This is a genomic window from Nocardia sp. NBC_00511 (assembly GCF_045161165.1).
Classification (GTDB): Bacteria; Actinomycetota; Actinomycetes; order Mycobacteriales; family Mycobacteriaceae; genus Nocardia.
In genome coordinates this window covers 3,043,983-3,101,653 of record NZ_CP107849.1, presented here as the reverse complement: position 1 = coordinate 3,101,653, position 57,671 = coordinate 3,043,983, and the positions used below count along the sequence as shown (strand labels likewise).

Below are 57,671 nucleotides of genomic sequence, written 5' to 3'. Positions count from 1 at the left end.
GTGTGCGACGCCACCGCTCTCGAAGCCGCGAAAGGCCCGGCGGCCCTGTCGGATCCACTCCAGGATGTGCTGGCCGAACGCCATCCGCTCCGCGAAATGCCGCTGTTCGCGTCCTGAGCGCCGGGTAACCGGCAGGTCGCGGGGCGGGTAACACCGGGTTTACGTGGCTGGGCAAGGATGGGGGTGAAAGGAGAGCGACACATGCCACCTCACCTCATCGACGGGGAACCGCACGATCACAGCCACGACCGGCCCAAGCGGGAACGCACGCCGGGGGAGCCGCTGCGGATCGGCATCGGCGGACCGGTCGGTTCCGGCAAGACCGCGCTCACCGCGGCCCTGTGCCGGCAGCTGCGCGACGAACTCTCACTCGCGGTGCTGACCAACGACATCTACACCACCGAGGACGCCGACTTCCTGCGCCGGCACGCCGTGCTGGCGGACGAACGCATCACCGCGGTGCAGACCGGCGGCTGCCCGCACACCGCCATTCGCGACGACATCACCGCGAACCTGGACGCCATCGACGATCTCATCGAGGCCAACCCGCCCCTGGACCTGATCCTGGTCGAATCCGGCGGCGACAACCTCACCGCCACCTTCTCCTCCGGCCTCATCGACGCGCAGATCTTCGTGGTCGACGTGGCGGGCGGCGACAAGGTGCCGCGCAAGGGCGGCCCGGGCGTCACCTGGTCGGACCTGCTGGTCATCAACAAGACCGACCTCGCACCCATGGTGGGCGCGGATCTGTCGGTGATGGACCGGGATTCGAGCAAGGTGCGCGAGGGACGGCCGTTCGTCTTCACCTCGCTGACCGAGGATCCGGCCGCCACGCCGGTACTGGCCTGGGTGCGCGAACAGCTGGCGCACGCCGCCGAACACGATGCGGCAGCGGGCGTTGCGCACACGCACTGACCTGTCCGGGGCGCACGGTGCGCACTGAACTGCGAATCACCGCGACCGCCGGGCGCCTGCCGCAGATCCACGCGGTGGGCGGCCTGGCGGCGCGGCGCACCAGCTCCGCCGACGCGATCGACACCGTGCACCTGATCGGCACGGCGGCAACACCTCTGGGCGGCGACACCCTGGAGATCACGATCAGCGTCGGTGCGGGCGCGTGCCTGCGGGTGCGGTCGGTGGCGGCCACCATCGCGCTGCCCGGCCGTGAGACCCGGAAATCGTTCGCGCACTGGCGCTTCGAGGTCGCCGCTGGAGGTGAACTGGACTTCGATCCGGAACCGACCGTGGTCGCCGGGGGAGCCGAACACGACACGCTCACCACCGTTTCGCTGGAACCCGGTGCGCGCCTGCGGATTCGGGAGCGCGTACAGATCGGCCGCATCGGCGAGGACCACGGCTGGTGGAGCGGCGAGTTGACCGCCGACGTGGGGGATACCCCGCTGCTGCGGCATCGCCTCGAACTCGGTGCGGACGCGGTCACCGATGATCGCCTCTCGGGTCCGCGCGCTCTGGAATCGGTGCTCACCTACCCCGACGAGCGAAAGGCCGAATCCACCGGCATGGATTCGGCCCGCTTGCCGCTCGCCTCCGGCGGCACCCTCTACACCCGTACCGGCACTCTGCTCATGGCCTGAGTGCCGGGTCGGGTCACCGCCCGGTCAGCACTCGGTGATGTTCACCGCGAGCCCGCCGCGCGCGGTCTCCTTGTATTTGACGCTCATGTCCGCGCCGGTTTCCTTCATGGTCTTGATGACCTTGTCCAGCGACACCTTGTGGCTGCCGTCGCCGCGCATGGCCAGCTTGGCGGCCGTGATGGCCTTGACCGCGGCCATGCCGTTGCGTTCGATGCACGGGATCTGCACCAGCCCGCCGACGGGATCGCAGGTGAGCCCGAGGTTGTGTTCCATGCCGATCTCGGCGGCGTTCTCCACCTGTTCCGGGGTCCCGCCGATGACCTCGGCGAACGCGCCCGCCGCCATCGAGCAGGCCGAACCGACCTCACCCTGACAGCCGACCTCCGCGCCGGAGATCGAGGCGTTCTCCTTGAACAGCATGCCGATCGCGCCCGCGGTGAGCAGGAAGCGGATCACGCCCTCGTCGTCCGCGCCGGGCACGAAGTGCACGTAGTGGCTCAGCACCGCGGGCAGCACTCCGGCCGCGCCGTTGGTCGGTGCGGTGACCACGCGCCCGCCCGCCGCGTTCTCTTCGTTGACCGCCATCGCGTAGAGGGTGGTCCACTCGGTGCGGTGCATCATCGGATCGCCCTCGGCGCGCAGTTGGCGTGCGGAGCCCGCGGCGCGGCGGCGCACCTGTAGCCCGCCGGGCAGGATGCCCTCCTGGGCGAGTCCGCGAGTGATGCAGGCCCGCATGACATCCCAGATCTCGAGCAGTCCGGCGCGGATCTCTTCCTCGGTGCGCCAGGCCTTTTCGTTCTCCATCATCAGCGAGGAGATCGACAGCCCGGTCTCGCGGGCGAAGGCGAGCAGTTCCGCGCCGGTGTGGAACGGGTACGCGAGGATGGTGTTGTCGAGCTTGTCCGGATCGGCGCAGATGGCGTCGTTGTCGACCACGAACCCGCCACCCACCGAGTAGTAGGTCTTCTCCAGCAGCAGCGTGCCCTCATGGTCGAAAGCCAAGAGCGTCATGCCGTTCGCGTGGTACGGCAGCGTCTTGCCCATGTGCATGATCAGCTGGCTGGGTTCGTCGAACGCGATCTCGTGGATGTCGCCGATCTCGGTGCCGAGCAGCCGCAGCCGTCCGGTTTCCCGGATGCGAGCCACCTCGACGTCGGCGATATCGGGGTTGATGGTCTGCGGCGAATGCCCTTCCAGTCCGAGCAGCACCGCCTTGGGGGTGGCGTGGCCGCGGCCGGTGGCGCCGAGGGAGCCGAAGAGTTCGGCGCGCACCGAGCCGGTCTGGGCCAGCAGGCCGTCTTCTTTCAAGCGCCCCACGAAGATTCGTGCCGCACGCATCGGGCCCACCGTGTGGGAGGAGGACGGGCCGATACCGATGGAGAAGAAGTCGAAGACGGAGATGGCCATGATGGGACCTTCTGGGCTGGAGGTGGATTGGGGTCAGGCGGGCTGGAGCGTGCGGCCCGGCTGTTCGGTATCGGTGGTGTCCGAACCGGTTTCGGCGTCGAGGTCGGCGAGCGGCTGCACCGGCTGGTCGAGCACCGGATCGGGTCCGGGCAGTCCGGCATTGTGGGCGGCGACGCCGGAGCGGACGGCCCAGAAGTAGAAGCCGATCGCCGAGACCGCCACGATGGCGATGTCGATGCCGCCGGGAATCACGTTGTGGCCACCGAATTCGCTGGAGCCCAGCGCGGACAGGACCGACATCCACAGCAGGAAGGTGATCATCCACCAGGCCGGGGCGAGCTGCCGCAGCAGGTTCTGCTCACCCTTGCGCCACAGCACCAGCACCGCGATCGGCACCGAGACCAGGGTCAGCAGGGCGACCTTGCCGGTGTCGGGCCACTTGGACCAGTACAGTGCGCAGGCGGCGAAGGCGAAGGTGATGGGGCACAGGATCTTCGCGGCGGGCAGCCGGAACGGCCGCGGCAGTTCGGGTTTGGTGATCCGGAAGACGCCGACCGCGATGGGGCCGATCAGGTAGGACACCACCATGGCCGCCGACACCACGCTGGCGAGGGCTTCCCAGCTGTGGCCGACAGTGACCAGCAGCAGCACGGAGAACGCCAGGTTCAGCCACATGGCCGGACGAGCGGTGCCGTACTTCGGGTGGGTCTCGCGCAGCTTCTTGGGGAAGAAGCCGGTGGCGGCGAGGTTCTGCGCCATGAACGACGCGGAGGCGACGTTGCCGATATTCGCGCCGAGCGGCGAGATGAACGCGCCGAACTGCAGCATCACCACGACCCAGAACAGCATGAGCATCTTGGCGAGGTCGGCGAACGGCGAGGTCATGTCGACGCCGTGCCAACCGGCCTCGGCGAGCTTCTCGGCGGGCACCGAGCCCAGGAACGCGGTCTGCAATGCCAGGTAGAGCACCAGTCCGATGGACAGCGCGCCGACCAGGGCGATCGGGATGGCCCGGCCCGGATTCTTCGCCGCGCCACCGAGATTCACGACGGCCTGAAAACCGTTGAAGGCGAACACGACACCGCAGGTGGTGACGGCGGTGAGCACCGCGGACCAGCCGTAGGGCGCGAAGCCGCCGTGTTGGGTGAAGTTGGAGGTGTGGAAGCCCGACGCGACCAGCGCGATGACCGCGAGCACGGGGATCGCGAACTTCACCAGTGTCAGCAGGTTGTTGGCTTTGGCGAGCATGCCGATCGACCAGTAGCAGGCCAGCCAGAGCGCGAAGGTCAGCAACAGTGCCATCGCCATACCGGTGGTCGAGAGGGAGTCGCCGGACATCAGTCCGCGCGCCCAGTCGAAGTTCCAGGAGGCCATGTACTGGGTGCCCGCGATGGATTCGATGGGAATCAGTGCCGCGATGGCGATCCAGACCGCCCAGCCGGTGATGAAGCCGAGTACGGGGCCGTGGGAGATGGAGCCGAATCTCGCCATGGAGCCGGGGAGCGGATAGGCCGCTCCGACTTCGGCATACGACATGGCGATCATGCCTATGAATACGGCGCCGATCACCCAGGCGACCAGTGCGGCGGGTCCGGCGACCTGGGCTGCTCGCCCGGCTCCGAACAGCCACCCCGATCCGAAGATCGAGCCGATGCCAATCATGATCAGGGCAAAGAGGCTGAGCCCCTTTTTGTTCGCCGCAGTTACGTCCATGCAACTGACGATAATTTACCAAGTCTTGACCTTGAACGGACAAATGTCCTCATTCATACACGACTGTCGCACTTGGTAGTTCACATCACAGCTGCACGGTGGGAACCGAACCTCACCGCCGGTTCCCACCGTGGTCGAGCAGTGTCGAGTGGCGAAACTATCAGTCGCCGACGACGCGGGGCGGAGCGTTGAAGCTGTTGATCGCGCCGACCACCGCACCCGCCGCGGCGCCTGCCGCCGCCGCCGGAACCGCGATGACTCCGGCGCCGAATGCCGCGCCCAGCGCCGGACCGGCAACCAGGCCGACCGGAACGAATCCGGCGCCGACCACCAGGCCCAGCACGCCGCCGACGGCGGCGGAGGTGAGCTCGATGGGCATCGCCGCGGCGGCGCCCGCCACCGCGCCCATGGCCGCGGTGCCGACGGTCTGTCCGGCGATCCGGTCGGAGCGGCTGCGCTCCATGCCGATCGAGTCCAGGAACGTGGCGAGGTTCGCCTCGGTCTGCGCGGACTGGTCGTTGATCTGGATCGCCTGTTCCTTGTCGATCCAGTCGGGTGCGGGCACCTGCACATCGCCGAACCGGAACATGCCGGCGGGCGGGGCGATCGGCGGAACCGCGGGCACCGGGACGGGCGCGTGCAGCCCGCCGACGGGTGCCAGATAGCTCTTGTCCGGGGCCTGACGCGACCACTGGAGCGAGCTCTTGGTGTCGCCCGGAATGTGCAGCCCCTCATAGGGCGACACGTTGGGCGAGTCGGCGGCCGGCCACTGCGCCCGGGGGGCGTCGTCGTGCTGGGTGACCGAATTGGCCTCCACCGGTGTGGCATTCGCGTTACCGGACCCGACGATCGCCAGGACTAGTGGTACCGCTCCTGCCGCCACCACATTGCCTACCTTGGTGCGGTGGGGGTTGAGGGCGCGGTGCTTACCTGCGGCCATGCAAGACCTTTCTGTTCAATGACAGAGCATCAGCGGAACATGGACCACCGCAATTCGAACCCGCCGGTCGCCTGGATTGGTGGCGAATCGGACGTCCCGAAAACCGTTATGGTTGCGGATGATTAGCCAACTGGCGGGTAATGAACGGGTGATCTTGTGCCGGAATGCAATCGAGGCCGGAATCCCTGATGAAGGGATTCCGGCCTCGATTCATGAAGCGGTACTGAGGAATTGCTACCCGGCGACAGCCGCGCTGTCGGCCGGGGCCGCGGTATCGGCCGGTGCGCCCGGCGTGGCCGGAGCCATGTAGCCCTGCACCGCGCCGACGACCGCGCCGATGCCCGCGCCCACCGTCGCGGCCGGAACCCCGATGATGCTCGCGGCCGCGGTGGCCCCGATGGCCGGTCCGAAGACCCAGCCCGCCGGAGCGAACGGCGTACCCGCCATCGCGCCCGCGAAGCCGCCCAGTGCCATCCCGGCCACCTCGAGCGGAGCCGCGACGCCGACGCCGACGGCCGCACCCACGGCCGCGGTGCCCACGGTCTGCGCGGCCATCCGGTCCGAACGGCTCGGCTCGAAGCCGGCCGAGTCGTAGGTGCGGGCCAGTTCGGCTTCCGCGCCCGCGGACAGAGCGTTGACCGTGGCGGCCTGCTCCGGCGTCAGGAACGACGGAATGTCGATCTGGGTGTCGCCGAAGCGCAGCTTGCCCTCGGGTGCGGCGATGGGCGCAACCTCGGGAGCCGACAGCGGGTTGGGCTGGTGCAGCTTCTGCGCGTCGACCGCGGCCAGCGGCGCGTTCGGGATGTCCCGCACGCCGGTGACGGAGTTGCGGCCGACCCGGATCACGGGCGCGGGCACCGAATCCGGCGTCAGCGCACCGGCATCCGGTGCGATCTCGGCCTCGGTGGCGCTGAGGTAGGTGTGCACCGGGTTGTTCATGCCCTGCGGCATCGGCACCGAGAGCTTGCCGAAGGGGGTGTCGACGGAGACGCCCGGCGCCGCGTCGGTGCCGGGCTGGTCGCCCGCGGTGGCGGGCTGGTTGTCGACCACGGCGGGCTGGTCGTCCGCGGTGGCGGGATCCGCCGCGGCGGACCCGGCCGTCACGATCGCGGCGACCAGCGGCAGTGCTCCGGCTACTGCCAGGGAGCCGAGGCGCCGCCGCCGTGTGACCGCGGTCGACTCGGAAATCGAATCGACCGGTTGGCGTTTGCCCATGAATGACCTTTCTCGCGAATATTCAACGGACGTCGAACATTCGGATCCGGTCGGTGTGCCGGATTGGTCGGGGCTGCAGCCCGGTCAGGCCCCTGTCGGGACCTCGTGGTCTGGAACCGCTCAGCCCGCGCGCTGACCGGTGGAACCGCCTGGTTCGGCATTCGCCACGGATTTGCCATTGCCCGAAGAGGATTCGGTGCCGATCTGCTTGGCGAGCTGGCGCGCCTCGTCCGGATTGTCGAGCGCCTCGAGCGCGAGTCGCGCGAACACCCACTGTTCGGTGGCCGCCATCTGGCCGCGGTGGCGGCCCAGGAACGAGATCATCCATTCCAGCACCGTGACGAATCGGCTGCGGAAGCCGACCAGGTACCACAGGTGCAGGCCCAGCCAGGCCAGCCAGGCGAAGAACCCGCTGAACTCCAGCTTGCCGACCTGGCAGACCGCGTTGAACCGCGACACCGTGGCCATCGAGCCCTTGTCGAAGTACTTGAACGGCTGCCGCTGATCGGGCGTCTGCTTGTGTGCCACTTCAGCTTTGATGGCCTTGGCGGCGTAGGTGCCGCCCTGGATCGCGCCCTGTGCCTGTCCGGGCACGCCCGGCACCGACATCAGGTCGCCGATCACGAAGATGTTCGGGTAGCCCTTGATGGTGAGGTCGGGTTCGACGATGACGCGCCCGGCCCGGTCCACCTCGGTGCCCTTGGACTTCTCGGCGAGGATCTTGCCCAGCCCGCTGGCCTGCACACCGGCCGACCAGACCTTGCAGGCGGATTCGATGCGGCGCTCGGTGCCGTCGGGGTCCTTCACGGTGACGCCGCGCGCGTCCACATTGGTGACGATGGCGTTGAGCTGGATCTCCACGCCCATCTTCTCGAGCCGCTGCTGCGCCTTCTTGCCGAGCTTGGGTCCCATCGGCGCGAGCACCGCGCCCGCGCCCTCGATGAGGATGACCCGGGCGTCGCGGGTGTCGATATTGCGGAAGGTGCCGTCGAGGGTGCGGTCGGCGAGTTCGGCGATCTGCCCGGCCAATTCGACGCCGGTGGGTCCCGCGCCGACCACGCAGAAGGTCATGAACCGGTCGCGGGTCTCCTGATCGGAGGCCAGCTCGGCCTCTTCGAAGGAGCCCAGGATGCGGGCGCGCAGTTCGAGGGCGTCGTCGATGGTCTTCATGCCGGGCGCGTAGGTGGCGAAGTGGTCGTTGCCGAAGTAGGACTGCTGTGCGCCCGCGGCCACGATGAGGCTGTCGAACGGGGTGACGTAGTCCTGGTTGAGCAGTCGTGAGGTGACGGTGCCGCCCTCGACGTCGATATCGTCGACGTCGCCCATGATGACCCGCACGTTCTGCTGTTTGCGCAGCACGATGCGGGTGGCGGGGGCGATCTCGCCGACGGACAGGATGCCGGTGGCCACCTGGTACAGCAGCGGCTGGAACAGGTGGGTGGAGGTCTTGGAGATGAGGGTGATGTCGACGTCGGCCCTGCGCAGGTGCTTGCAGGCGAACAGTCCACCGAAACCGGAACCGATCACCACCACCCGATGGCGCTGTGCGACGGAATTCTCGGCGTTCATCTTGGTCCTGCTCCTCGCCAGACGGTGAAACTACGACAACTCACGCATCACGGTAGTACGGCGTGAGGTGCGACGACCAATCCGGGACGGACTGAATCCGACCTTTCGGGCAACCACCTTGAAAATACAAGACGGTCGGTCGGTTGGGGAGCATTGACCCGGCCGCGCCCCGGCCGGGTCGGTGTGACCTGCTCGGAAACCGGGTCAGCGGCCCTGGAACAGCAGCTGCGCCACGTGCGTGGTGGTCTCCGCGCCGTCGGTGTAGCCGCCCTGGCTGCCCTGATCGGTCATGATCGCGAGGGTGTATCGCTCACCGGGACCGGCGAAGCCGACCGAGTTGACCACCCAGCCGCCCTGCTCGTCCGACCAGCCGTTCTTCAGGCCGGGGGTCATGGCCGCGCCCGCGCCCCACATGCCCCAGTGCTGGTTGGTGTCGACGTGGCGCATGCGATCGAGCAGGTAGGCGCGGTCGTCCGGATGCATGCGGGTGAGCACGTTGTCCATCAGCCGGTCCAGGTCGGCCGGGCTGCACTGCTGAAAACCCCAGTCCGGGAACAGCTTGACCTGTTCGAGGGAGGTGGTCGGCGGCAGCGGGACCAGTCCGGTCATGCCGTTGGCGCGGAAGGCGTTGTTGAACGACATCCGGTCCAGGCCCGCGAACTTGTTCCAGAGGAAGTCGGCGGCTTCGTCGTTGGAGGTAGCCAGCATGGACTCCATCAGCGCGCGATCGTCCGGACCGAGCTGGATGGCGCCGACGCGGGCGCGGTTCAGCAGATCCTCCGCGATCGCCAGTTTGATGGTGGAGGCGGTCCAGAAGTTGGTGTCCGCATTGGCATTTCGATAGGTGCCGCCGCTGACCCGGTCGCGCATCACATAACCGGTGAGTCCGGGGCGAGTGGCGAGGTAGGCGTCGACCGCGGCGATGCGGCTGCTCATATCGGCGTCGAAGCCGGAGATCGGGCCCTGGGTGTGCACCGGGACCGCTCCGGCGAAGGGGGCGAAGGCGGGCGCGGCCGGAATGACGACAGCGGCAGCGAGAACACAGGCGGAGGTGGCCACGCGCCGGGCCATGGGGGAACGCACGAGGCATCACAATAGACACCCGTATGCCCGGTATGCACGTCTTGAGGTCAGCGGCGTCGTGTGTTATCGAATCGACACTGTCGCAGCGAATTTCGCGGACTCAGTGGAATGCGGCCCGGAGCTCTTCGATACTGCGGCCGTTGAGTCGATAGCAGTGTTCGAAAGCTTCGGCGTGGCGATCGCGTGGCCAGGACTTCAACACCACCGTGCGGCCGTAATGACGCGAGTTCACCAACTCCCAGTGCTCTCCCACCCGGCGTACCGTGAACCCGGTTCTGGGCATCAGGGGAATCACCGATGCAGACATCGACGCGAACCAGCCTTTCCTAACCAATGGAAACCTCCCCGAAACGCACTGTCGCATACCACAGTCGAAATTCGGAGTGACGCGCCCTAGCAAACGGACGGCGTGTGGCACGTGTCACCCGGCGAGCCGGACAGCGCGGTGTTTGCATGTCGTTCGCCGACTGTATAGACACAGCTGGTGCACATTCACCGGGCCGAACGCGCGGACACGCTCGCCGACGCGCTGGCCGAGCTGCTCGCCGAACCGCTCGGTGATCCGTTCACGCCGGAGGTGGTCGCGGTCCCGGCCAAGGGCATCGAACGCTGGCTGAATCAGCGGCTGGCCACGGTGCTCGGCGGCGGTGCGGCGGGCGACGGCATTTCGGCCAATATCGATTTCGCGGATCCGGCGGCACTGGTGGCCGCGGTGCTGGCGGAGGCGACCGGGGTGGATCCGGAGCAGGATCCGTGGTCGCCGGAGCATCTGGTGTGGACGCTGCTGCCGGTGCTGGACGAGGTGCTGGGTGAACCGTGGAGCGCGGTGCTGGCGCGGCATCTGGGTGATGGTGATCCGGGCGGGCATCGGGTGGGGCGGCGCTACGCGACCGCGGCGCGCATCGCCGGATTGTTCGATGGCTATGGGACACAACGCCCCGCGCTGATTACGGACTGGGCGGCCGGTCGAGACACCGACGGTGCGGGCTCGCCGCTGCCGGACGATCTGCTGTGGCAGCCGATGCTGTGGCGGCGGCTGCGATCGGCGGTCGGCGTACCGAGCCCCGCCGAGCGCTTGGAAGCAGCGTGCGCGCGCCTGCGGGCCGAACCCTCGGCTGTGGCGCTGCCGGAACGCATTTCGCTGTTCGGCGTGACCCGACTGACCACCGCCCAACTCGATGTCCTGGCGGCGCTGTCGATCGGGCGGCAGGTGCACCTGTGGCTGGTGCACTCCTCCCCGGCGCTGTGGACCAAACTGGCCGATGCCGAGATCACACCGAATTCCGGTGTGCGCGTGCGGCATCCACTGCTGGCGGCACTGGGCCGGGACGTGCGCGAACTGCAGCAGCGGCTCTCGGGTTACGACCACATCGACACCTATCACCCGGGCCCGGTGGCGCCCGCGGCGGCCGGGCGCACACTGCTGTCGGAGTTGCAGGCCGCGATCCGTCAGGACCGCTGGTCGCTGATGCCCGAACCCACGCTCGCCGACGGCACGGTCGCGGTGCACTCGTGTCACGGTCCCGCGCGACAGGTGGAGGTGCTGCGCGACGCCCTGCTGGGCCTGTTCGTCGCCGACCCGACCCTGGAGCCGCGCGACGTCATCGTCATGTGCCCCGACGTCGAAAGCTATGCGCCACTGGTGCGTGCGGCGTTCGGGCAGTGGTCGCTCGACGGTGCCGAACCGGGGCATCCCGCGCACGGGTTGCGGGTGCGGCTGGCGGATCGCGCACAGCGCGCCATCAATCCTCTGCTCGATGTGATCGCGACGCTGCTGCGGCTGGCCGACGGCCGGGTCACCGTCACCGAGGCGCTGGATCTGTGTGCGGCAGAACCGGTTCGGCTGCACTGCGGATTCGACGACGACGATATCGAGCGGCTGCGCGACTGGGCCGCCGAGACCGGCGCGCGCTGGGGGATCGGGCAGCGGCAGCGGCAGGCGTTCGGACTCGGTGATTTCGCGCAGAACACGCTCAACGCGGCCGTCGACCGGATCCTGCTCGGGGTGGCCGCCGGTGAATCCAGCGAGGACTGGCTGGATCTGGTGCTGCCGCTGGATGACGTGGACAGCAACGACATCGACTTGGCGGGGCGCTTCGCGGAATTCGTCGACCGGCTGGCGGTCTGCCTGCGCGATCTGCGCGGCTCCACCCTGGAGGAACCGGCCGGATCCGCGCGTCCGGCCGCCGAGTGGGCGACCGTGCTCGGCCGTGCCCTCGACCTGCTGACCGAGGTGCCGCGCACTCAGGGCTGGATGGGGGTGCAGGCGCGGCGCGAGCTGGCGGCCGCGCTGCTGCCCGCCGACCGGATTCCCCTGCGGCTCAGCGATATCGAAGCCCTGCTGGCGGCACGGCTGGCCGGCAAGGCGTCGCGCGCCAACTTCCGCACCGGTGAGCTGACCGTGTGCACCATGGTGCCGATGCGCTCGGTGCCGCACCGGGTGGTGGTGCTGCTGGGGCTCGACGACGAGGTGTTCCCGCGCGCGGGCGGTGTGAACGGCGACGATGTGCTGGCGCGGCAGCGCTGCCCCGGCGACCGCGATCCGCGCAGTGAGGACCGGCAGCTGCTGCTGGACGCCATCATGGCGGCCGGGGAGCGACTGGTCTTGCTGCACACCGGATCCGACCCGGTCTCCGGCGCGCACCGCCCGCCCGCGATTCCGCTGGCCGAACTGCTGGACACGGTGCGCGCGCACGTCGGCACCGCCGCCATGGCGCAGGTGGTGACCCGGCATCCGTTGCAGCCCTTCGATCGTCGCAACTTCCGGCCCGAGAACCCGTTCAGCTTCGACACTGTCGCGCTGGCGGGCGCGCAGGCCGCCGCGAGTCCACCGGTGTCGCGCCCGGCGTTCCTGCGGGCCACGCTGCCGGGGAGCGAGCGCGGTGATGTGGAGCTGGCGGATCTGGTGGCCTTCGCCGAGCATCCGGTGCGGGCGTTCCTGTGGCAGCGCCTCGGTATTCGGGTGCCGGAGCAGGAGGAGGAGATCGCCGACCGGCTCCCCATCGAACTCGATGGGCTGTCCAAATGGAATATGGGCGAGCGCATGCTGTCCGCGCGGCTGACCGGGGTGGATCCGAACGTGCTGCGCGCGGCCGAATGGCGGCGCGGCAGTCTGCCCCCGTTCGCCATGGGCGCGGCGGTGCTCGACGAGGTGGAGGGCACCGTCGACCAGCTGTTCCGAGTCGCGCGGCCCCTGCACGAGATCCCTTCGCGCACCATCGATATCGCCGTCGACCTGGGTGACGGCTGCCGCCTCACCGGCACGGTGCCCGACGTCCATGACGACGCGGTACTGCGCACCACCTATTCGCGCCTGGCCCCGAAACATCGGGTGGCGGCCTGGATTCGACTGCTGGCGCTGGCTGCCTCGGCCGACCATCAGGGCTGGCGCGCCATCACCATCGGCCGCGGCAAACATCACCGTCCCGCCTGGCAGTCCACCCTCACCGCACCCACCGCCCCGCTGGCCCGCAGCCTGCTGCGCGACCTCGCCGCCCTGCGCGTCGAAGGCCTCGCCGAGCCGCTGCCCATCGCCCCCGCCGCCTCGTCCGTGTACGCGGAACGCCGTCTGGCGGGCGCGAATCCGGAGGACGCCCTGCTGTCCGCCGAGCAGGAATTCGACGGCGGCAAGGACGGCCCCGGTCGCTACGGCGAACACACCGACCGCTACCTGCGCTACGTCCTGGGCCCCACACCCCGCTTCCACCAGCTCACCGAAACCGCCGCCCCCGGCATCGAATCCGAACCCACCCGTTTCGGTGAACTGGCGCGCCGCCTCTGGAATCCCTTGCTCACCAACGAGAATCAGGGCCAACCGTGACCGCCCCGAGGAGCCGCCCCCTGCCCGCCACCCCGTCCGGGAGCCCGACATGACCGACGACCTGTTCTCCGTCACGGACCCGGCCCTCGCCCCCGCACCGGCCCCGGCGCGCTCACATCCCCGCTCCGCAGCACCTTCCACCGACCCCGCTGCGCAGGCGGGGGCTCCTGTGGAGGGTGAGCTGTTCGCCGTCGCCGAGGACGGGAGTCTTCCGATGCCGACCGGTGCCGCCGCCACGGCGCGACGGAAAGCTGTTGCTGCGACGCAGGATCGGCCCGAGCAGGCTGCCGCGTCGGATCTTTTCGGCCAGGCGGTGACCGGTACGGGGAGCGGGCCGGCGACGGACGCCACGCGGGAGCCCGCGCCGCGTCCGATCACCGCGGCGGAGTCCGAGCCGCTGTTCGGTATCGAGGCTGTCGCCGATCAGCCGGACGTCTCGGCGATATCCGCTGCGGGCGAACCGGTTTCGGAGCATCGGTTCGATTTGACGGGCCCGCTGCCCACGGGCACCACGGTACTCGAGGCGAGCGCGGGGACCGGCAAGACGTACGCCATCGTCGGTTTGGCGGTCCGGTTCGTGGCCGAGTTGGGCGTGGATGTCTCGGAGTTGCTGCTGGTGACGTTCAGTCGGGCGGCGACTCAGGAGTTGCGCGAACGGACCCGCGACCGGTTCGTGGGAGTGGCCGCGGCGCTGCGGGATCCGGAGCGGGCCCTCGCCACCGGAGACGAGCTGGTGCGGCATCTGGCGCAGGGGGTGCCGGGTGAGGTGGCGTTGCGGCGGGAGCGACTGCTGGCGGCGCTGTCGGATTTCGATGCCGGGACCATCGCCACCACCCACAGTTTCTGTCAGCGCATGCTCGACGAGCTGGGCCTGGCGGGGGAGCAGGACCCCGGGGTGCGCCTGGTGGAGAGCATCGAGGACGTGGTGTCCACGGTGGCCGACGACCTGTACCTGAGCCGGTACGCGCGCGGCGGTGCGCCGTTCCCGCCTGCCGAGGCGCAGCGGCTGGCGTCCGCCGCGGTCGGCGACTCGGCGGCGCTGCTCGCCCCCGAAGCTGAATCCGATGACGATCCGGCGGGTGAACGCGTCGCGTTCGCGGCGGCCGCCCGCGCGGAAACCGCGCGCCGCAAACGGCTTTCGGGCCTGCGTGACTTCGACGACCTCCTGGTGCTGCTGCACGACGTGCTCGCCGATCCCGAGCACGGCCCGCGTGCGTGCGACCGCATCCGCCAGCGCTACCGGGTCGCGCTGGTCGATGAATTCCAGGACACCGACCCGCTGCAATGGGACATCCTGCGCCGCGCCTTCCACGGCCACACCACCCTGGTGCTGGTCGGCGACCCCAAGCAGGCGATCTACGCGTTTCGCGGCGCTGAGGTGCTCAGCTACCTGGACGCGGTCGCGCACGCCGACAGCCGCCGGGAATTGACCACCAACCGGCGCAGCGATCAAGGCCTGCTGTCGGCCCTGGAGCACCTGCACGGCGGTGCGGCCTTGGGGCACAAGGAGATCACCGTGCACCGGGTGGCGGCGACGCGTCCGTTCAGTCGCCTGTCCGGTCCGGCCGAACGCGTGATTCCGTTGCGGCTGCGGTGTTTACCGCGTGCCGGTGCCGGACCGCTCAACCGGTCGGGGTTCCCGACCGTAGGCCGTCAGCGCGAGCGGATCGCCGTGGACGTGGCAGCCGATATCGTCGGATTGCTCGAATCCGGTGTGCTCATCGACGCGGGCACCGCGAACGAAAGGGTCTTGGGCCCCGGCGATATCGCGGTGCTGACCCGCAACCGCAATCAGCTCGACCTGGTCCGCAAGGAGCTGGAGTCCGCCGGAGTGGCCTCGGTGCTGGCGGGCGGTGCGAGCGTGTTCGGCACCCCGGCCGCCACCGAATGGTTGTGGGTGCTGCACGCCCTCGAACAGCCGCACCGCGCCGACCGGGTGCGCCTGGCCGCCGGTACCGCACTGCTGGGATACAGCGCGACCGACATCGACGCCGGGGGAGCCGACCAGGTCGGTCGCCTAAGCGCCGAATTACGTGAATCGGCCCGGCTTTTCGCCCGTGCGGGTTTCGCGGCCGTCTCCGAACGTCTCGCCGCCCACACCCGCCTCGCCCCGCGCCTGCTCGCCCTCGAGGGCGGCGAACGCCAGCTCACCGACCTGCGCCAGATCGCCCAGCTGCTCGACGATGCCGCCCTGCGTGAGGGATTGGGCTTGTCCGCGCTCACCCGATGGCTCGCCGACCGGGTCCGTGACCCCGCGTCGGGCAGTGTCGCCGACCGCAGCCGCCGCCTCGACCGCGATGCCGCCGCCGTGCAGATCGCCACCGTGCACGCCAGCAAGGGCCTCGAATTCCCGGTCGTCTACCTGCCTTTCGCCTGGGATGCCGCCAAACTGCGCAACCCACCGACCCAGCTGTTCCACGACGAGCAGGGCCGCCGCGTCCTCGATGTCGGCGGTCCCGATGCCCCCGGTTATGGCGGTCGCCGACTGCGCGCCGAAACCGAGGAGCAGGCCGAGGAATTGCGCCTGCTGTATGTCGCACTCACTCGCGCGGGCGCGCAGGTGGTGGCGTGGTGGGCTCCGGCCTTCGACACACAGACGGCGCCCCTGCACCGCATGCTGCTGGGTCGCGAACCGGGCAGTCCCGCCGTGGCCGACAAGGTGGCCGTGCCCGCGGATTCGGTGGTGCTCAAACGAATTCAGGAGTGGGCGTCGACCGCGGACCCGGGCGTCATCGCCGTCGAACCGGTGCACCGCTTCACGCCCGCCCGCCTCTCGCGCGACCTCGCCGCCACCGACTCCGGGCCCCTCGCGGCCGCCCATTTCGACCGCACCCTGGATCAGGCGTGGCGGCGCACCTCGTATTCGGCGCTGACCGCCGGTGCACACGAGGCGTCCCACGCCGCCGAACCGCCCGACGGCAGCACGGTCGCCGACGAACCGGCCACCCCGACCGTCCTCGCCGACGATCACGAGCTGGGCTCGGGGGCCCTTGTCTCCCTGATGAATTCGCTGCCCTACGGTGCCGAGTTCGGCACCCTCGTGCACGAGGTCCTCGAATACGTCGACACCGATGCCGCCGATCTGGCCGCCGAGATCCGCACCCGCTGCGATCACGCGGTCACCGAGCAGATGTTCGACGCCGATCCCGAGGTGCTCTCGGCGGCACTGCTGGCCGTCATGCACACCCCGATCGGATTTGGCACGCTGGCAAGTGTTTCCGCGCGCGACCGGCTCAGCGAACTCGACTTCGAACTGCCGCTGTCGGGCGGCGACACCCCCACCGGAGTCCGCGTCACCGTGCCGCGCATCGCGGAATTGCTGCGCCGCCACCTACCCGCCGACGATGTGTTCGCCCCGTACGCCGATCAGCTGGCCACCCTCGACGACAGTCCGCTGCGCGGGTTCCTCACCGGCAGCATCGACGCCGTATTGCGGGTCACCGGACCGCGTTTCGTGGTCGTCGACTACAAGACCAACCGTCTGGGCACCGGCGATCTCACCGTCGCGCACTACACCCACGACCGGATGGCCGCGGAGATGATGCGCTCGCACTATCCGCTGCAAGCCATCCTGTATTCGGTTGCCCTGCACCGCTATCTGCGCTGGCGGCTGCCCGGCTACGATCCGGCCACACACCTGGGTGGCATCCGCTACCTGTTCGTGCGCGGCATGGTCGGGCCCGAAACACCGAACGGCTGCGGTGTTTTCGACTGGGAGCCGCCCGCCGACCTGATCATCGAACTGTCCCTGCTGCTCGCGGGTGACGACACCGGCCTGCCGAACGAAAGGCTCGCGCCATGACCGGCCCCGCCCCCTCGATCCAGCTGGCGCAGCGGGGGACAGGCCTGTTGCAGGTGTTCAACGCGGCCGGTGTGCTGAACGCCGCGGATGTCCATGTGGCGCTGCGGCTGTGCCGTCTCGGCGGCGAGCGGTCCGACTCCGTGCTGTTCGCGACCGCGCTGGCGGTGCGCGCGGTGCGCTCGGGTTCGGTGTGCCTCGAGGTGCGTCGCATGCACGAGATCGGCGTCGACGCCGAGGGCACCGAGGAATCCGCCATCGATCCGGCAACCCTGCCCTGGCCCGAGGTGGAGTCGGTGATCTCCGCGCTGCGCGTCAGCCCCCTGGTGATGGGAAGCCCGGCCGGACCGCTGCGCCCCCTGCGCCTGATCGACCCGCCCGGCGCGTCCAGCGGACCGCTGCTCTATCTCGACCGGTACTACCGGCAGGAGGAGACGATCCGCCGCGTTCTCACCGAGCGCGCCGAAACCCACCCGATGGTGGACGCGAAACTGGTTCGCCGCGAACTGGATCGGCTCTTCCCCGAGCAGGGCGGCCCCGGCGAACCACCCGACCGTCAGCGCCTGGCCGCCGGTCTGGCCGCCACCCAGTGGACCACCGTCGTCGCGGGCGGCCCCGGCACCGGTAAAACCCACACCATCGCCCGCATCCTGGCGCTGTTGGTGGCACATCAGCAGGCCATGCCCGGCGCACCCGCCCTCCGCATCGCCCTGGCCGCCCCCACCGGCAAAGCGGCTGCGCGCCTTCAAGAGTCGGTGCGCGAGCAAGCCGGAGACATCGGCCTCCCCGAACTCACCGCCGCCACCCTGCACCGCCTACTGGGCTGGCAGCGCGGCGGCGCGGGCCGCTTCCGCCACAACGAATTCAACCGCCTGCCCTACGACGTGATCGTGGTAGACGAAACCTCCATGGTCTCCCTGACCATGATGAGCCGCCTGCTCCCCGCCGTCCGCCCCGACGCCCGCCTGGTCCTCGTCGGCGACCCCGACCAGCTCGCCTCGGTAGACGCGGGCGCCGTCCTCGCCGACCTCGTCGCCGGACCTGTTCCCGGCCAACCGAACCCGGCCCTCGACGACATCCTCGGCGCCGACCTGCGCGCCACCGCCTCCCACCCCGACGCCCTCTCCGCCCGCGAACGCGACCGCCTCCGCGGCGGCATAGTCCGCCTGACCCGAGGCCGCCGCTTCGGCGGCCGCATCGCCGAACTGGCGGTAGCCATCCGAGCAGGCGACTCCGACACCGCCCTCGCCCTCCTCGCCGACGGCGGCGACGAACTGTCCCTCCACGACCCCGAAGACATCACCGCAGTCCGCACCGACGTCCTGCGCGCCGCCCGAGAAGCCACCGAAGCCGCCCTCACCGGCGACGCCTCCGCCGCCCTCACCGCCCTCGAATCCCACCGCCTGCTCTGCGCCCACCGCCAGGGCCCCTACGGCGTGGAACGCTGGGACCGCTTGGCAGGCAGCTGGGTAGTCGGCGCAGGGATCACCACCGATCCCGGTGCCGGCCACTGGTACCCGGGCCAACCCCTCCTGGTAACAGCCAACGACCACGAGGCCCGCGTCTACAACGGCGACACCGGCGTAATAATCCGCCTCCCCGACGGAACTCTCCGCGCCGCCCTCCAACGAGGCACCGAACCCTACCTGGTGCACCCCACCCAATTCCCCGGCGTAACAACCGTTTACGCCATGACCATCCACCGCAGCCAGGGCAGCCAATACGACACCGTCTCAGTAGTCCTCCCCGGCCCCGAATCCACCTTGCTCACAAGGGAACTCCTCTACACAGCCATAACCCGAGCCCGCCACCACGTCCGAGTCCTCGGCACCGAAGACTCCATCCGCGCCGCCATCGCCCGCCGAGTCCTCCGCGCCAGCGGCCTCCGCAACCGGGAGTAGGACACGAACATCCGTGTCCGGAGATGCGAGCTGATCACGGCTTCGGCGTCCAACCGTGGCGCTCGCGCCTTCAGTCGCGCCAAGGGCGGCCCGACCGAGCGGTGAACGCGCGATAATTGTTTCAGCCCTTGGCTTTTCGCCGTGCCGATACTGATCGGCGGGCCTCCGTCAATCGCCGATGCACGACTTCGGGATCCTCGTTGTCGTCGATCTCGTCGCTGCTTGCGGCCAACGCCTCGTACTGGGCCTGCTTGCGGGCCTGCTGATAGGCCAGCACATCACGCAGCCGCAGCCGCAGCCGAGAACTGATTCGTTCTGCGGGCAGGTCACCATTCTCGATCAGTTCGACCATCGTCGGGCGCGAGACGTCCAGCAAATCGGCGGCCTGCTGGGTGGTGAGACTCATGCTGTGCGGAGTGACGGTAACCGCCTTTCCTGACTGTAGTGAAAAGCCGTCTGGCCGAGAAGGGTTCGGCCGGGGGCTCGACGGTTCGGCTATTGGCCTGCTAGCCGAATGAAGCTGTTCCACTGTTCAACGGTGAAGAACAGCTCCGGCCCGCCGGGGTTCTTGGAGTCGCGCACACCAACCGCGTTGGCGGCGTGGAAGACTTCGACACATTGATTGCCTTGGTTGGACCGGCTCGACGTGTACCACTTGCCCATGACCGGCTGCTTCACAGCGCGTACTCCTTCGCATCTCGAAACACGAGGACTCGAAAGCACCTGTGCGTCACCGTTACAGAGCGGAGGGTCTGGATCACGCGTCTGAGAGCTAGCGCTCCCAGACGCGGCTCTCGACGAACGTCGCCCACGTGGTAGCCGGGAAAGTGAGGACTGGGCCGCGACCGCGGTCCTTCGTGTCCCGGACCGACGTCGACTCATCCGCGTGGAAGATCTCCACACACTGCTTGCCGCCTTCAGACCGGCTCGACTTGTACCACTCGCCCGCGATCGGCTGCTTCACGCCGCGTACTCCTTCGCAACTCGAGACAGGAGGTCTCTTGAGCTCTCTTCCGTCAACGCTACAGCTCGGAGGTTATCGATCGCCCGGTGGTATTCGTCGACCTCCTCCTCATGCTCATGGAACGTACTACCCAGTGCGCCTTCGGCAAATACCACTGACGGCAGCGAGGTGCCGTGCGCGCTGTCGGGGAACCGCAGCAGCGAGAATCCCTGCATGGTCAGGCCTCGGTGGGCGCCGGCTCGGAAAGGCACGATCCTGACTCCGATCTGGTCGCGCTCACCGATCTCAGCCAGCGCCCGGAGCTGTTCTGCCATGACGGACCCACCGCCAGGTTGGTGTAGCAGAACAGCCTCGGAGACAAAGGCTTCGAGCTGAAATCCGCGATCGTCGAGCCGAGATCGGCGTTGCTGCGTCAATGCCAGGCGACGTTCCATATCTACCGCCGAGAGGTCCGGTTCGTTGATCAAGATGATCGCGCGCCGGTAGGCGGGCGTCTGCAAGAGGCCTGGGATCATTGTCGGCTGATACGTGATCAGCGACTCCGCCACCGATTCCAGGCGGAGAAACTTGGGGAAGTTGGGTGCGATCTGGTCGACGTAGGACTTCCAGAATCCCTTCGAAGCTCCTTGCAGGCGTTCAACTTTCGCCTGCTCTTTGACCTCCTCCCAGAGGCTGAGCGCCTCCTCCCGCTTCTCGTTGTCGGTCCCGTAGAAGTCGAGGAGGCTTCTGAGCTGCATTGTGCTGATCTTCGTGCCCAAGCCGTCCTCGAGACGCTGGATGGTCATTCGGGACGTCTCAACTTCCAGTCCGGCAGCTAGGAGTGTTTTGCCTGACCGGTCGCGCAGTTCGCGCATGAAGTTTCCGAACGCTCTGCGAGAAACCGTCGATCCGGACATTTCTGAGCCTCGCTATCCGCAGCTTTCAGTGATGTTCAGGTTCGAACTGTGCGTGCACATTTCGTGCGCGCAGAGAGTGTGCACGCACAAAATGTGCACCCATAATATTCTGTCTGCATCACGCTGTGAGCGGTTCAAAATGGGGTGAGTAGGTGTCTACTTGATTCATAGCTCCGGCGGCGACAACGAAGAAAGTTGCCCGCCTGGGGGATTCGTCCGAAATGCACCGGGAGTCGCAATGCCTTGGGATGCTTGGGTTTTGACATTTCTGATCTTGATATCTGTCGTGATCGTCGTCGGCGCGCTGATCGAGGACATCAGGGGAGCCGGGAACTACGATCGTGAGCTGCGCGCCAGGGGCGACGAGGTGCGTCGGGCCTCGATCCGCATTCGTGGATGCGAGCCGCCCGAACATCGGGACGACGCTGTTCGCCACGGTCGGCATCGGCGGCGATCATGACCTACGAGCCCAGCGTGGTGTCGCACGAGCGCGGCACTCGCCATCAGGCGATGCAGTATCCCGGCACCGTCGAGAACATGTTGACCACGCACACCGTCTGTACGCCCCGCACGTGTGGCCGATTGGCGCTATTGCTCGAGATCTGCCTCGAGAACCAGATGCTGGGAAACCCGGGATGGGACTTCCCCATGGCACGCGTGGCCGCCGTGCGCCTGGTGGTTTAGTCATGCCGGGCGCCGTGGATCAGTGCGCGAAGGTGACCGGGCCGTTAGGCTGGCAGGCATGCACGCGCTCGGAATCGATATCGGCGGCACGGGCATCAAGGCGGCTCCTGTCGACCTGGCTGCCGGGACACTCCTGGCGGAACGCAAAAGGATCGATACTCCACACCCGGCGGTGCCGGACGCCGTGGCAGACGTCATCCACCAGTTGACCACCGCATTCGACTGGTCAGGCCCGATCGGAATCACCTTCCCCGGTGTGGTCGCGGGCGGCGAGACCCGCACGGCGGCGAACCTCGATTCCTCCTGGATCGGCACGAACGCGCGAGCCCTGCTCGGCAAGGCGGCTGGCGGTCCGGTCGAGATACTCAACGACGCCGACGCGGCCGGAATCGCCGAGATGGCCTTCGGTGCCGGGAAGGGCGTCACCGGGACCGTGTTGATGCTGACCTTCGGCACCGGTATCGGCAGCGCCCTGTTCACCGACGGGAAACTGGTGTCGAACACCGAGTTCGGCCACATCCAGATACACGGCGACGACGCCGAGAAGCGCGTCTCCGACCAGGCCCGCGAACTGCACGACCTGAGCTGGGGCAAGTGGGCAGGCCGAGTCCAGAACTACCTGGAGTACATGGAAGCCCTCCTGTCCCCGGACCTGATCATTATCGGCGGTGGTGTCAGCAAGAAAGCCGACAAGTTCCTCCCACTGCTCGAAGGCATCCGAGCCGAGATCGTCCCGGCCGCCCTGCGCAACGACGCCGGTATCGTCGGTGCCGCCATGGCTACAACGCCCGCATACGCTGCCAAATAGAATCCGGCCCAATTCCGCACTACTGCAGCGAAATTGGCCGACCAGACCCGCCCGGCCATCGAAGTGCGGGACTACCTCCGCAGTCCGAAACTCAGCCGCGTATTCGTCAGGACCCGACTACTCCATCCATCGGCAGGGCGAACCGATCGACTACAGCCGTAGTATTGCTCCTGGCTACTACGGCGTGGCCGAACAGCGAACGGCGGAGGCGAACCATGACCGACGAGGAGATCGTCGTCGCGTTTGCCCTGGCCAGACTGGATAACGCGAACAACGAACTCGACCTGGAAGACGTTGCCGCCCTGGTGGTGCGCCGCCTGACCCCCGATCAGATGCTCGACCTCGCCACCCGCAACCTCGCCACCCGAAATGAGCTGCGGGGAGCATTGTTCGAGTCCGCGGTCGAGCACGTCCTAAGGATCGTCCTGACGGCCCGAGGGCCTGTCGACTGACGAATCGACGCATCTCCGCCCGCTCCGCAGCAGGAGCGTTGGACTCAGTCGTCGATGGTTGCGATGAGACGTCGCAGGGCAGCGTGGCCAGGGGGACCCCACGTGGGTTTGCCGCCTGGTCGACCATGCACGCCGGCATCTCCGATCAGGATTCCGGCCAGGGCGCGCAGCACGGCGTATCCGCGGGTGCGATGGAAAGTATCAGCGCTACAGGACGGCCGATAGTTGTCGATGAAGCGACCGAAATGACCGTCGGGGAGCAGAATCCATCCGGCGGCAAGGTCGCAGGCCGGATCGCCAGCGCACAGATCACCGAAATCGATTACGCCGCAGATCGTCCCTTGCGCGGTGAGGACGTTCGCAGGATGCAGGTCGGCGTGTAGCCAGAGCGGAGGTCCATCCCACGTCGGTGCACGCAGGGCTCGTTCCCAGACCGCGCGTACCGCAACGGGATCGGGGATCAATCCGAACTCTGTTGCCTGAGTCAGCAGCCGGGCGAACCCGCTCGAATAGTCCGCCAGCGGCCCACCTCGGTCGCGGCCCCGAGGAGCGTGTTCGGAGGCGGGGCGATGGAGATCGGTCAGAAACGTGGCCAGGGTGACTGCGGCTTCGGTCGCGTCGGTGACGGGAGCCTGGTCCGCAGGTGTGCCCGGCACCCAGGTGGTGACGATCCAGGGATGTGGAAACCGTTGTGAGGGTTCGCCGAAGCGCTGTGGCACCGGAACCGGCAGCGGAAGCGTCGCAGCCAGGGTCGGTACCCAGGTGTACTCCTTGCGAATCAATTCGTCTGCGGAATCTGTGGCCCACGGCAATCGGACCGCGAGATTCTCACCTAGGCGCCACAGTTGGTTGTCCCACCCCAGCGCACCGAGCCGCACCGGCTGATCGGCCAGATCCGGGTGTTGGTCACGCAGTAGATCTTGCACCAGCCCCGCAGTGACCTCGATCTTGTTGTGGCCCATGCTGATCAACAGTAGGCCGAACGGGCCGTCACACTCGCGCTTCGTCGCGGAAGTGCCCAATCGTGGTGCCTGACGAAGCCCACGGTGCTTTGGCTTCGACGAGTTCGGCCGACTCGGACGGTTATTCCTACCGATCGATAAACGGCATGAGCGGCTATTGCGATCGGACCCGTCGATGCGGCTCGTTGATACCGATGCGCGACCACATACTGCTCGCATGACGGACTTCGTTATCCGAGCGGCAGGTCCCGGAGATCTGTTGGCAGTCTTGGCGATCCACGGCCAGTTGGGTGCCAATGACAGTGCCGATCCGGCACCTTCCGATCGGCAGCAACAAACCTGGAACCGCGTGATGCGCTCCGACGATCTGACGGTTTACCTGGCCGAACTCGGCGGCGAGCCGGTCGGTACAGCGGCTCAGATGCTGATGCCTCACGTGACCTATCAGTGCGCACCGACCGCGTTCATCGAAGCTGTTGTGGTGGCGGCTGAACATCGGCGCAAAGGAATCGCCCGCGCGATGATGCAACGGCTTCTCGATGATGCGAGGGCTGCCGGGTGCAACAAGATTCAACTCCTCTCCCACAAACGTCACATCGTGGATGGCGCGCATCGGCTGTACTCGTCAATGGGGTTCGAGCCTGAGGCTGAAGGGTTCCGTAGGTATCTCCAGCAGGTGCCTCCGGCCGTTCAGGCGGCCCGCGCCAAATCACGTCAGGAAGCTGCGGACTGAGGCGTCACCGGAGGGCGGCTCACGTTTCGTGCGTGCCACACCCCTGTTCGGCCTGTTCCTCGACATCCTGCCGCGTGCCTTGTCCGCTTGGGAACGACGTACCGAAAAGTCTTGTGAACGAGCCTGATTCAGCCCCGCTCATGCCACCCGCCGGGCCGAACCAGTGGCAGAAATATGCTGTCGACGACATCCTCGATATCCGCGTCGGCCATCGACTGCATCGTCATGAAGATGTGGTGACGCAGGAGGTCGACGGGCAGCGCGCGCAGCCGCGGGGTGAGCCTGGCCGGGTCGATCTCGCCGCGTTCGGCTGCTGCCGCCAGGATTTCGTCGATCACGGTGGGCGGGTGCCCGCTCAATGAGATCTCGCGCAGGTCGGCGAGGGTTGCGCCGGTCTCCTGGTAGTAGCCGCCCAGTTGCACGCCCATGACGGTCGCGAGATCGAGGCGAGAGTTGTTGAGTTCGCGCAGCAGGGCGATGAGGTCACCACGCAGGGTTCCGGTGTCCGGGGTCGTGACCGGTCGCATCTGGCTCGCGTGCGCGATGGTGGCGTGCAGCATTTCGTGTCGGCCCGCCCAGCGTCGGGCCAGGACCGGGCGGCTGGTCCCGGCGCGACCGGCGACGGCTTCGAGGGTGAACCCGGCGTAGCCGTGCTCGCGCAGCACGGCCCAGGCGGCGTCGAGCAGCGCTTCCTCCAGGGCCGCGCCGCGGCGGCGTTGGACCGGTTGAACGTCATTAGGATGCACTTGTGCATCTTATCAGGCCACAGTACTCTCGATTTCATAAGATGCAGATCTGCATCTAAATAGTGATCGTGGAGGAAGTCATGGACGCACGCAACACGATTCAGACCGAAGTCCTCGTCATCGGCGCCGGCCCGGTGGGTCTCACCCTCGCCTGCGATCTCGCCCGCCGCGGCGTCGCCTGCCATGTCATCGAACGCGCGGACGCACCCAGCCGCGCCTCCAAAGCCAAAGGCATCCAGTCGCGTTCGCTCGAGGTGCTCGACGATCTAGGTGCGGTGGGCTACATCGTGCGACAGGGCATCGTGGAGCTGCCGGTGTGCTTCCATGATCCGTCCGGCGCCACGGTCGATCGCCCGCCGACCACCGTCCCGGCCGCGCCCTACTTCCACACGCCCTACCCCAACATGCTCTGGATCGGACAATTCGATGTCGAGCACGCCCTGCGCGAACGGCTGTACCAGCTGGGCGGCGCGATCGAATATGGCGCGGAAGCGATTGCCCTGAAGCAGGATTCGGACCACGTCGCGGTGACCGTGCGAACCGCGGTGGGGGAGTGCACCGTCGAGGCGCGCTATGCCGTGGGCACGGACGGCGGCAAGAGCACCGTCCGCCACCTCATCGATCTCCCGATGAACGGCGAGACTCGCGACACCGAGCGCTGGTATCTCGGCGATGTCACCATCCCCGGCCTGCCCCGAGACCGCATCCACGTCTTCACCTCGGCCTCCGGCATGCTGATCCTCACACCCCTGCCCACCGCCGATATCTGGCAGTTCCAGAACCGCATCCCCGACGATGCCGACCCGGCCGAGCCGTCGCTCGAGCTGTACCAGTCCCTGCTCGACGACCGCAATGCCGGCATCACCCTCGCAAGCGCGACCTGGCTGTCGATCTACCGGGTGAACATCCGCATGGTCGACGACTACCGCCGCGGCCGGGTGCTGCTGGCCGGCGACGCCGCGCACGTGCATTCGCCCGCTGGCGGACAGGGTATGAACACCGGCATCCAGGATGCCTACAACCTCGGCTGGAAGCTGGGCGCGGTGATCGCGGGCGCGGCGCCGGATCTGCTGAACAGCTATGCCGCCGAACGCATTCCGGTCGCGCGGACCGTGCTGGAACTCAGCACGCAGCGGTTGGCCAGCGTCACCGACGGCGCGAACGGCGACATAACGCAGGCGGCCGACGCGCTGTCCAAGCTCGCCGACAGCGCACTGACCACCGGGCTCGGCATCCACTACGGCGATCGCGCCGCCGTCCACGGCGACCCGCATCCGGTCGCCGGTGACCGCGCCCCCAACGCCACCGGGCTGCGCGGCCCCGAAAGCACGCTGGGCCTGTTCGACCTGACCCGCGGTCCCCAGTGGACCCTGCTCGCCTTCGACATCGACGGCAGCGCAAAGGATCTCATCGAGAGCCTCGAATCCGACGAGCTGCACGCGTACCGGATCACGAGAACCCTCGGCGATGGAATGTTCGACGGGAACGGCGAATTCGAGCAGCTCTATTCACCCGCGCCCGGAGAACTGATCCTCATCCGGCCGGACGGTTACCTCGCCGACCGCGTGACTGGCACGGCTTCGAATCTGGGGAGCAGCGTGCGCGCATTGCTGCGGTTGATGCCCGCATCGTCGGTGAGGAGCGCGGGACAGGTCGCCGCCGGAAGTGCACGCTGAGGGCTGAAGTAGCTTGAGCGTGTTGGTATATCGCAATCCTCGGAGGGGACGTTGGCCGGTGTCGGTCGCAGTCGGCTCATACTTGCTCGTCACGATCACCATGGTGTGAGCCGATGACCGTGCCGACAAGCGATCACACTGTCGCCCAGGTCATCCATGCGCTGGCCGTCCTGGCCGACAAGGGCCTGCTCGACGAGTCCAGTTGGCCCGCCGTCGCCCGCGTCCTGCTCGATCAAGGCTACCGATGGCAGGCCGCTCACGACCTCGCGGCGATGAACGACCCCGAGGAGTACCTGGTCCTCGGAAAACTGAAAGACCTTGCCGCTCAAACAGAACTCGATCTCGCGGGCGGCCCGCACGCGGACCCCTGGGACGTGGTCGCTGGTCTCTACGGACGCATATGGCGACTGGGCCTACTCGACGCGATACTGGCGATGTGGCGCATGAACCACGTCTGGTACCACATCCGCGACCTGCCTCACGATCACAGCCGGGGCGTGGAGATTCTATGGACTGCCATGGGGTTGAAAGAGCTCGACGACGACCATCCTTCTCGTGACCTCCCCGCTCTAGCGGAAGCTCTTCTCGCCGAGGCTGATTCGCTGATCGAGCCTGGGGCGCTGAGCCTACGGTTGTGCCAGGCGATGCGCGAAGCCATGGACGCCGCCGGATACTGATTTCTGAGACCGATGGGGCAACTACCTGTACCTGTTCGTCGGAAACGAACGGCTGGCCCAGCGTGCAGGGATGCGCTGCACGAGCTCGAACCACGCCGACGTGTTCCGCCTCAACAACTATGGGATCGGATGTCAGTACAGGCGCGAGCCGAATTCGACCATCTGATGATGTCGGGCAAACCCGTTCATGCCATCCGCTCGGTCCGCGATCATCTCGGGGAACCGCTGCCACACCTTCACGACTGCATGGACCTACTCGTCCTACGTTCGGACGAACTCGGCTGGCGACTCCCAGACCGCCCAGACCCCGCACACCCAAACTGAATCAGAACCAGATCGGGCTCCTGGGCTACCTGGGCGCCCTCTGCACAACAGGAGGCCACACGTCGTGTGGTCGGCATGAGCGGATATTGGCGACGAGTCGGATGTCAGTCGTCTGCGGCAACGACCAGTGTCATGACGCGTCCGGGTCGGTTGATGGCGACGAGCTCGTGAAAGCCATTGATAGCTCCGACAACCCCGCCCCAGTCGTGTTGGGCATCTTGACCCAGGCTGGGAAGTTCGAACACGGCACTGTTTGTCAGCACCGGGTACACCAGCCGGTCCAATTCGGTTTGGACGGTGGCAGATACGGTCCTGCTGGCACGCTCGGCCCATTGCCGTAGCGAGAGCTGGGCGGTCGTTGAGCTGAGGTGGATGAAGCTGTCGGCGGAAATGAGGTCGAGCCGGTAGGGCCCGTGCAGACTGGGCGAGCTCTGGTCGTCGGGACCGCCGCCGGCATAGTTGTCGCGGTATTGCGGGTGACGGATCATGGCGGCGATCAGGTCTTTGTCGGATCGACTGGCAGTGATCGTGAAGGCCTTCAGGCTCACCCAGTGATATGGGCCGGAATCCAGGTGGATCAATTGCTCGTGATCGAATGCGATCGGGTCGTCCATGTTTCGAGAGTGCCATGCGCCCGCTGAGGCAACTGGGACTGACGTGGACCGAGCTGTCAGCGGCAGGATAGTGCGTTCGGTCGGCCTCGGCCTTGCGGGTCCGGACAGCCGTGGAAGGCAGGTTCAGGGCACTGACGGTGGAGATCTACCTGTGGTGAGCTGCGGTGGCAGCGAGACTGCCGAGCAGTCGCAGGCGTTCTTCGCTGGCAGATCCGGGTTCGGTGGTGAAGCCGAACATCGTCCAGCCAGGTGTGTCGGGCAGTTCCATTGCCTGGTAAGTGAATTCGAGGTCGCCGACGTCGGGGTGGTGGATGTGTTTGATGCCGGTGCGGTGGTAGCGGACGTTGTGGGCCGACCAGCGGTGGCGGAAGGTGTCGCTGCGGGTGACGAGTTCGCCGATGAGGTCGGTGAGGTCTTTGTCGAGAGGGTTTTGGGTGGTGTAGGTGCGCAGGGTGGCGACGATGTCGTCGGCACCGCGTTCCCAGTCGGGGTAGTAGGTGCGTGACGCAGGATTCAGGAACACGAACCGGGCGTTGTTGGCTTGGTTGGCGGGGTCGCTGAGCAGCGGCGACATCAGGGCGTGCGCGAGCGAGTTGCCAGCGATGAAATCCATGCGGCGGTTGCGCACCCAGGCGGGAGTGCCGGTGATCGCGTCGAGGAACCGTTGCAGTGGCGCAGGCACGCTCTGATCGGTCGGACGTCTGGTTCGCCGCGAGACCGCAGGAGGTTGGGCGGCGCGGGTGAGATCGTGCAGATGCTGGGTTTCGGCTTCGTCGAGTTGCAGGGCACGAGCGAGCGCGTGCAGGACCTCGTCGGAGACGCCGGTCAGATTGCCACGCTCCATCCGCGCGTAATAGTCGACACTGATCCCGGCCAGCAGCGAGACTTCCTCGCGGCGCAGCCCCGGCACCCGCCGGTGCCCGGTGCCGGTGGGCAGCCCGGCCTGGGCGGGGTCGATGCGGGCGCGTCGGGTCCGCAGGAACTCACGCACCTCGCTCTGGTTGTCCATACCGACCACGGTAAACCGCGGCGTTCACGGCAAGCAGTGACTGGCAGTACACGGAACAGCGGTCACTTCCTGCCACGGCTGGTCTAGCGTGCAATGGAGTCCATCCGAGAGACCAGAGCCGTCCATACCGGAAGGAACACCCTGATGCAGAACGTGACTCTGAACAACGGCGTCGAGATGCCGATCCTGGGCTTCGGGGTCTTCCAGATCCCTGACGCCGACACCGAGAAGGTCGTCACCGACGCGATCGCCACCGGCTACCGGCTGCTGGACACCGCCGTCAGCTACGGCAACGAGGAAGCGGTCGGCCGCGCCATCGCCGCCTCCGGTGTGCCTCGCGATGAGCTGTTCGTCACCACGAAACTGTGGATCCAGGACTCGCGCGGCGGGTCGGCCGAGGACGCGACCAAACGTTCCTTCGAAGCCTCTCTCGAGCGGCTCGGAGTGGACTACCTGGACCTGTATTTGATCCACCAGCCCTTCGGCGACTACTACGGCGAATGGCGGGCCATGCAGGACCTGCACCGCCAGAGCCTGATCCGCGCCATCGGGGTCGCGAACTTCTACCCCGACCGGCTGGTGGATCTCATCGAGCACAACGAGATCACTCCCGCGGTCAACCAGATCGAGACCCACCCCTTTTTCCAGCGCACGGACTACCAGAAGCAGATGGAAGAGCTCGGCGTGCAGATCCAGTCCTGGGGACCGTTCGCCGAGGGCCGCAACAACCTCTTCACCGACCCCACCCTGACCGCGATCGCCGACGCCCACGGCAAATCAGTGGCGCAGGTCGTACTGCGCTGGCTCACCGAACGCGGCGTCGTGGTGATCCCGAAATCGGTACGCCCCGAACGCATGCAGCAGAACTTCGACATCTTCGACTTCACCCTCACCGACGAGGAAATGGCACACATCACCACCCTCGACACCGGCGCATCGTTGTTCTTCGACCACCGCGACCCCGACGCCGTCCGCAGACTCAGCAGCCGCGAACACAACTAGCCGCTACCCGATTCGGGGAATCGGCGGCACTGCCGCACCTCCGCGAGGCCAATATCCACAACGCGCCCCAGCGGCCCACGGATCGCACGTCATTCGGCATTACAGGGCGTATGGCGGACGCGCCCAAGCGTCGGGATGCGCTTGTCGATGACGTCAGAGTTCGCCGATGTCAACGGATCTCAGCGTGGGCGGGTAACGCTGAAGTTCGCCGGTAGCCGCTGGTGGGATCGACCAGCTTGGCCACGTGGGCTCGGTGCCGGTGGAACACCTCAATCATATAGTGCCAGAAGGCAGCTCAGCGAGATCGGCTGGCCTCGCCGTTGGCCGTCGGTTCCACGGCTTCTATGCCGACGGCGATCGGGTCATCGTGGAGGAGACGATGAGTGCCACGCTGGCGAACGGGAATTCGTATCGCAATGACTACTGCTTCGTGTTCGAGTTGCGTGATGGGCTGATTCATCGGGTTCGCGAGTACATGGATACCGCGCGTGGGCATCGCGACGTGTTCGGTGAGGCGGTCACGGCGGGAGTGCGCTGACCTCAGTTTCCGAAGACGCCTTCGAGGCGGTTGCGGGAGCCGGGGTGCACAAGGCGGGCGACGCTGACGGGGCCGGTGGCCGACCAGGTGCGGCGGCGGATCAGGAGGCAGGGTTCGGCGCGGTCGATGCGGAGGAGGCGGCATTCTTCGGCGCTGCCGAGGACTGCTTCCACTACGTGTTCGCCGCGAGTGAGCGGGGCTACGCGGGTGAGGTAGTCGTTGGGGGTGAGGGTGGTGAAATCCTGGGCGAGGTAGTCGGGGGCCTGGGTGAGGTCTACGTAGCGGTCCTCTACCTGGATGGGGTCTTCGTCTTCGAAGTGGACCAGGACGGAGTGGAAAGCCTTGGGGCCGAGGGTTTCCCGCAGGAACGTGTGGGTGGGGTCGATAATTTCGGCGCGCAGCAGGATCACTTCGGTGCGGTGGCGGTGGCCGCGACGGGTGATCTCGTCGGCGATATTGCGGACCTCGAACAGGGGGGAGGATTTCTTGGTGGCGGCGACGAAGGTGCCGACGCCGGCTTGGCGGACGATCAGTCCGTCGGCGGTGAGTTCGCGCAGCGCCCGGTTGATGGTCATTCGTGAAAGGCCCAGGGCCGCAACGAATTGGTGTTCGGAGGGGAGTTGGTCGCCTTCTACCCAGCGGTCGGCGCGGATCTGGGCGGTGACCAGTTTCTTGACGCGGTCGTAGGCGGGGACCGCGTCGCCGCCGGCTTCGGCGTAGAGGGTGGCGAGTTCGCGTTCACCGTCGCTGGTCGTCATCCCCGCACCTGCTCCTCAACACCGGCTCCACTTCGATCACGCAGCCTACCGGGCTGATTCGTGTCGCTTGACAGTTGTATAGACAGGACTATACAACTTGACGCAGAGTGCGACCCAGCACACACCACGGCAGGACCGCGCCCGCGGTCACAGGCCGGGTGCCCCGCCAGCAGTCGAGATCGAGGACAACCATGGACGTCAGCTCCCCGGGCCACGAGGCCAGGACCGTGCGCGCGCCGCGAGGCACCGCGCTCACCACCCTCGGCTGGCAGCAGGAGGGGGCGCTGCGCATGCTGATGAACAACCTCGATCCGGAGGTGGCCGAGCATCCCGACAGCCTGGTCGTCTACGGCGGCACCGGGCGCGCGGCGCGCAGCTGGGATGCGTTCGACGCCATGGTCGCGACGTTGAAGACCCTGCGCGACGACGAGACCATGCTGGTGCAGTCCGGCAAGCCGGTCGGCGTGTTCCGCACCAACGAGTGGGCTCCGCGCGTGCTCATCGCCAACTCGAATCTGGTGGGGGACTGGGCCAATTGGGAGGAGTTCCGGCGGCTGGAAGCCCTCGGTCTCACCATGTACGGGCAGATGACCGCCGGGTCGTGGATCTACATCGGCACCCAGGGGATTCTGCAGGGCACCTATGAGACGTTCGGTGCGGTGGCGCGCAAGCGGTTCGGCGGCACCCTCGCCGGAACTATCACGCTCACAGCCGGTTTGGGTGGAATGGGTGGCGCGCAGCCGCTCGCCGTCACCATGAACGAGGGCGTCGCCATCTGTGTCGACTGCGATGTCACCCGCATCGACCGCCGGATCGCACACAAGTACCTGGATGTGAAGGCCGACAACCTCGACCACGCATTGGAATTGGCGATCGCCGCCCGCGACGAGCGTCGCCCCCTCTCGATCGGCGTGGAAGGCAATGCGGCCGAGGTCTTCCCGGTCTTGCTGGACCGCGACGCCCCCATCGACATCGTCACCGACCAGACTTCCGCCCACGACCCCCTCGCGTATCTGCCACTGGGCGTGGACTTCCCGGACATGAAGACCATGTCGGAGAAGGACCCGATCTGGTTCACCGAGCAGGCCCAGGAATCCATGGCCGCGCACGTGGCCGCCATGGTCGGCTTCCTGGACAAGGGCGCGGAAGTCTTCGACTACGGCAACTCCATCCGCGATGAAGCCCGCAAGGGCGGCTTCGATCGCGCCTTCGACTTCCCCGGCTTCGTCCCCGCCTACATCCGACCCCTGTTCGAGGAGGGCCGCGGCCCGTTCCGCTGGGCAGCGCTCTCCGGCGACCCGGCCGATATCGCGGCCACCGACCGCGCCATCCTGGAACTGTTCCCGGACAACGAACATCTGCGCCGCTGGATCACCCTGGCCGGTGAGAAAGTCGCCTTCGAGGGCCTGCCCGCCCGCATCTGCTGGCTCGGCTACGGCGAACGCCACCGTGCCGGACTGAAACTCAACGAGATGGTCGCCAGCGGCGAACTCTCCGCCCCGGTCGCCATCGGCCGCGACCATCTCGACGCCGGTTCGGTCGCCTCCCCGTACCGCGAAACCGAGTCCATGCTCGACGGTTCCGACGCCATCGCCGACTGGCCGCTGCTGAATGCCTTGGTCAACACCGCATCCGGTGCGTCCTGGGTATCGATCCATCACGGCGGCGGCGTCGGTATGGGCCGCTCCATTCACGCCGGTCAGGTGTGCATCGCCGACGGCACCGAGCTCGCGGCCCGCAAGCTCGAGGCCGTCCTCACCAACGATCCGGGCATGGGCGTCATCCGCCACGTCGACGCCGGATACGACCACGCCCGCGCCACCGCCGCTGCACGCGGCGTCCGAATCCCCATGTCCGAGCAACACTGATCCACCGCCGTACCAGTAGAAAGAAGGCCGAGACCATGACGCACGACGGTCCCGCCGAAGTCGTTCTCACCCCCGAACGGCACACCATCGACGTCATCCCCGACGCCGAACGGCACGGCAGCCCCCGCAGTCAGTTCACGCTGTGGTTCGGGGCGAACATGCAGATCACCGCCATCGTCGACGGCGCACTGGCGGTGATCTTCGGCGCGGACGCGCTGTGGGCGATCCTCGGCCTGCTCATCGGCAATGTCGCCGGTGGCGCGGTGATGGCGCTGCACTCCGCGCAGGGCCCGAAACTCGGGCTGCCACAGATGATTTCCAGTCGCGCCCAGTTCGGGGTGCGCGGCGCGGTAGTGCCGCTGCTGCTCGCGATCCTGATGTATCTGGGCTTCGCGGCGACCGGGACCGTGCTGGCCGGGCAGGCGGTGAACAAGCTGCTGCACATCCACAGTCCGGTGCTGGGCATGGTGATCTTCGGGGCGCTGACCGCTGTCATCGCCGTCACCGGATACAAGCTGATCCATATCGTCGGCCGGATCGCCACCGTGGTGGGCATCATCGGATTCACCTATCTCGCAATCCGTTTGGTGACGCAGTACGACATCGGCGCACACCTGGGTGAGAAAGCCTTCGACATCCCGACCTTCGTGCTGGCCATCTCCCTCGGCGCGGGCTGGCAGCTCACCTTCGGCCCGTACGTCGCCGACTACTCCCGCTATCTGCCGCGCAGCACCAGCGACCGCACCACCTTCTGGTCGACCTTCGCTGGCACGGTGATCGGCTCGCAGTGGTCGATGACCTTCGGCGCGCTCATCGCAGCCGTGGCGAGCAAGAGCTTCATGAGCGATCAGGTCGGCTTCATCGGCGATCTGGCCGGACCCGCCGCCGTCGCCATCCTGATCTACCTGGTGCTGGTGGTCGGCAAGCTCACCGTCAACGTCCTCAATGCCTACGGCGGGTTCATGTCGATCCTGACCACCGTCACGGCTTTCGAAGGCCGCACGAAGATTTCGAGTTTCGCGCGCGGGGCCTACATCGTCGGCTTCACCACCGTCGCCACCCTGATCGCTGTCGCGGCCAGCGCCGACTTCCTGGACAACTTCAAGAACTTCGTGCTCGCCCTGCTCATGGTGTTCACCCCGTGGAGCGCGATCAACCTGATCGACTACTACCTGATCTCCCGCGAACGCATCGACATCCCCGCGCTCTACGACCGCACCGGCCGCTACGGATCCTGGAATGTGCGCGCCCTGTCCTGTTACGTGCTCGGGGTAGCCGTGCAGATCCCGTTCCTGGCCACCAAGTTCTATACCGGTCCGATCACCGACCGGCTCGGCGGCGCGGACATCTCCTGGATCGTCGGCATCGTGGTCACCGCCGCCCTCTACTACCCGCTGGCCCGCCGCACCGCCAACCCGCCCGCGCAGATGATCTACCCGCCCGACGCCGAAATGGCGCGCACCTGAAAGGAATTGCTGTGGGCCAACCGCCCGTCACCGCCGTCACCGGAATCGGGACGCTGGTCACCAACGATCCGGAACTGGGGGAGGGGACGCTCGGCATCCGCCGCGACGCGGCCGTGGTCTTCGCCGAAGGGCGAGTGGCATGGGTCGGCGACAGCCGCGAGGCCCCCGCCGCAGACCACGCGATCGATCTGGGCGGGCGGGCCCTGCTGCCGGGCTTCGTGGAAAGCCACTCCCATCCGGTGTTCGCCGGGGAGCGGGCCGAGGAATTCGCGGCCCGGATGACGGGAATCCCGTACTCGGCCGGGGGAATTCGCACCACTATCGCCGCCACCCGCGCGGCGACCGACGAACAGCTGGCCGCGAATGTCCGGCGGCTGCGCGAGGAAGCGTTGCGGGCGGGCAGCACCACCATGGAGTGCAAGACCGGCTACGGGCAGACCACCCCGGACGAACTACGCGGGCTGCTGATCGCGAGTGGGTTCAGCGACGAGGTCACGCTGCTGGCCGCTCACGTCCCACCACCCGAATATGCCGGGCGCGCAGACGAATACGTGACCATGGTGATCGAGCGGATGATCCCCGAATGCGCGCCTCATGCCCGCTGGATCGACGTGTTCTGCGAGCGCGGGGCTTTCGATGAAGACCAGTCTCGCGCCGTCCTGAAAGCCGGTATCGCACACGGCCTGACCCCGCGTGTGCACGGCAACCAGCTGACCGCGGGCCCCGGCGTCCGCCTGGCCGTCGAACTCGGCGCGGCCTCGGTCGACCACGTCACCCACACCACCCCCGCCGACATCGACGCTCTCGCAAACGGTTCCACCGTCGCCACCCTGCTCCCCGGTGCGGACTTCTGCACCCGCAACCCGTACCCGAACGCCCGTGCCCTCCTGGACGCGGGCGTGACGGTCGCCCTCGGCGCGGATTGCAACCCCGGCACCTGCTACACCACCAACCTGCCGTTCTGCATCGCCCTGGCTGTCCGCGAGATGCGCATGACCCCCGACGAAGCGGTCTGGTCCGCCACCGCCGGGGGTGCGGCGGCCTTGCGCCGCAACGATATCGGCCGCCTGACGCCCGGCTCCCGCGCCGACGCCTTCGCCCTCGACGCCCCGTCGTACCTGCACCTCGCCTACCGTCCCGGTGTGCCGCTCATCCGTGAGGTGTGGCAGGACGGCCGTCTGGCGGTGACGGACACCACCCCGGCAATGCCGGTGGGAACGGTGCATTCGTGACGGAATGGAGCTGCACAGCGGGCCACACGAGCGAGGAGATGCGAATGCCGGAGGCGTCGATGGGAATCGGGATCGTATCGGGGTCGCGGGCGTGAGCACCGACATCGTGGTGGACCTGCCGCCACCGACCTGGTCCGGCCGCGTCGACGGCGAGACCCCCGAGCATCTGCGCTGGCACCAGGCCATCCACCCGTATCCGGCCGACGGCGGCCGGTCGGTGCTGATCGGCTTCGCCAGCGATGAAGGCGTGCAACGCAATCGGGGGCGACGCGGGGCAGCGGCGGGACCGGATGCGCTGCGCGCCGCTCTCGCGTCGATGGCGTTGGCCGAACCCCTCGTGCTCGAGGACGCCGGGACCGTCGCGGTCACCGATGGCGATCTGGAGGGCGGCCAGGCCCGGCTCGGACGCGCGGTGTCGGCGGCCTTGAACGCGGGTCGGCTACCGGTGGTGCTCGGTGGCGGTCACGAGGTGGCCTTCGGCACCTATCTGGGTGTCACGGGCTCGGGGCTGCGAAGCGTCCGCCCGCGTCTGGGAATCCTGAACCTGGATGCCCATTTCGACCTGCGCGCCGATACCACCCCGAGCTCGGGTACCCCGTTCCGGCAGATCCTCGAGGCCGAGCAGGCCGCCGGAACACACTGTGACTACCGGGTTCTCGGCATCAGCCAGCCCAGCAATACCGCCGCCCTGTTCGCTGCCGCGCGCAGCCTGGGCGTCCGCTATCTGCTCGACGACCGCTGCGGCTGCACCGGTGCCGAGGCCGTCGACACCTTCGTGGACGCTCTGCTCGAATCCGTGGATCTGGTGTACCTCACCATCGACCTGGATGTCCTGCCCGCGGCGGTGGCTCCGGGCGTCAGCGCGCCCGCCGCCTACGGCGTCCCCCTGGAGATCATCCAGCGCGTCTGTGACCGGGTGACCGCGAGCGGCAAACTGGCCGTCGTCGACATCGCCGAACTCAACCCGGAATTCGACATCGACTCCCGCACGGCGCGCACGGCGGCGCGACTCATCCACCGTCTGGTCACCGGACACCTCGCGCTCGAATCGCGCACAAGGCACTGACGAATCGAGCGATGGCCAAATCCCGCGCCCTGTCGGACTCAGCCGTCACACTCTTGGCATGGAGATCACATCGGCGGTCGGGGCGGTGCTCGGCGCCTTCGGCCTCTCGGGCGCGGCGGGCCTCAACGCCTGGTTGCCGCTGCTGCTGGTGGGGGGCGCGGACCGCTTCGGCTGGATCGACCTGGGTAGCTCCTACGGCTGGCTGTCCTCGACCCCCGCCCTGCTCGTCATCGCCGTCCTGCTCGTCGTCGACCTCATCGGAGACAAAGTCCCCGTACTGGATTCGATCCTGCACGCCATCGGAACCGTGGTTGCCCCCACCTCGGGGGCAATCCTGTTCACGGCCGAAACCAGCCTCAACTCCCACCTCCCCCCGGCGGTCACCGCTGTCCTCGGTGCCCTCACCGCAGGCAGCGTCCACATCGGCCGCACCGTAGCCCGCCCTTTCATCACCGGAACCACAGCGGGCGTAGGCAACCCCCTCGTCTCCTCCGCCGAAGACGGCACCTCCCTTGTCCTCACCATCCTCGCCCTGGCCGTCCCGGTCCTCGCCTTCATAGCCGTCGTAATCCTTCTGATCGCCCTGACCTGGCTGGCAATCCGCGCCACCCGCTGGATGCGCCGCAAACGCTCCCGCCGATCACCCAACGGCACCACTCCCGACCCGATCTGAATGTGACCGGGCCCATGGCCAATTCGCGTCCGTGACCCCGACGCGCGAAATACCCTCGGCTCAGGGAGGTCCGCAATGGCACACCACCGGCACGTCGTCGACTCGCAGGTCCAGGAGATCCTGAACTATTTCGGCAAATGCCCTGTCTGCGACCACCCTTCCCGGGCCCGCCGCATCACCGCCACATTCGACGACGGCCGCACCGAAACCCAGGACGTCGCCGAATGCGGCGGCTGGTGCGGCTGGAAAGGCCCCGTCCACGCCAGCCCGATGACCCCTGGACAGTTGATCACCGCGCCCGAGCAACCAAGGTCGACGGGGCTAATGGCTGGGATTTGTTGCCTGGGTGGGGAAGTCGCGGTCGGGGGTGACTGTGTGGTTGTCGGAGCCGAGAGTCAGGGTGACGACGACCGGGCCGCCGGAGGGGCAGCAGCTGGGGTCCTGGTTCGCGAGCCAGCGGTATTGGATTTGTACGGCGCGGTCCGTGGAGCCGACGATCGAGGTGTATGAGGTCCAGTTCTTGGTGGCGGTGCCGAGGAAGCCCTTGTTGTTGAAGAGCATGACCTGCCATGGGGAGCTTGCTGTTCCGTGTGGCGTGCCTGCCAGCACCCACATGAGGGCGGGACAGGAACCGATCGCGGCGTCGGTGCCACTGTCCGCGTAGAAACCGGCGTCGTTGACGTTCCCGCCGAGCTTGCCGAGTGCGGCCGTCACCACCTGAGACTTCAGGTCGACGCATTTGCCGTTTCCGGCGGTTGCGGGTGCGTGGCTGCTCGCGGACTGCGTGGTTGTGCCCGGTGACTGTGCACCGCTCGGCGACTGGTCACCGCCGGACGGCTGGCCGCCACCGGGTGCCTGTGCGCCGGAGGGTTGACCGGCCCCGGAAGGTGCGGTCGTCACGGTCGGTGACCCGCCTGCCACGGGCGTAGTCCCATCGTCCTGACATGCCGTGGCCAGGGCGACCACGGCAATCGCGGCGGTGATTCCCAGGATCCGTTTCACAACTGCCCCTCCCGTTAGGTATTACCCATGTATTCGCGCCGGGGCCGAAAATCGTTGCGCTCGCGGATCAATGGGTTGCACAGAGTTGGGTGGTGAGGTCGGCGGGGACGCCGAGGTCGGTGCAGTTCAGGTCGTTGCCGATGTCGACGAAGTTCCAACCTTCGTGTGTCCGGTAATGGAACAGGACCTGGGTGCGGTTGGTGGTGGTGTGAGCCATTGCCCAGCCGGTCGAGCAGGTGATCTGATCCTCGAGCTCGATCGGCTGCGCCGGAAGTGATTTGGCACCGCTGTGTTTCAACACTTCCAGCAGCCGGGCCTTGGCCACCGGGCAGATCGGCACCGTGCCGTACGGGGCCGGATCGGTTACCTCCCTGGGGAATTCGCGGTCGGGAGTCACTGTGTGATTGTCCTGATCCAGGGTCAGGGTGACGACGACCGGCCCACCGGACGGGCAGCACATCGCCTCGCCGCCGGTCAGCCACTGATATTCGATCTGTACGCTGCGGTCCGACGAGCCGACGACCCAGGGGTACGAGGTCGGCTTCGCGGTGGCGGTCCCCAGATAGCCCGCGTTGTTGAACAGCATCACGTACATTGCCGTACTTGCGGACGCGTTCATCGGTCCCGCGAACATCCACAGCAGCGCGGGGCAGGACCCGACCGCCGCATCGGTGCCCTCGTCGGTCGCGCCCCACGGGTAGTGATCGTCAGCAGGGCCGAGAGTGGCGACCGCGGCCGTCACCACCGGAGATTTGGGGTCCAAGCACTTCCCGTTCCCGGCAGTGGCAGGCACGCCCCCACTTGCGGGTTGCGCACTACCGGTCGGCGTCCGGGTACTCGACGGCCCCGCGACCCCCGTCGGCGCGGCAGTAGCGGTCGACGTCACCGATGCGCTCACCGCCGTCGTGCCCCCGTCCGCACACGCGGTAGCCAACGTCGCCGCAGCCACCACGGCCGCGATCCCGATCATTCGCCTCATATGTCGTCCTCCCCTTCGATCCCACTGGCTTTTCGCATCCCACGCGAAAAGCGTTGCGCCCCCGCCGCACTGGCATCGGATTCACCGGACGAACCGGACGCGAACGGCCGATCGCCGCCGCAGCCGACCTCGGCCGAGAAGAATTTCCCCAGTGACCGCGCCGCCGCCCCGATCCAACGCCCTCATGATCGTCCTGGTCGTCTGCGTGATCGCCATCCTCGGCCTGCTGATGGTGATCACCACGATCCTCATCAACCGCGACGACACCGCGACCCCGACGTCCACCCCGCCCCCGGTGACCATTACCGCACCCACCGGCAATCTCGACCACGCGGCAGTGGAATCCGGGATAGCCAAGGTCTTGAAATCCAGTTACGGCATCGACGACGTCTCGAACATCCAATGCCCGCCGGCCATGCCGTCTCAACTCGCCGCGGTGTATTTGTGCGCGTTGAAGATCGGCGGTGACAACAAGTCGGTGACCGTCACCGTGACCCGCGCCGACGGCACCTACGAGGTGGGCCGTCCGCGCTGATCGGGCAGTGGGGTGCGGCGGTTATTTGGCGGTGCGCACCTTGTCGACCGCGGTGGTCAGCACTTTGTCGAAGGTGGCTTGATCCGGGTCGCCGCTCAGGAAGACGGCGCGCACCCCGACGGTGAGGCCGCGCACGACTGCCCAGCCCGACAGCGTGCTGTTCTGGATCGACTGCCCGTCGCCGGTATCGCTCGAACTGCTGATGCGGTAGACCACCGCGTCCACGCCGGAGAGTCCGGTCGGAGCGGGGAGTTTCTCGGTGGTCGTGGTGCTGTGAATGGTTTGGCCGCTGATGGTGGTGGTGCCGGAGACCTTCGGGCACTTCGTATTGGCGGCGTCCATCTGCTTCAGATCGGTGGTCCGACCCGACACGACGTCGACATAGATCGCGGTATCGGTGGAGGCCGCCGCGATCGTCGCGTCCGTGAGCAGGCTGTTGGCGATGGATCCGTAATCCTGGCCCTGCTGCGAATTGCATTCGGCCGGTTCGACAGTCGTGTTCTTCATCGCGTCGGTCGCATCACCGGCAGCCGACTTCAGCTTGTCCTGCGGAATATCCATCAGCTTGGAACCCGCCGGGAAATCCGCCGCGGCCAGCACCAACTGGGCCCGCGGCGTATCCGGCAGCCCCGCGTTCTTCGAATTCGACGAGTCGTTTCCCCCACTACATCCAGCGGTCAACAGAACCGCGATCGCAACGCCAGTGACAAGTGTTCCCTTGTTGATCACGCCTCGAAGCATGCCAGCCGCAGTTGACCGGTTCGCACGGGGTGAGGGCAGCGCTTCGCATCTCGATCAGGGGAAGCGCCGCCCGCAATGGTGGATCAGGCTGGGGGAGTGGGGAGTTCGAGGTCCTGTTCGATGGCGGGGAGGATGCCCCGATGACGGCGGGCGGTGACGGTGAGCCAGGCCGCGCCCAGGGCGAGGTAGGTGAGGAAGAGGTAGGGGAACAGGGAGACCGGCCAGGCGGGGAGGGGGTAGAAGCTGCCGATCGTGGGGACCAGCAGGAACAGGATGGCGAGGATCGAGACCGCGGTGGTGCGGCGGGTCAGCTCACCCAGTTTGCGGAGGTGGACGGGGGCGGCGATGGCGATGAGGAAGTAGGCGAGCAGGAAGCCGAAGGCGGCCAGGGTGCCCGCGTCGTTGAAGATGGTGAGGGTGTCGGTGCGGGAGGACCAGACGGCGGGGACCGCGAACATGATCAGGATGTAGGTGGTGAGGGCGGCGGCGGGGGTTGCGTTGGCGCGGTGGGTTTTTCCGAGCGCGGCGGGGAACACGGAATGGCGGGCCATCGGATAGATGATGCGCGCGCCCGCGTTCAGACACGACAGGGTGAGGGCGAAGAAGCTGATCATCGCGCCGAGCGACAGCGGGAGGCGCAGGAACGAGACGTCGTAGACCTGGGCGAGGGTGTTCAGCGGCATGGTGAGGGTGTCGAGGGTGGAATCACCGCCGCGGGTGCCGTAGACCTCGACGTAGCCCATGAACACGAAGAACAGTCCCGCGATCACCAGGCTCCAGACGACGGCGCGGGGAATGGTGCGCAGCGGATTACGGGCTTCGCCGCCGAACGCGGTGGCGCTCTCGAAACCGACGAGGCTGAAAATGCAGGCGACCACGGCCAGGCTCATGCCTCGAAACGAGGTGCCTTTCAAGGTCAGCTGATCGGTGTCGAGGTGTACGCCGTGTTTGAACAACACCACGAATGCCAGTCCGAGAATGAGCAATACGGACAGTCCTTCGAGGATCAGCGTGAGCATCGAGGACAGGCGGACGTCTTTCACCGTCAAAGCCCAGGCGATGACCGCGCTGACACCGAAGAAGAACGCCGATGGAATGGCTCCGTGGATTCCGATGAGATCGAGTGCGGCGCGGCCGAATATCGTGAACCCGGTCAATCCGGCGATACCGATGAACAGGTAACACCACAGTAGTGTCCACCCGGCCATCACGCCACCGACCGGCCCCAGACCGCGACCGATGTAGGCGTACATGGATCCCGGCGAGGTGGATCGGCGTGCGAACTGATTCAGATTCGATGCCACGAACAGCAGCATCCCGGTCCCGAAAAGGTACGCCAGCCAGGTGCCTTCGCCCGCGTTGGAGAACGCGAGCGGAATTATCAGCACCGCCGTCATGGTCGGGGAGATCAGGGCGATCGACTGGGCCAGCAGGGCCGGGAAACCCAGGACGCCGGTGCGGAGTCCGGGCGGGGATGCGGTGGTCGTCGGCTGGACTGGAATTTCTATGTCGGTCACGGCGAGCTCCTTCGTGCAATTTCCGACTTTGCGGTATACGAAGAAGGGTGACGCCCGCATGTTTCCTTGCGGGACAGCGACGTAAATTAGCCGTTAATGAGAAATAGTGTGCTGGAAGGCAATACGTGGACATGCCGAAGATCCGCCGAGTGAAAGAAACAATTCTCCCGGCGGATTTCGACTGTTGTTCGATTAATTGCGCACGGCGGAAATGAGATCCGTCAATTCCGTGGTGATCGAGGCCTCGAGCGGCAACATCGGCCTGCGCGGATCGCCCGCCTCGACACCGAGTGACCGCAGTCCGGCCTTGACCGTCGCGGGCAGCCCGCGACTCACCAGCAGTGTCAGCAGCGGCTGCAGCCGCTCGAAAAGCTCGTTGGCCGCAGCGGTCTCACCCGCGCGCAGCAGCCGCCAGAACTCGACCACCTGCTCGGGCACCAGACACGGTGCGGCCGTGCACCATCCGGCCGCCCCCGCCTCGAAAGCCCGCAGCGCCAGCGGATTACTGCCGTTGAAGAATGGCACCGATCCGCCGCCGAGTTCGACGATCCGGTTCATCCGCTCGATGTCACCGCTGGACTCCTTGATCATCGTGATGTTCTCGACGGTGTCCACCAGGTCCACCAGGAATTCCGGCGGCATATCGATTCCGGTGGTCGCCGGGTTGTTGTAGACCATCACCGGCAGCGATACCGATTCCGCCACCGCCGTGAAATGCTGCCGCAGCTCCTCGGGCCCGAGCTTCCAGTACGAGATCGGCAACACCATGATCGCGCTCGCGCCATTGCGCTCCGCGATCCTTGCTCGCTTGATGGTCCCCGCGGTGGTGAGCTCGGAGACGCCGACCACGGTCGGCACTCGCCCCGCCGCGTGTGCCACGGTTTCGCTTGCGACACAGGTCCATTCGTCATCGGTGAGATACGCGCTCTCGCCGGTGCTGCCCAGCGGTGCGACGGCGTCGACACCCGCGTCGATCATCCGGTCCAGCAGCCGGTGCAGCGCGGCGGTATCGATCTTCTCGCCGTCGGCGGTGTACGGCGTGATCGGGTAGGCGACGATCCCGGAAAGTGTTGTGGTCATGGCAAACTCCGACTTCTCATGCTTCGAATACGTCCGGATGACGCCGCAGCACCCTGCGGGCGTAGTAGCCGAAGTTCGCCTCGTTGCGCTTCGGCAGTGATGTCCAGTCGTGGGCTTCCTTGGCCAGACCCGGTGGCAGCGGCTTGATCTCGCCCGCCGACATGGCGAGCAGCTGCAATTGCGCGGCTCGCTCGATGAGATGCGCCAGCGCGCACGCCTCCTCGATGGTGCCCCCGACGACCAGCTGCCCGTGATGCGCGAGCAGAATGGCCCGCTTCTCGCCGAGCGCGGCCGAAATGATCTCGCCCTCTTCGTTTCCCACCGGCACCCCCGGCCACAGCGGCAGGAACGCGCAGTCGTCGTAGAGCGGCGTCATGTCCATCTGCGCGACTTGCAGCGGCACCTCGAGCATCGACAGCGCCGCCGCGTGCAGCGGATGGGTGTGCACGATGCATTCGACATCGGGGCGAGCGCGGTAGATCCAGCTGTGGAAACGGTTGGCCGGGTTGGCCATTCCGTCGCCCTCGAGCACCCGCAGGTCTTCGTCGACCAGCAGCAGGTTGGCGTCGGTGATCTCGTCGAAGCCCAGTCCCAGGCGCTGGGTGAGGAAGGTGCCGTGCGCCTGACGCGCGGAGATCTGCCCGGCCAGACCGGAATCGTGGCCCGCGTCGAACAATGACCGGCAGGTGAGCGCGATCTTCTGGCGATCGGTCCAGCCGTCGGTGAATTGTTCGGCGCTCATGGCCTGTTCGGCCGCACCCATCAACTCGGGCTTGCCGAGATTCATCGTGGTGCGCACTGGCTCCCCTTTCGTCAAGACACTGGGTGCACTATATGACACAAAGTGTCCTCAAGCTACCCTCGTGTCATCCGGCGCATCGGGCGCGGGCAGCCAAGGAGACGATGTGGCCGCGTTCCTTCGATCGCACCGCCGCCGCGCGGGACTGTCCCTGGACGGGCTCGCCGAACGCACGGGATTGACGAAGAGCTATCTGTCGAAGATCGAGCGCGGCCTCAGCACACCCTCCATCGCGGTGGCGATAAAGATCGCGCACGTACTGGAAACCGATGTGAGCCAACTGTTCTCGGATCAACCCGACAGTTCGATGCTCGCCATCGCGCGCGCCGCCGACCATCCCGAGCAGGACGATATCGCCGCGCAGTACCACCCCATCGCCACCCGGATCGTGGGAAAGGCCATGCAGCCGTTCATCGTCCGGCCCAGCCCCGAATCCGGCCCGGCCGACCGTGAACACTCCGGCGACGAGTTCGTCTTCGTGCACAGCGGCACGGTGGAGATGTCGCTACCCGGCAGCGTCATCACTCTGGAAAAGGGCGACAGCCTCTACTTCGACGCGGGCACCCCGCATCGCCTGCGCTCCATCTCGCCCGAACGCGCCGAGGTCGTCATCGTGGTCTACGACCGCGATTTCACCCCGGCTGCGCGCTCGTAACCACTCCGGCTTTCGCGTCCGGTCAGGAACTCGGCGGCGTGAAGAGCCCCGGGATGGCGAGCGCCTGCTCGACATCACCGCGATGCCCGAGCATGGCCAGCACTCCGCGAATCATGGTGAGCCGTGCCGCCGCGATGGTTTCCGCGTCGGGTTCGGCGTGCGGGGCCGCGGCCGAGATGCGGTATACGACGAATTCGCAGATCTGGATGGCGGTTTCGAGGTCCAGATCGACCGGGGTGGGGCGGCCGAGGTCGGCGAACTTGCTGCGGACCAGCGCGCGAATGTCTTCCAGCGCCTGCTCGCGATAGGTGGATACCGGCGAAGTCGGGTCGTGCAGTTCGGCGAACAGCGGAGCCAGCATGGGGCCGTGGCCGCTGGCCCAGTACAGGTACGCCTCGATCATGTTGATGCCCAGCTGCACCGGCTCGACACTGCGTTTCATCGCCGCGGCGATGCCGCCGACGAGATCGTCGTTGGAGATGGTGAGCACCGCGTGCAGCGGTTCGGTGGCATTGGCGAAGTAGCGGTAGAAGGTGGGCCGAGCCAGCCCGGCCTTGTCGATGATGCGGGCGACGTTCAACCCGCGCGAACCCTGCTCGGCGAACACCTCGGCGGTTGCCAGGATGATGCGGGCGCGCACCTGGTCGGCCTGCTTCTCCGTCTGCGGCGGGCGGCCGCGACGGCCGGGCGCGGACGTGCCGGTGGCGGGGGCCTGGGTCATGGGCGAATACTGCCCGTCGCGCTTGACATGGGGTGCGTCACGCCTATTAATCTAACAGCGGTGTTCATGTAACACTGGTGTTCAGTAAATAGGCGGGTCCACCCGCCGCCGACTCCCTCGAGAGGGCGACCAATGACGACTGCCCCGCAGCTCGCCGCCGCAGATGCGCTCCCGTTCGATCTGATCCAGCGCCTGCTCGGCCACGCCGTCGCGGGCGGCGCGCCCTCGGTGGAAGTGTTCGCACCGGCCACCGGCGCCAAGATCGCCGACCTCCCGCAGTCCTCGGTCGCCGATATCGACGCGGCCTTCGACACCGCGCGCACCGCGCAGCAGGAATGGGCGCAGGTCCCCGTCGGCGAGCGCGCCGCCCTGCTGCGCCGCATCCACGACCTGGTGCTCGCCGAACAGGACACCATCCTCGACATCGTGCAGCTCGAGACCGGCAAGTCCCGCGTGCACGCCTTCGACGAGGTCTCCGACGTCGCGGTCAACACCCGCTTCTACGCCGCGCAGGGCAAATCGATTCTGGCGCACCGCAAACCGCGCGGCGTGATGCCGCTGCTCACCCAGGTCGAAGTGCGCAACCGGCCCAAGGGCGTGGTCGCGGTCATCTCCCCGTGGAACTACCCCCTCGCGCTGGGCGCCTCCGACGCACTGCCCGCGCTGCTGGCGGGCAATGCCGTCATCGGCCGCCCGGACAACCAGACCGCCTTCACCCTGCTGTGGGCCATCGACATCGCCGAGCGTGCCGGACTGCCGAAGGGACTGTGGCAGGCCGTACTCGGGCGCGGCGCGGTCGTCGGCACCGAGGTCATCGCGCGCGCCGACTATGTCGACTACACCGGTTCCAGCGCCACCGGCCGCACCATCGCCCAGCAGGCGGGGGAGCGGCTCATCGGGTACTCCCTGGAACTCGGCGGCAAGAACCCACTGCTGGTGCTCGAGGACGCGGATGTGTCCGCCGCCGCCAAGATCGCCGTGCGCGCCTGCTTCGCCTCGGCCGGGCAGCTGTGCGAATCGATCGAGCGAATCTACGTGCACGACAAGGTGTATGACCAGTTCGTCACCGAATTCGTCGGCCACACCAAGGAACTCACCCTCGGCAAGACCCTCGACTTCGGTTACGAGATCGGCTCGCTGACCTTCCCGCGCCAGATCGCGACCGTCAGCACGCATGTCGACGATGCCGTGGCCAAGGGCGCGACCGTGCTCGCGGGCGGCAAGGCCCGCCCGGAGCTCGGCCCCTACTTCTACGAGCCCACCGTGCTCGCCGATGTGCGCGAGGGCATGACCGTCTACCGCGAGGAGACCTTCGGTCCCGTCGTCTCCGTGTACCGCGTGCACAGCGACGACGAAGCCGTCGAGCGGGCCAACGACACCGTCTACGGCCTCAATGCCAGTGTGTGGGGCCGCGATATCGATCACGCCCGCGAGGTCGCCGCCCGCGTGCGCGCCGGTTCGGTCAATGTGAACGAGGGCTTCATCGCCGCCTGGGGTTCGGTCGCCGCACCCTCGGGCGGGCTCGGCATCTCCGGCACCGGCCGCCGCCACGGACCCGAGGGCCTGCTGAAATACATCGACACCCAGACCATCGCGGTGCAGCGCGTACTGCCCATCGCGCCGCTGCCCGGCATGTCCGAGCAGCTGTGGGCCAAGACCATGACGCTCTACCTGGGTGTCATGAAGGCATTGCGCCAGAAGTGATCCGGCTGACTACGAGACGACAGGGGTACCAAGGGGCATGAAGACGGTAGCGGGCAAGAAGGTCCTCGTCACGGGCGCCGCTATGGGTCTGGGCAAATCGTTCGCGCAGCGCGCGGTCACCGAACAGGCCACCGATGTGGTGCTGTGGGACATCAACGAGACCGCCCTCAAGGAGACCGCCGCCGAACTCTCGGCGCTGGGCGGCACCCACGTGCACTACTACGTGGTGGACGTCTCCGACCGCGATGCCATCGCCGAGGCCGGAGCCGCCGTGCGCGCCGAGGTCGGCGATATCGACGTGCTGGTCAACAACGCGGGCATCGTGCGCGGCAACGGGTACTTCTGGGAGACCGAGAACAAGGCCGACATCGACAAGACGATGGCGATCAATTCCCTTGCGCCCATGTACATCACGCTGGAATTCCTGCCCGCCATGGTCCGCAACACCGGCGAGGCGCGGGTGCTGAACATCGCCTCCTCGGCGGGCCTGGTCGCCAACCCGCGCATGAGCGTCTACGCCGCGTCCAAGTGGGCGGCGCTGGGCTGGTCGGATTCGGTGCGCCTGGAGCTCGAGCAGTCCGGCAACCACCACGTCACCTTCACCACGGTGTGCCCGACCTACATCAACACCGGAATGTTCGACGGCGCCAAGGGTTTCTGGTTCACCCCGATCCTGGATCAGGAAGAGGTCGTCGACACCTCCTGGGACGAGATGAAGAAGGGGTCCGCGCTGGTCGTGCTGCCGTGGACCTCTCGCCTCAACCGCGCCATCTCCGGTCTGCTGCCGCTCAAGTTGCGCGACTTCTACCTCAACACCGTCGGTGTCTACCACTCGATGGACGAGTTCACCGGCCGCAAGTAGCCGTTGGATCACCGGGCCCGGCCCGCGCGAGAATCTTCGCGCGGGCCGGGCTCGTTCATGATTAATTAACGTTGCTCGTGCTGTGCTCGATAGGCAATCGACGGTGACCGCGTGGGTACCCGCGCTGTGCCATACTCGGCCCGGGGGCGGTGTCCCCGAGGGAGGAAAGAGAACTGCAATGGGCCTGTTCGACATGATCCGCGGCGAATTCGTCGACATCATCGAATGGTTGGACGACACCCGCACCACACTCGCGTGGCGGTTTCCCCGCTACGACAACGAGATCAAGAACGGCGCGGAGCTGATCGTTCGCGAGGGGCAGCAGGCGGTGTTCGTCTACCGCGGGGCGCTGGCCGACAAGTTCGGGCCCGGCCACTACACCCTGACCACCGAGAACATGCCGATCATGTCGACCCTGCAGGGGTGGCGGCACGGCTTCAACTCCCCGTTCCGGTCCGAGGTGTACTTCATCAACACCCGCCCGGTCACCGATCTGCGCTGGGGCACACCGCAACCGGTCACCGTGCGCGATCCCGACTTCCGGATGGTGCAGATCCGCGCCAACGGCACCGCCAACGTGCGCGTCACCGATATCGAGGTGTTCCTGCGCCAGATGATCGGCACCAACGGTGAGGTCGACGCCGACGTGCTCAGCGAACAGCTGCGCGGCAACGTCACTCTCGCCTTCTCCGACATGGTCCTCGCCAGCGGTCTGGGCGCGATCGACCTGCAGGGCCGCCAGGTCGAACTGTCGGACAAGCTGCGCGAATTCGTGGGACAGCGACTGTCGGGCTTCGGCATCGGCGTCGAGGGCGTCACCATGTCGATCTCGCTGCCCGAGGAGATCCAGCAGGCCATGACCCGCGGCGTCGCGCGCGGTGTCGAGGCCGGCGGCTTCATGAACAACGTCGACCTCAACCGCTACCAGCAGATGCAGGCCGCCGACGCCATGCTCGCCGCCGCCCAGAACCCCGGTGGCGGAATGGGAGCCGCCATGCAGGCCGGCATGGGTGTCGTGCTCGGCGGCCAGATGGCCGGAGCCATGCAGGGCAGCTACGCCCAGCCGCAGCAACAGCAGCAGCCCGCCCCGCAGCAGGCCCCGCCGCCGATGCCCGGCCAGCAGCAGTTCCACTTCGACAACGCCGGTCAGGCCGCGGGCCCCTTCCCGATCGACCAACTGCGCCAGTACGTTTCGGCGGGCCAGCTCACCCGCGACACCAACGTCTGGGCCGAAGGCATGGCCGGCTGGGCCCCCGCCTCCACGGTCCCCGCGCTGCAAACCCTCTTCGCCGCACCCCCGCCGCTGCCCGGCACCCCGCCGCCCCTGCCCCCGCAGTAGCGCCCCGCCGAGTGGCACCCCGACAGGCCGATCGTGATCACGAACCCAGTTCCGCACGATCGGCCTCTCGCGCTACCCACACCCCGGCGTCCTCGAATCTCCCTCCCCACCAACGGCAGTGACCTCCCGGTCCGCCACCTGAGTGAGCCCTCATGAACGACACCCAACCTCCCAACGGCGACCCCGCCCACCCGCGCACCGCCGACCCCCGCCCCTGGAACCCGCCGTATCAGGCGGACCAGCCCGACGGCGGACCCGTACCAGCGCAGCACCAGCCGCCCGTATCCGGCCCGGGATCGCCTGTGCCGCCGCCGTATCCGACCCCGGGATCGCCCGCGCAGGGTGGTCCGCCGCCGCTGCCAGGTCAGTACCCCGTCCCGCCGAACGCACCACAGTTCGCAGCGCAGGGCCCGGGATCCGCTGCGCCACCGCCACTTCCGGGATCTGGCGCGTCGTTCCAAGGTGGGCCGCCGCCGATACCGGGCCAGTACGGCATGACACCGCCGCCGCTCCCGCAGCAGTCGGACGCGCCACGGCAGAGTGCGAATCCTCCGGGATCTCCGATTCAGGGTGGCCCCCCTCCGATGCCACAGGGCTCGAATGTCTCGACAGCGTCCGCGTACAGCGCGGGATCGCTTGCGCCGCCGCCGCTTCCGGGTGCCGGACCGCAGAGTGGTCCGCCGCCCATGCCCGGGCAGCAGCCGGGGTATGCGCCGATGCCCGGGGCTTCGCCGGTGGGGATGGCTCCGCAGCCGGTGTTCGTGGCTCCGGTGATCATTCCGCAGGTTGGGGGAGAGGCTCCAGTGCAGCCGGAAGCGGCTGCGGCGGAACAGGGTTCGGTGGTGCCGGATCGGGCGATGCTGCATGCGACGGAGTTGACGCGGACCTATCCGTGTAGCTCGTGTGGTGGGCAGTTGGCGTTCGATCCGGTCGGGCAGGATCTGCTGTGCCCGAATTGTGGGAATCGGTCGGCGATCACGACACCGCAGGAGCCGGTGCAGGCTCGGGAGTTGGCGCCCGCGATGGCCGCGCTGCACGAGTTGCAGGCTCGGGAGTCGGGGCCGCAGGTTACCGGGGAATGGGAGGTGAAGTGTCAGAACTGTGGTGGGACAACGAGTTTCACCGGCAGTTTGACCGCCACCAAGTGCCCCTACTGCGCCACGCCGATTCAGCGTGACGATGTGCACAACGCGCCCGCGCGACTGCCCGTGGACGGGTTGCTGCCGTTCCAGGTGGGGGAGAAGCAGGCGCAGCAGCTGGTCGAGAAGTGGGTGTCGAGCCGATGGTTCGCGCCGTCGAACTTCCGCAAGTACCGGCGGGTGGGCGCGTTCTCCAGCCTGTACACCGCGTACTTCAGCTACGACGCCGACACCGAGAGCTGGTATCAGGGCGAGCGTGGTGACGATTACCAGGTGCGCACCGGCACCGACTCCGACGGTGATCCGATCTACGAGACCCGCACCCGCTGGTATTCGGTGTCCGGTCAGGTCGCCAACGACTTCGCTGATCTGCCGGTGCTGGCCAACGAGAACCTGAACCGCAAGCGGATTCGCTCCCTGGAACCGTGGCCGATCGAGCAGGCGCGCTCCTACTCACCGGAGTATGTGGCCGGGCACCTGTGCCGCACCTACGACAACGACGCCGAGCAGGCGTTCCCGGAGGCGCAGCAGCGCATCGAGCAGGTGATCGAATCCTCGGTGCGCTCCGATATCGGCGGCGACCACCAGCGCATCCACGAGTTGAACACCTCGTGGAACTGGCTGGCGTACAAGCATCTGCTGCTGCCGATCTGGCTGCTCACCGTCGTCTATATGAACAAGCCGTACCAGGTCTACATCAACGGCCTCACCGGTCAGGTGTCCGGCGACCGCCCGTACAGCAAGGTCAAGATCATCGCCGCGATCCTGGCGGTCCTCACGGCCATTATCGCCGCCGTCGGGATCTACAGCGCCACCAGGCATTCCACGCCGAAGCATCCGACGCAACCCGGACACAGCGTGGTGGCCCCGGTGCCGTCCGGCCCGGCGCACCCGACCACCGTCCACCATTGATCACCCTCGGAAAGTGAGTTCCCCATGGTGATACTCGTACTCGTCATCCTGATCGTGCTGGCCGCGGCGGTCGGCGGTGTGGTGCTGCTGAACAAGCGGCAGAAGCAATCTGTCGCCGACGCCAACCAGGTGGTGCCCGGCACCGCCACCCGCGCTCCCGCCTCCTGGGCGGGTTCGCACGATCCGGAGGCCCGCCTGCACCGCCGCCTGCGCGATGCCATGACCGCTCTGCGCACCGCCAACGCGATCGACGACGGCACCACCATCGTGCTGCGCGCCGAGCTCGAGCAGGCGGCCCTGGCCTGGGACGACCGCCTGGTCGCCATCGCCGCGCTGCCCGCCGCACCCGCCCGCGAGGAGCAGCGCGGCGCGGCCACCAAGGCGGTGCAGTCCATCGAAGACGCTGTCGCACAGTACGTCTCGGCCACCACCCAGCGCACCGCCGCCGACGTGTCCGCCGGACTGACCTCGGCCCGCGCGCAACTCGACATCGAGGCCGAGATCCGCCGATCGTTCGAAACGCATTGAGATAGCAGCACAGCGCGGCCGACATCGGTCGGTCGCGCCGTGCCGCAAGGCAATTCGCGATACCTGCTCGCGAACGGGCGCACTCTTCAGTCGAACGCGGCGTTCAGTGCCTTCAGTTCAACGTCGCTGCCAACTCGTCGAGCGAGTGGATGATGGTCACACCGGCCTCGGGTGCGCGTCCGAGGCTTTCGCGATCGAGCCAATAGGCTTGCAGCCCCGCGTCTCTCGCGCCGAGCGCGTCGACGTCATAGCGGTCGCCGACGAATCCGACCTCGTGCGGGGACAGCCCGAGCAGGTCGCATCCGGCCAGGAAGATGCTCGGGTCGGGTTTGGCGGCACCGAATTCGCTGGAGCAGAGGATGTTCTCACCGAAGTGGTGTAGCAGTCCGACGGTGTAGAGCTTGCCGGTCTGATAGTCCAGAGAGGCGTTGGATACCACGCCGAGCCCGACGCGGCCCGCGAACCGCTGGAACGCGGGCAGCACGTCCGGGAATGTCGTCCACGCGGTGTCGCGTCGTGAGGCGTAGCGGGCGAACCAGGCTTCCGCGTCCTCGGTGCTCGCGCCGATGTGGTCCAGGAACATCGCGGTGCGCACCTGCTGCTGGCCGGTGAAGGTCAGCTCCCCGGCCAGGAAGCGCGGATACTCCCGCTCCTCGATCTCCCGCCACAGCGCCACCGCCTCATCGGGCGAGGCGAAGCGGTCGAGCAGCCCCTCGGCGGTCAGATGCCGGAGGATCCCGGTCCGGGCGGTCCCCGAATAGTCGATGAGGGTGTCGTCGATGTCGAACAGCAGTCCGCGAATCGTCATGCGCGCGTGCCGATCACGACGGTGGCCCCGCGTTCGTCGTCGTCGGCGATGCGTGCCGTCAACCCGTATCCGCGCATGATCTCCACCGCCGCCTCCGCCTGCTCTTCGCTCTCCTCGACGAGCAGATGTCCGCCGGGAGCCAGCCATTCGCCCGCCACCGCGGCGATCCGCCGCAGCACGTCCAGTCCGTCCGGTCCGCCGTCGAGCGCGCTGCGCGGCTCGTGATCGCGGGCCTCCGGCGGCATCCGGGCGATCTCCTCCGACGGCACGTACGGGGTGTTCGCCAGCAGAATGTTCACGCGCCCCGCCACTTCCACCGGAACCGCCTCGAACAGATCCCCCTGTAACACCTGACCCCCGATCGCCGCGAGATTGCGCCGCGCGCATGCCACCGCCGCCGGTTCGATATCCGCCGCGATCAGCCGCACCCGAATCCCCGCCGCGGCAAGCTCATTGGTGAACGCCAGCCCCAATGCGCCACAGCCGCAACACAAATCCAGCGCCGTGATCTCGGCGAGGTCGACGTAGTCGGCGGCGTCCGTGGCCAGCGCGATGGCCTGCTCGACGAGGAAACCCGTACGCTGCCGGGGAACGAAGACGCCGGGTGTGACGGCGACTCGCAGGCCGCGAAATTCCGTCCACCCCAGTAGGTGCTCGAGTGGATATCCCGCGATGCGTTGCGCGACAAGAGATTCCAGATGCTCACCGTCGGTGGCGGCGGCCAGTAGCAGCTCCGCCTCGTCCTCGGCGAAGACGCAACCGGCCGCACGCAGTCGCGCGACCAGGGTCCCGGTGTCCGCAGAGCTCACCGCGTTATTGTGCACGCCCGGACATTCGCCCGAATCGGGCGGGGTCCGGGCGTGCGGGTCGATCAGCGTTCGACAGGCAACCGCAGGGTGCGGGTGGTGTCGAGGTAGATGCCGCGCTGACTGGCCTTGGCGGGCGGCGGCAGCTGCGAGACCAACTGCTCGAGCGAGGTGGTCGCGCCGACCACCGGGATGCCCGCCACGATGAAATCGGCCACGGCCCGGCGAATGTGGTTGGGCGAGGTCACCACGATGGCGCTGGTGGCCCCGGCGTCGCGCAGCATGTTCACGCCGAACAGCGCGTTCTGCACCGTCGATCCGGCGCGGTGATCGGCCAGGATCCGGCTGGCCGGAATGCCGTGCCCGATCAGCCAGCCCTGCATGGCCGCCGCCTCGGTGATGCCGTTCTGCGGATTGCCGCCGGTGACCAGGATCGGCGACATCGGCGACGCGATGGCCTGCAACCAGGCCGCCTGCATGCGGTTCACCAGTTCGGGCCGCATCGACCCGTCGGGCAGCAGCCCGTAACCCAGCACCGCGATCCCGGTCGAGGGTCCCGCGATGGCCGGAATCGGATTGGGCAGGGTGCCGACGGCCGCGCCGATCGCCCCGAACAGTCCCCGGGTCCCGCCCGCGAGTCGCGGATCGAGGCCGTTGAGCCGGTTGAGCGCGACTTCGCGGGTGATCAGGTCGCCGGTGTAGTCCGACCAGATCGCCTGCAACGCCAGTGCCTGCGCGTCATCGGGTGATTCGGCGAGCAGTGCGCGCAGGTCGGCGAGTCCCGCGCCCTCGTCGCCGCTGGTGAAGTTGTCCTGTGCCGAGTTGTAGAGGGCGGTGGCGTCCGCATGCGCGGTGCCGGTGCCCAGCAGGGTGAAGGCGGCCGCCGCCGCCGCGAGCAAGGTGGGAAAACGCCTGGCGATCTGCACTGCTGTCGACCTTTCGGAGGGGGTCACGCATGCGAAGCTGGCTATCTTGTACGTAGCTGATGGTTGGCTCGGTACCGAATGGGGACACGATACGACTGCACAGGCCGGTTGTCGGGTATTTGCCGAACCCATTTCGCAGGTTTGACCCAAGTCACATCAGGGCACGCGCGCGAGACGCTTCCGCCCACGAGCCCGATTCGGCAGCGGGATAAGGTGTTTTCCCGTGGACACGACTTCGCTCATCGGCAAGGAACTCGCCGCCGCCATCAACGCCGACACCAAGCAGCGCGCCGCCGCCCTCGCCGAGGCGGGCACCCCCGCCCGCCTGGCCCTGGTCATCGCGAATGACGATCCGGCCAGCGCCTGGTACGTGAAGTCGCTCAACCGCGCCGCCGAACGCAATGGAATCGTCTGCGACAACGTCGAACTCGGGGTCGACGCCACCGCCGAGCAGATCCGCGCGAAGCTCACCGAGCTCTCCGCCGACGGGACCGTGGACGCGATCATGCTGCAGACCCCGCTGCCCAAGGGTGTCGGCCTCGACGACGTCAGCTCGGCGATCGCCGCCGCCAAGGATGTCGACGGCGTGAGCCCGTTGTCGCTGGGCCTGCTGGCCTCGGGTCTGCCCGGCTTCCCGCCCGCCACCTCCGAGGCCGTGGTGGAACTGGCCAAGGCGCATGCCATTCCGCTCGAGGGCCGTCACGTCGCGGTCGTCGGCCGCTCCAATATCGTCGGCAAGCCCCTCGCGCAGCTGCTGTTGGCCGAGAACGCGACCGTCACCGTCGCCCACTCCCGCACCGTCGATCTGCCCTCGATCACCTCGGCCGCCGACATCGTGGTCGCCGCGGTGGGTCGCGCGGGCCTGATCCGCGGTGAGCACGTGCGCGACGGCGCGGTCGTCATCGACGTCGGCACCAACGAGGACGACAACGGCGGCATCACCGGCGACGTGCACGCCGAATCGGTCACCGGCAAGGCGTCGGCCCTGAGCCCCGTCCCCGGCGGAGTCGGCCCGGTCACCACCGCGCTGCTGATGCGCCACGTGGTCCAGGCCGCCGAATCCGCCCGCTGAGCAACCGAATCCGCCCGCCTGGTATCGAATCGGCTAGCCGGGCAACGGGTTCCGTGTGAATGCGAAACGCCGGTCCAGGAATACCTGAACCGGCGCTGCATCTTCGGGATCGCGCTCGGATGCGACGGGAACGGCTACCAGTGCACGGTGACCGGGTCGCCGATGGACACGTTGTCGTAGTACCACTCGGCATCCGCCGGAGCCAGGTTGATGCACCCGTGGCTCACATTGGAATTGCCTTGCGAATCCACCGACCACGGCGCGGAGTGTACGTACACGCCACCCCATGTCAGTCGTTCGGCGAACTCACCGGTGATCAGATAGCCCTGCGGATCGCTGAGCGGGATCCCGATCGTGCGTGAATCGAAGGTGACGGTGCGGTCGTGCGACAGGACCGGGAAGGTGCCCGTGGGCGTCTCCCAGCCGGATTTGCCCATCGACGCGGGCATGGTGCGCACCGGAACCCCGCCGATGAAGACGGTGAAGGTGTGCGCCGACATGTCCGCGTCCGCGGTCGTGCCGCCATTGGTTTGGAACTTGCTGTGCAGGCGTCCCGCCGAGACCGTGATCGGTGAAGAGGCGGGTAGGTAGCCGGACGGCGTCCAGGTGAGTTGCCGATCGTCTACCCAGGAGAAGTGCCCGGCGAGCGCGTTCGTGGCGTGGACGTCGACCATCCGCTCCGCGCGAGCGCGATCGGCGACCGACTGCGTGAACTGCACTGTCACTGGTGTGGCTATGCCAACCACCTGACCGGGGCCCGGCGTAATCGCCTGCACTGCCGGGAGACTCGATGTCGCGTATGCCGCACCGGCGGCTCCGGACCCGAACGCGGCGGCCGCCGCGAGAACACTTGCGACGAACAGCGTGCGAATGACTTTCCGCATCGTTCCATCCCTTCGAGAGGGTGTGGTCCAGGGGTCCTCAGACTATGGCCTGATGATCAGTTCCAACCGGAAAAGTTCCCGGTTCGTGACCTATGCCCCGGCGTGGGCGCTTTGCGAATGTCGCATCGCCCGGTAGCGGGCCGGAAACCGGCCCGTGCCCGAATCGTGATGCTGGAAGGTGTCCGGAAGCCGCGTGGCGATCAGCGCAGAATGGCCGTGACGACGTCGTTGTGCAGCCCGTCGGCGCGCGCGATGACCTCTTCGATCTGCTTGAGCACCGGAGCGAACTCCGCGCCCGCGGCAGCGTCGAGCGAGGCCACATTGATCGCGATGTTCAGCTGCGAGCTACCGGCGGCGGACCGCGCGCAGTCGGCGGCCGCACCGATATCGGTCACCACGTTCGGGTTGCCGATGGGCAGCAGTTCCGTTGCGAGAGAGACGATTTCGTCGGCCTCGGTGACCACGGCGGCGG

At 67.4% G+C, this 57,671-nt stretch carries 55 protein-coding genes (2 of these 55 cut by a window edge); 27 read left to right on the top strand and 28 right to left on the bottom strand.

The features are described from left to right. The 3 genes from OG300_RS14700 to OG300_RS14690 all read left to right on the top strand — a co-directional run. Positions 1-117, top strand: the 3' portion of a protein-coding gene (locus OG300_RS14700) for an urease accessory protein UreF (RefSeq protein ID WP_405496166.1). It extends 516 nt beyond the left edge of the window; only the last 117 of its 633 coding nucleotides appear in the window; the start codon falls outside the window, past its left edge; the stop codon is at positions 115-117. Positions 118-201: 84 nt separating this feature from the next. After that, complete coding sequence (gene ureG / locus OG300_RS14695; RefSeq protein ID WP_405496164.1) at positions 202-915, top strand: urease accessory protein UreG; 714 nt, start codon at positions 202-204, stop codon at positions 913-915. 17 nt (positions 916-932) lie between these two features. Beyond that, complete coding sequence (locus OG300_RS14690) at positions 933-1,595, top strand: urease accessory protein UreD (protein ID WP_405496162.1); 663 nt, start codon at positions 933-935, stop codon at positions 1,593-1,595. Positions 1,596-1,619: 24 nt separating this feature from the next. On the opposite strand, the gene OG300_RS14685 is transcribed toward OG300_RS14690, so the two are convergent. The 7 genes from OG300_RS14685 to OG300_RS14655 all read right to left on the bottom strand — a co-directional run bounded on the left by OG300_RS14685 (position 1,620) and on the right by OG300_RS14655 (position 9,805). Next, positions 1,620-3,002 (bottom strand): L-serine ammonia-lyase, encoded by a 1,383-nt coding sequence (locus OG300_RS14685; RefSeq protein WP_405496160.1) that lies wholly within the window; start codon positions 3,000-3,002, stop codon positions 1,620-1,622. Positions 3,003-3,035: 33 nt separating this feature from the next. Next, positions 3,036-4,715 carry an APC family permease gene (locus tag OG300_RS14680; RefSeq protein ID WP_405496158.1) on the bottom strand — a complete coding sequence of 560 codons (1,680 nt, stop codon included), beginning with the start codon at positions 4,713-4,715 and terminating at the stop codon, positions 3,036-3,038. 160 nt (positions 4,716-4,875) lie between these two features. Next, a complete protein-coding gene (locus OG300_RS14675; protein WP_405496156.1) occupies positions 4,876-5,655 on the bottom strand; it encodes a hypothetical protein in 780 nt (259 codons plus the stop codon). Between the two features lie 234 nt (positions 5,656-5,889). Further along, a complete protein-coding gene (locus OG300_RS14670; protein ID WP_405496154.1) occupies positions 5,890-6,870 on the bottom strand; it encodes a hypothetical protein in 981 nt (326 codons plus the stop codon). A 120-nt stretch (positions 6,871-6,990) separates the two neighbouring features. Next, positions 6,991-8,439: an NAD(P)/FAD-dependent oxidoreductase gene (locus tag OG300_RS14665; RefSeq protein WP_405496152.1), complete on the bottom strand. Its 1,449-nt coding sequence runs from the start codon at positions 8,437-8,439 to the stop codon at positions 6,991-6,993. 204 nt (positions 8,440-8,643) lie between these two features. Next, positions 8,644-9,510, bottom strand: a complete 867-nt coding sequence (locus OG300_RS14660; protein WP_405498559.1) for a tat pathway signal sequence — start codon at positions 9,508-9,510, stop codon at positions 8,644-8,646. Between the two features lie 112 nt (positions 9,511-9,622). Next, positions 9,623-9,805, bottom strand: coding sequence for a hypothetical protein (locus tag OG300_RS14655; protein WP_405496150.1), 183 nt, complete (start codon positions 9,803-9,805; stop codon positions 9,623-9,625). A 198-nt stretch (positions 9,806-10,003) separates the two neighbouring features. Between OG300_RS14655 and recC the strand changes: the two genes are divergently transcribed. The 3 genes from recC to recD are packed head-to-tail and all read left to right on the top strand — an operon-like array spanning position 10,004 to position 19,042. Further along, positions 10,004-13,342, top strand: coding sequence for an exodeoxyribonuclease V subunit gamma (gene recC, locus OG300_RS14650; RefSeq protein WP_405498558.1), 3,339 nt, complete (start codon positions 10,004-10,006; stop codon positions 13,340-13,342). Positions 13,343-13,391: 49 nt separating this feature from the next. Next, positions 13,392-17,144: a UvrD-helicase domain-containing protein gene (locus OG300_RS14645; protein ID WP_405496148.1), complete on the top strand. Its 3,753-nt coding sequence runs from the start codon at positions 13,392-13,394 to the stop codon at positions 17,142-17,144. Next, on the top strand, positions 17,141-19,042 hold the full coding sequence (gene recD / locus OG300_RS14640; protein WP_405496146.1) for an exodeoxyribonuclease V subunit alpha: 1,902 nt from the start codon (positions 17,141-17,143) through the stop codon (positions 19,040-19,042). The genes OG300_RS14645 and recD overlap by 4 nt, the downstream gene beginning before the upstream one ends. A 121-nt stretch (positions 19,043-19,163) precedes the next feature. Here recD and OG300_RS14635 read toward each other — a convergent pair whose 3' ends face one another. The 4 genes from OG300_RS14635 to OG300_RS14620 form a co-directional block, all read right to left on the bottom strand. Continuing rightward, a complete protein-coding gene (locus OG300_RS14635) occupies positions 19,164-19,448 on the bottom strand; it encodes a helix-turn-helix domain-containing protein (protein WP_405496144.1) in 285 nt (94 codons plus the stop codon). Between the two features lie 89 nt (positions 19,449-19,537). Beyond that, positions 19,538-19,720, bottom strand: coding sequence for a DUF397 domain-containing protein (locus OG300_RS14630; RefSeq protein ID WP_405496142.1), 183 nt, complete (start codon positions 19,718-19,720; stop codon positions 19,538-19,540). A gap of 94 nt (positions 19,721-19,814) precedes the next feature. Then, entirely contained in the window at positions 19,815-20,006 is a 192-nt protein-coding gene (locus OG300_RS14625) for a DUF397 domain-containing protein (RefSeq protein ID WP_405496140.1), read from the bottom strand. Continuing rightward, complete coding sequence (locus OG300_RS14620; protein WP_405496138.1) at positions 20,003-20,902, bottom strand: helix-turn-helix domain-containing protein; 900 nt, start codon at positions 20,900-20,902, stop codon at positions 20,003-20,005. Before OG300_RS14620 ends, OG300_RS14625 begins: the two co-directional genes overlap by 4 nt. A gap of 456 nt (positions 20,903-21,358) precedes the next feature. Between OG300_RS14620 and OG300_RS14615 the strand changes: the two genes are divergently transcribed. The 3 genes from OG300_RS14615 (at position 21,359) to OG300_RS14605 (ending at position 22,846) form a co-directional block, all read left to right on the top strand. Next, positions 21,359-21,586 (top strand): hypothetical protein, encoded by a 228-nt coding sequence (locus OG300_RS14615; protein ID WP_405496136.1) that lies wholly within the window; start codon positions 21,359-21,361, stop codon positions 21,584-21,586. A 58-nt stretch (positions 21,587-21,644) separates the two neighbouring features. Next, entirely contained in the window at positions 21,645-22,394 is a 750-nt protein-coding gene (gene ppgK, locus OG300_RS14610) for a polyphosphate--glucose phosphotransferase (RefSeq protein WP_405496134.1), read from the top strand. 215 nt (positions 22,395-22,609) lie between these two features. Then, entirely contained in the window at positions 22,610-22,846 is a 237-nt protein-coding gene (locus tag OG300_RS14605; RefSeq protein WP_405496132.1) for a hypothetical protein, read from the top strand. 44 nt (positions 22,847-22,890) lie between these two features. Here OG300_RS14605 and OG300_RS14600 read toward each other — a convergent pair whose 3' ends face one another. Continuing rightward, entirely contained in the window at positions 22,891-23,808 is a 918-nt protein-coding gene (locus OG300_RS14600; RefSeq protein ID WP_405496130.1) for an aminoglycoside phosphotransferase family protein, read from the bottom strand. A 217-nt stretch (positions 23,809-24,025) separates the two neighbouring features. On the opposite strand from OG300_RS14600, the gene OG300_RS14595 reads away from it, so the two are divergent. After that, positions 24,026-24,541: a GNAT family N-acetyltransferase gene (locus OG300_RS14595; protein WP_405496128.1), complete on the top strand. Its 516-nt coding sequence runs from the start codon at positions 24,026-24,028 to the stop codon at positions 24,539-24,541. Positions 24,542-24,669: 128 nt separating this feature from the next. Here the strand turns inward: OG300_RS14595 and OG300_RS14590 are convergent, their stop codons facing one another. Then, entirely contained in the window at positions 24,670-25,287 is a 618-nt protein-coding gene (locus OG300_RS14590) for a TetR/AcrR family transcriptional regulator (protein WP_405496126.1), read from the bottom strand. 80 nt (positions 25,288-25,367) lie between these two features. Between OG300_RS14590 and OG300_RS14585 the strand changes: the two genes are divergently transcribed. Both OG300_RS14585 and OG300_RS14580 read left to right on the top strand, forming a co-directional pair. Further along, positions 25,368-26,963 (top strand): FAD-dependent oxidoreductase, encoded by a 1,596-nt coding sequence (locus OG300_RS14585; RefSeq protein WP_405496124.1) that lies wholly within the window; start codon positions 25,368-25,370, stop codon positions 26,961-26,963. Between the two features lie 113 nt (positions 26,964-27,076). Then, positions 27,077-27,640: a hypothetical protein gene (locus OG300_RS14580; RefSeq protein WP_405496122.1), complete on the top strand. Its 564-nt coding sequence runs from the start codon at positions 27,077-27,079 to the stop codon at positions 27,638-27,640. A gap of 428 nt (positions 27,641-28,068) precedes the next feature. Here the strand turns inward: OG300_RS14580 and OG300_RS14575 are convergent, their stop codons facing one another. Both OG300_RS14575 and OG300_RS14570 read right to left on the bottom strand, forming a co-directional pair. Further along, positions 28,069-28,578 carry a hypothetical protein gene (locus OG300_RS14575; protein WP_405496120.1) on the bottom strand — a complete coding sequence of 170 codons (510 nt, stop codon included), beginning with the start codon at positions 28,576-28,578 and terminating at the stop codon, positions 28,069-28,071. 145 nt (positions 28,579-28,723) lie between these two features. Further along, on the bottom strand, positions 28,724-29,587 hold the full coding sequence (locus tag OG300_RS14570) for a helix-turn-helix transcriptional regulator (RefSeq protein WP_405496118.1): 864 nt from the start codon (positions 29,585-29,587) through the stop codon (positions 28,724-28,726). A 144-nt stretch (positions 29,588-29,731) separates the two neighbouring features. On the opposite strand from OG300_RS14570, the gene OG300_RS14565 reads away from it, so the two are divergent. Together OG300_RS14565 and OG300_RS14560 are read left to right on the top strand one after the other, a co-directional pair. After that, entirely contained in the window at positions 29,732-30,589 is an 858-nt protein-coding gene (locus OG300_RS14565) for an aldo/keto reductase (RefSeq protein WP_405496116.1), read from the top strand. Positions 30,590-30,833: 244 nt separating this feature from the next. Beyond that, positions 30,834-31,127 carry a nuclear transport factor 2 family protein gene (locus OG300_RS14560; protein ID WP_405496114.1) on the top strand — a complete coding sequence of 98 codons (294 nt, stop codon included), beginning with the start codon at positions 30,834-30,836 and terminating at the stop codon, positions 31,125-31,127. 2 nt (positions 31,128-31,129) lie between these two features. Here OG300_RS14560 and hutC read toward each other — a convergent pair whose 3' ends face one another. After that, positions 31,130-31,885 (bottom strand): histidine utilization repressor, encoded by a 756-nt coding sequence (gene hutC / locus OG300_RS14555; protein ID WP_405496112.1) that lies wholly within the window; start codon positions 31,883-31,885, stop codon positions 31,130-31,132. Between the two features lie 191 nt (positions 31,886-32,076). On the opposite strand from hutC, the gene hutU reads away from it, so the two are divergent. From hutU to OG300_RS14530, 5 genes are all read left to right on the top strand, one after another. Next, positions 32,077-33,753, top strand: a complete 1,677-nt coding sequence (gene hutU / locus OG300_RS14550; protein WP_405496110.1) for a urocanate hydratase — start codon at positions 32,077-32,079, stop codon at positions 33,751-33,753. Positions 33,754-33,788: 35 nt separating this feature from the next. Beyond that, positions 33,789-35,219 (top strand): purine-cytosine permease family protein, encoded by a 1,431-nt coding sequence (locus OG300_RS14545; RefSeq protein ID WP_405496108.1) that lies wholly within the window; start codon positions 33,789-33,791, stop codon positions 35,217-35,219. A gap of 11 nt (positions 35,220-35,230) precedes the next feature. Continuing rightward, on the top strand, positions 35,231-36,451 hold the full coding sequence (gene hutI, locus OG300_RS14540; protein ID WP_405496107.1) for an imidazolonepropionase: 1,221 nt from the start codon (positions 35,231-35,233) through the stop codon (positions 36,449-36,451). A 91-nt stretch (positions 36,452-36,542) separates the two neighbouring features. Next, complete coding sequence (gene hutG / locus OG300_RS14535; protein WP_405496105.1) at positions 36,543-37,517, top strand: formimidoylglutamase; 975 nt, start codon at positions 36,543-36,545, stop codon at positions 37,515-37,517. 58 nt (positions 37,518-37,575) lie between these two features. After that, on the top strand, positions 37,576-38,190 hold the full coding sequence (locus tag OG300_RS14530; RefSeq protein ID WP_405496104.1) for a DUF4126 domain-containing protein: 615 nt from the start codon (positions 37,576-37,578) through the stop codon (positions 38,188-38,190). 321 nt (positions 38,191-38,511) lie between these two features. Here the strand turns inward: OG300_RS14530 and OG300_RS14525 are convergent, their stop codons facing one another. Continuing rightward, positions 38,512-39,192 carry an LppP/LprE family lipoprotein gene (locus OG300_RS14525; RefSeq protein WP_405496102.1) on the bottom strand — a complete coding sequence of 227 codons (681 nt, stop codon included), beginning with the start codon at positions 39,190-39,192 and terminating at the stop codon, positions 38,512-38,514. Between the two features lie 67 nt (positions 39,193-39,259). Continuing rightward, positions 39,260-39,955 carry an LppP/LprE family lipoprotein gene (locus OG300_RS14520; RefSeq protein WP_405496100.1) on the bottom strand — a complete coding sequence of 232 codons (696 nt, stop codon included), beginning with the start codon at positions 39,953-39,955 and terminating at the stop codon, positions 39,260-39,262. A 367-nt stretch (positions 39,956-40,322) separates the two neighbouring features. Between OG300_RS14520 and OG300_RS14515 the strand changes: the two genes are divergently transcribed. Next, the gene (locus tag OG300_RS14515; protein ID WP_405496098.1) at positions 40,323-40,706 is read left to right on the top strand and encodes a DUF4333 domain-containing protein; all 384 of its coding nucleotides are present in this window, start codon (positions 40,323-40,325) and stop codon (positions 40,704-40,706) included. 21 nt (positions 40,707-40,727) lie between these two features. Here the strand turns inward: OG300_RS14515 and OG300_RS14510 are convergent, their stop codons facing one another. From OG300_RS14510 to OG300_RS14495, 4 genes are all read right to left on the bottom strand, one after another. Beyond that, complete coding sequence (locus OG300_RS14510) at positions 40,728-41,435, bottom strand: hypothetical protein (protein WP_405496096.1); 708 nt, start codon at positions 41,433-41,435, stop codon at positions 40,728-40,730. 95 nt (positions 41,436-41,530) lie between these two features. Continuing rightward, positions 41,531-42,964 (bottom strand): APC family permease, encoded by a 1,434-nt coding sequence (locus OG300_RS14505; RefSeq protein ID WP_405496094.1) that lies wholly within the window; start codon positions 42,962-42,964, stop codon positions 41,531-41,533. 192 nt (positions 42,965-43,156) lie between these two features. Continuing rightward, positions 43,157-44,044, bottom strand: a complete 888-nt coding sequence (locus OG300_RS14500; protein ID WP_405496092.1) for a dihydrodipicolinate synthase family protein — start codon at positions 44,042-44,044, stop codon at positions 43,157-43,159. 16 nt (positions 44,045-44,060) lie between these two features. Further along, positions 44,061-44,831 (bottom strand): aldolase, encoded by a 771-nt coding sequence (locus tag OG300_RS14495; RefSeq protein ID WP_405498557.1) that lies wholly within the window; start codon positions 44,829-44,831, stop codon positions 44,061-44,063. Positions 44,832-44,949: 118 nt separating this feature from the next. On the opposite strand from OG300_RS14495, the gene OG300_RS14490 reads away from it, so the two are divergent. Continuing rightward, positions 44,950-45,498, top strand: a complete 549-nt coding sequence (locus OG300_RS14490; protein ID WP_405496090.1) for a helix-turn-helix domain-containing protein — start codon at positions 44,950-44,952, stop codon at positions 45,496-45,498. Positions 45,499-45,520: 22 nt separating this feature from the next. Here the strand turns inward: OG300_RS14490 and OG300_RS14485 are convergent, their stop codons facing one another. Next, on the bottom strand, positions 45,521-46,219 hold the full coding sequence (locus OG300_RS14485) for a TetR/AcrR family transcriptional regulator (RefSeq protein WP_405496088.1): 699 nt from the start codon (positions 46,217-46,219) through the stop codon (positions 45,521-45,523). A gap of 132 nt (positions 46,220-46,351) precedes the next feature. On the opposite strand from OG300_RS14485, the gene OG300_RS14480 reads away from it, so the two are divergent. The 5 genes from OG300_RS14480 (at position 46,352) to OG300_RS14460 (ending at position 52,703) form a co-directional block, all read left to right on the top strand. Further along, entirely contained in the window at positions 46,352-47,923 is a 1,572-nt protein-coding gene (locus OG300_RS14480; protein ID WP_405496086.1) for a succinic semialdehyde dehydrogenase, read from the top strand. Positions 47,924-47,960: 37 nt separating this feature from the next. Beyond that, on the top strand, positions 47,961-48,785 hold the full coding sequence (locus OG300_RS14475) for an SDR family NAD(P)-dependent oxidoreductase (protein WP_405496084.1): 825 nt from the start codon (positions 47,961-47,963) through the stop codon (positions 48,783-48,785). A gap of 178 nt (positions 48,786-48,963) precedes the next feature. Then, positions 48,964-50,124 (top strand): SPFH domain-containing protein, encoded by a 1,161-nt coding sequence (locus tag OG300_RS14470; RefSeq protein WP_405496082.1) that lies wholly within the window; start codon positions 48,964-48,966, stop codon positions 50,122-50,124. 716 nt (positions 50,125-50,840) lie between these two features. Then, positions 50,841-52,175, top strand: a complete 1,335-nt coding sequence (locus OG300_RS14465) for a hypothetical protein (protein WP_405496080.1) — start codon at positions 50,841-50,843, stop codon at positions 52,173-52,175. A gap of 24 nt (positions 52,176-52,199) precedes the next feature. Continuing rightward, positions 52,200-52,703 carry a hypothetical protein gene (locus OG300_RS14460; protein ID WP_405496078.1) on the top strand — a complete coding sequence of 168 codons (504 nt, stop codon included), beginning with the start codon at positions 52,200-52,202 and terminating at the stop codon, positions 52,701-52,703. A gap of 112 nt (positions 52,704-52,815) precedes the next feature. Here OG300_RS14460 and OG300_RS14455 read toward each other — a convergent pair whose 3' ends face one another. The 3 genes from OG300_RS14455 to OG300_RS14445 all read right to left on the bottom strand — a co-directional run bounded on the left by OG300_RS14455 (position 52,816) and on the right by OG300_RS14445 (position 55,243). Then, positions 52,816-53,511: an HAD family hydrolase gene (locus OG300_RS14455; protein ID WP_405496076.1), complete on the bottom strand. Its 696-nt coding sequence runs from the start codon at positions 53,509-53,511 to the stop codon at positions 52,816-52,818. After that, positions 53,508-54,320, bottom strand: a complete 813-nt coding sequence (locus OG300_RS14450; protein WP_405496074.1) for a putative protein N(5)-glutamine methyltransferase — start codon at positions 54,318-54,320, stop codon at positions 53,508-53,510. The genes OG300_RS14455 and OG300_RS14450 overlap by 4 nt, the downstream gene beginning before the upstream one ends. 62 nt (positions 54,321-54,382) lie before the next feature. After that, a complete protein-coding gene (locus tag OG300_RS14445) occupies positions 54,383-55,243 on the bottom strand; it encodes a YdcF family protein (protein WP_405496072.1) in 861 nt (286 codons plus the stop codon). A gap of 223 nt (positions 55,244-55,466) precedes the next feature. On the opposite strand from OG300_RS14445, the gene OG300_RS14440 reads away from it, so the two are divergent. After that, positions 55,467-56,315, top strand: a complete 849-nt coding sequence (locus tag OG300_RS14440; RefSeq protein ID WP_405496070.1) for a bifunctional 5,10-methylenetetrahydrofolate dehydrogenase/5,10-methenyltetrahydrofolate cyclohydrolase — start codon at positions 55,467-55,469, stop codon at positions 56,313-56,315. 134 nt (positions 56,316-56,449) lie between these two features. Here OG300_RS14440 and OG300_RS14435 read toward each other — a convergent pair whose 3' ends face one another. Next, positions 56,450-57,199: a L,D-transpeptidase family protein gene (locus OG300_RS14435; RefSeq protein WP_405496068.1), complete on the bottom strand. Its 750-nt coding sequence runs from the start codon at positions 57,197-57,199 to the stop codon at positions 56,450-56,452. A gap of 200 nt (positions 57,200-57,399) precedes the next feature. After that, positions 57,400-57,671: the 3' end of a cyclodeaminase/cyclohydrolase family protein gene (locus OG300_RS14430; RefSeq protein WP_405496066.1), read on the bottom strand. 367 nt of this gene lie beyond the right edge of the window; 272 of the gene's 639 nt are visible here — the last part of the coding sequence; its start codon lies beyond the right edge, outside the window; its stop codon occupies positions 57,400-57,402.

Bases quoted from the DNA above. Each gene is read 5' to 3' on its own strand.
- OG300_RS14435 (WP_405496068.1), bottom strand. From the start codon at position 57,199: ATGCGGAAAGTCATTCGCACGCTGTTCGTCGCAAGTGTTCTCGCGGCG.
- OG300_RS14500 (WP_405496092.1), bottom strand. From the start codon at position 44,044: ATGACCACAACACTTTCCGGGATCGTCGCCTACCCGATCACGCCGTAC.
- hutC (WP_405496112.1), bottom strand. From the start codon at position 31,885: ATGACGACCAGCGACGGTGAACGCGAACTCGCCACCCTCTACGCCGAA.
- OG300_RS14465 (WP_405496080.1), top strand. From the start codon at position 50,841: ATGCCCGGGGCTTCGCCGGTGGGGATGGCTCCGCAGCCGGTGTTCGTG.
- OG300_RS14675 (WP_405496156.1), bottom strand. From the start codon at position 5,655: ATGGCCGCAGGTAAGCACCGCGCCCTCAACCCCCACCGCACCAAGGTA.
- OG300_RS14670 (WP_405496154.1), bottom strand. From the start codon at position 6,870: ATGGGCAAACGCCAACCGGTCGATTCGATTTCCGAGTCGACCGCGGTC.
- OG300_RS14685 (WP_405496160.1), bottom strand. From the start codon at position 3,002: ATGGCCATCTCCGTCTTCGACTTCTTCTCCATCGGTATCGGCCCGTCC.
- OG300_RS14595 (WP_405496128.1), top strand. From the start codon at position 24,026: ATGACGGACTTCGTTATCCGAGCGGCAGGTCCCGGAGATCTGTTGGCA.
- ppgK (WP_405496134.1), top strand. From the start codon at position 21,645: ATGCACGCGCTCGGAATCGATATCGGCGGCACGGGCATCAAGGCGGCT.
- OG300_RS14665 (WP_405496152.1), bottom strand. From the start codon at position 8,439: ATGAACGCCGAGAATTCCGTCGCACAGCGCCATCGGGTGGTGGTGATC.
- OG300_RS14680 (WP_405496158.1), bottom strand. From the start codon at position 4,715: ATGGACGTAACTGCGGCGAACAAAAAGGGGCTCAGCCTCTTTGCCCTG.
- OG300_RS14570 (WP_405496118.1), bottom strand. From the start codon at position 29,587: ATGGACAACCAGAGCGAGGTGCGTGAGTTCCTGCGGACCCGACGCGCC.
- OG300_RS14655 (WP_405496150.1), bottom strand. From the start codon at position 9,805: ATGCCCAGAACCGGGTTCACGGTACGCCGGGTGGGAGAGCACTGGGAG.
- OG300_RS14580 (WP_405496122.1), top strand. From the start codon at position 27,077: ATGACCGTGCCGACAAGCGATCACACTGTCGCCCAGGTCATCCATGCG.
- OG300_RS14620 (WP_405496138.1), bottom strand. From the start codon at position 20,902: ATGTCCGGATCGACGGTTTCTCGCAGAGCGTTCGGAAACTTCATGCGC.
- OG300_RS14605 (WP_405496132.1), top strand. From the start codon at position 22,610: ATGACCGACGAGGAGATCGTCGTCGCGTTTGCCCTGGCCAGACTGGAT.
- OG300_RS14460 (WP_405496078.1), top strand. From the start codon at position 52,200: ATGGTGATACTCGTACTCGTCATCCTGATCGTGCTGGCCGCGGCGGTC.
- OG300_RS14585 (WP_405496124.1), top strand. From the start codon at position 25,368: ATGGACGCACGCAACACGATTCAGACCGAAGTCCTCGTCATCGGCGCC.
- OG300_RS14495 (WP_405498557.1), bottom strand. From the start codon at position 44,831: ATGAATCTCGGCAAGCCCGAGTTGATGGGTGCGGCCGAACAGGCCATG.
- OG300_RS14615 (WP_405496136.1), top strand. From the start codon at position 21,359: ATGACCTACGAGCCCAGCGTGGTGTCGCACGAGCGCGGCACTCGCCAT.
- recD (WP_405496146.1), top strand. From the start codon at position 17,141: ATGACCGGCCCCGCCCCCTCGATCCAGCTGGCGCAGCGGGGGACAGGC.
- hutU (WP_405496110.1), top strand. From the start codon at position 32,077: ATGGACGTCAGCTCCCCGGGCCACGAGGCCAGGACCGTGCGCGCGCCG.
- OG300_RS14455 (WP_405496076.1), bottom strand. From the start codon at position 53,511: ATGACGATTCGCGGACTGCTGTTCGACATCGACGACACCCTCATCGAC.
- OG300_RS14475 (WP_405496084.1), top strand. From the start codon at position 47,961: ATGAAGACGGTAGCGGGCAAGAAGGTCCTCGTCACGGGCGCCGCTATG.
- OG300_RS14575 (WP_405496120.1), bottom strand. From the start codon at position 28,578: ATGGACGACCCGATCGCATTCGATCACGAGCAATTGATCCACCTGGAT.
- OG300_RS14660 (WP_405498559.1), bottom strand. From the start codon at position 9,510: ATGGCCCGGCGCGTGGCCACCTCCGCCTGTGTTCTCGCTGCCGCTGTC.
- OG300_RS14635 (WP_405496144.1), bottom strand. From the start codon at position 19,448: ATGAGTCTCACCACCCAGCAGGCCGCCGATTTGCTGGACGTCTCGCGC.
- OG300_RS14545 (WP_405496108.1), top strand. From the start codon at position 33,789: ATGACGCACGACGGTCCCGCCGAAGTCGTTCTCACCCCCGAACGGCAC.
- ureG (WP_405496164.1), top strand. From the start codon at position 202: ATGCCACCTCACCTCATCGACGGGGAACCGCACGATCACAGCCACGAC.
- OG300_RS14645 (WP_405496148.1), top strand. From the start codon at position 13,392: ATGACCGACGACCTGTTCTCCGTCACGGACCCGGCCCTCGCCCCCGCA.
- OG300_RS14530 (WP_405496104.1), top strand. From the start codon at position 37,576: ATGGAGATCACATCGGCGGTCGGGGCGGTGCTCGGCGCCTTCGGCCTC.
- OG300_RS14600 (WP_405496130.1), bottom strand. From the start codon at position 23,808: ATGGGCCACAACAAGATCGAGGTCACTGCGGGGCTGGTGCAAGATCTA.
- OG300_RS14480 (WP_405496086.1), top strand. From the start codon at position 46,352: ATGACGACTGCCCCGCAGCTCGCCGCCGCAGATGCGCTCCCGTTCGAT.
- OG300_RS14470 (WP_405496082.1), top strand. From the start codon at position 48,964: ATGGGCCTGTTCGACATGATCCGCGGCGAATTCGTCGACATCATCGAA.
- OG300_RS14565 (WP_405496116.1), top strand. From the start codon at position 29,732: ATGCAGAACGTGACTCTGAACAACGGCGTCGAGATGCCGATCCTGGGC.
- OG300_RS14485 (WP_405496088.1), bottom strand. From the start codon at position 46,219: ATGACCCAGGCCCCCGCCACCGGCACGTCCGCGCCCGGCCGTCGCGGC.